Origin of the sequence: Streptomyces sp. NPDC051963 (genome assembly GCF_044593495.1) — a bacterium.
Classification (GTDB): Bacteria; Actinomycetota; Actinomycetes; order Streptomycetales; family Streptomycetaceae; genus Streptomyces.
Map to the genome: position 1 here is coordinate 57,672 of NZ_JBIUCC010000013.1, position 57,671 is coordinate 115,342.

Genomic DNA, 57,671 nt, shown 5'->3' on the forward strand with positions numbered 1-57,671 from the left:
GAGAGGAACGCGGAGCGCAGGTTGGGATACCGGTCGAGCAGTGCCTGTCCGGCCGCCCGCATGCGCGCCGGGTCCACGTGCCCGGACAGATGCAGCACGAACTGCATGTGGTAGACGTCGAAGGAGCCTTCGGCGAGCGCGGCCTGGAACTGGATGCCGGACTGCCCCGGGGCCTGCGGCCACACCTCGACCAGCCGGCCGTAGCGCTCCTCCCAGGCCTCGATCTCGTCCTGGCCCACCGTGACCAGCGGGGCGTCCGAGGGGGTGAGCCCGCCGATCTCCGGGTGTGCGGCGTGCGCGGCCATGCCGTGCAGCACCTCGACCCAGGTCCGGGCCAGTTCGTCGGTCTGCTCGCGCGACAGCACCCCGGTGGCGAACATGAACGCGGCCTGCAACCGAGGGCCGTCCGCGGTGTCCGTGGCGACCGAGTTGACCTCCAGGGCGGACAGCGCGGGCAGGTCCGGGTCGGGCATCGCGATCAGCTCGGCGGACCAGGACGCCGGTCCCCATCCGTCGGTGCGCAGATGCTCGGGCACATCGGAGTCGGAGATCCGGCCGAGGTAGTTGAACCCGATCTGCGGCACCGGGTGTTCGGCGAGCTGCTCGGCGGTCTCCGGGTTCAGACGGCGCAGCAGCCCGTATCCCATGCCCTTGTCCGGGATCCCGCGCAGCTGCTCCTTGACCAGCTTGATCGCCTTCCCGGCCGCGGGGCCGCCGGCCAGCACATCGGCCAGGTCCACGCCCTGCACATCGACGCGGGCCGGGTACATGCTGGTGAACCATCCGACGGTCCGGGAGAGGTCGGCGCCGGGGACGACGTCCTCCTCGCGGCCGTGTCCCTCCAGACGGACCAGGGTCGAGTGGTCCGCGCCGCGCCAGCGGTTCACCGCCAGGGCGAGCGCGGCGAGCAGCACATCGGTCCCGGTGCCCAGATACGCCGCGGGAAGCCTGGTCAGCACCGCCTCGGTGACCTCGGCGGGCAGTTCCACCCGCACGGTGTCGACCGTGGACCACACATCCAACGCCGGGTCGAACGCCCGCGTGCCCAGCGGGGGGTTCGGTGCCTCCAGCACGCCCTGCCAGTAAGGCAGTTCCGCTTCCCGCTTCCCTGAGTACGCCTCGTCCTCCAGCGCCGACGCCCAGCGGCGGGCCGAGGTGCCGACCGCGGGCAGTTCGGGCGTGTTGCCGGAGCGGATCTGCTGCCATGCCTCGGCGAGGTCCGACATGAGGATGCGCCAGGAGACACCGTCCACCACGAGGTGGTGCAGCACCACGAGCAGCCGGCCCGCACCGGACTGAGCGGCGAACCAGACGAAGTCCGCCATGGTCCCGGCCTCCGGGTCGAGGCGGCCGACCGCGTCGTCCAGCTCCGCCCTGGCCGCCTGAAGCGAGGACGGCTCGTCCCACCGGCCGTCGCAGTCGATCCGGTGGATCAGGTCGGCCGCCCGTACGGTGCCCTGCTCACGTGCGAGGAGGGAGGGTTCGTCGCCGCGCACCAGTTGCGCACGCAGCAGGTCGTGCCGGTCGAGTACGGCGTCCAGCGTGGCGGCGAGGCTGTCCGCGTCGATGCCCGCGGGCAGCTGAAGCACCATCGACATGGCGAACCGGTCGGTCCCGCCGCCGTGTTCGAACACATGCCGGGCCACGGGCTGGAGCGGCATCGGGCCGACGCCGCCGCCCTCGTCCTCCGCGAGCACGGGCACCCGGTCGCGGCGGGTGGCGGCCACCTCGGCCAGCCGGGCCGCCGTGCGGCATTCGAAGATCTCCCGTGTGGTGAGTTCCAGGCCCCGGGCCCGGGCCCGCGCCACCACCTGGATCGACCTGAGGCTGTCCCCGCCCACCGCGAAGAAGTCGTCGTCGACACCGACCCGCTCCACACCGAGCACGTCCGCGTACGCGGCGGTGATGACCTTCTCGGCCTCGGTGCGCGGCTCCCGGTAGACCTCGCCCAGGAACTCCGGTTCGGGCAGCGCCGAGCGGTCCAGCTTGCCGGTCGGCCCGAGCGGCAGCCGGCCCAGGACGACGAAGGCCGACGGCACCATGTAGTCGGGCAGTCGTGCCGCGAGGAACTTGCGCAGTTCGGCGGCCGAAGCGCCGGACTGCACATCCACGTCGCCGATACCGCCGGCGCCGTCGTCACCGACGGCTCCCTCGCCGGTGTGCACCACGTACGCGACGAGCCGCCGTCCGCCCGTGGGCACCTCGCGGCTGATCACCACGGCCTCGCTGATCCCGGGGTGCTGTGTGCACGCCGCTTCGACCTCGGCCGTCTCGATGCGGAAGCCGCGCACCTTCACCTGGCCGTCGCCGCGGCCGAGGCACTCCAGTTGACCGCGGGCGTTGACGCGGGCCAGGTCGCCCGTGCGGTACATCCGCTCGCCGGCGGGGCCGAACGGGCTGGCCACATAGCGCTCGGCGGTCAGGCCCGGGCGGCCGTGGTAGCCGCGGCCCAGGCAGGTACCGACCACGTACAGCTCGCCGATCACGCCCTGCGGCACCGGGGCGAGTCCCGGGCCCAGCACGTAGGCGCGCATGTTCCCCAGCGGGGTGCCGATGGGCGCGACGTCGTTCTCCGCCCACTCCTCGGACGCCGCGAGGGGGAACGTGGTGGCGTAGAAACTCTCGCTCTGCCCGTAGGAGTTCACGATCCGCGCGCCGGGCAGCGCCTCGCGCACCTGCCGTACCAGCCGGGCCGGGAGCACATCGCCCGCGAAGACGACGGTGCGCACGTCGGGCGCCTTGTGGAGGTGGGCCACCAGTTCCCCGAGCACGGAGGGGACGCCGCTGATGACCTGGCCGTCCCAGCTGTCCCGCTCGGCGAGCGCCAGCGCGTTCGGCACCACCTCGGCCGTGCCGCCGGTGGTCAGGGTGGTCAGCAGCTCGAAGACCGAGACGTCGAAGTTGACGGAGGTGCCGGCGAGCATCTTCCACCCGGGCGGCGTGTCGAGGACGCGTATCAGTTCCCGTACGCCGCTCACGACGCCCCGGTGGGTGATCGTCGCGCCCTTCGGCTTGCCCGTGGAGCCGGAGGTGTACATCACGTACGCGAGGTTGTCCGGGCCGGGCGGCGGGATCGGGCCCGCCCCGGGGGCGTCCCATTCGGCGCGTCGATCGAGGTTGACGATCGCGATGTCGTTGTCCGGCAGCTCCTGCCATGTCGCGGTGTCGGTGACCGCGAACCGCGGGCGTGCTTCGGACAGCACGGTCTCCGCCCGCCCGCTGAGGTACTGCGGGTCCATCGGCACGTACCCGGCACCGGACTTGAGGATCCCGAGCAGGCCGGCCACCAGGTCCTCGGTGCGCGGCAGCGCGAGGACCACCAGGTCCTCCGGCCCGGCGCCGCGCCGGCGAAGCTCCCACGCGACGCCGTTGGCCCGGTCGTCGAGTTCCCGGTAGGTCAGCGTCCGGTCGTCGCACACGATCGCCGGGGCGTCGGGCGTCCTGGCCACCTGGCTCTCGAACAGCTCGGGGACCGTCAGCTCGTCCGCTGCCCGGGCACTGTCGTTGAACCGGGTGAGCAGCAGGTCCCGCTCGGCCGCGTCGAGCACGTCAACGGTGCCGACGGCGCGCTCCGAGTCGGCGACGAGCCGGCCCAGTACGCGGACGAACCGCTGCGCGATGCCGTCGGCGGTGTCCCGGTCGAACAGGCTGGTGGCGTACTCCAGACGGCAGTTCGCCCCGCCCGAGCTGTTCGGGAGGAGGTCGAAGAACAGGTCGAACTTGGCCGTGTCGGTCTCCAGCCGCTCGACCTGGACGCCGAGGCCGGGGAGTTCCAGCGCCGGCACGGGCGGCTGCCAGGAGAGCATGACCTGGAAGAACGGGTTGTAGGCGGTGGAGCGGTCCGGGTTGAGCAGCTCCACCAGCCGCTCGAAGGGCATGTCCTGGTTGTCGTAGGCGGCCAGCGACCGGTCGCGTACCTGCTGGAGCAGTCCGCGGAAGGTCGGGTTCCCGGAGAGGTCGACGCGCAGCACCCAGGTGTTGACGAAGAAGCCGACGAGGTCGCGCAGTTCCTCGTCGGTGCGGTCCGTGATCGGTGCGCCGATGGACACGTCGTCACCGCAGCCGAGGTGGTGCAGCAGCACCGACAGCGCCGAGTGCATGACCATCGACACCGTGGTGTCCAGTTCCGCGGCCAGTTTCTCCACGGACCCGAGCAGATCGGCGTCGATCGAGAACGGGACCCGGTCGCCGTCGGGGCTCATCACCCTCGGGCGGGGGCGGTCCGTCGGCAGCGCCAGCGGCTGCGGCAGATCGGCCAACGCCTCGCGCCAGTACGACAGTTGCCTGGCCGCCAGGCTCTCGGGATCGGACTCGTCACCGAGCAGGTCCAGCTGCCACAGCGTGTAGTCCGCGTACTGCACCGGGAGCGGCTCCCAGGCCGGCGCCCCGCCCTCGCTGCGCGCACCGTAGGCCGTGGTGATGTCGCGGAACAGCGGCCCGAAGGACTCCCCGTCCACGGCGATGTGGTGCGCCACGACGACGAGGGTGTGGTCGCGCGGCCCGCACCGCACCAGCCGGGCGCGGATCGGGGCGTCGGCGGCCAGGTCGAAGGTCTCCTTGGCGACCTCGTCGACCGCCGCCGCCCGCTCCTGCTCCGTGACCTCGACGACCGGCAGGTCGAACGGCTGCTCCCCCGACGGCAGCACCTGCTGGTGCGGGACGCCGTTGTCGCCCTCGACGATCACCGTGCGGAGGACCTCGTGCCGGTCGATGACATCGCGGAGCGCCGACTCCAGCGCGGCCACGTTCAGCTCACCGGTCAGCCGCAGGGCGAACGCGCCGTTGTAGGTCGGCGAGGGGCCTTCGAACCGGTCCACGAACCACAGCCGACGCTGCGCGAACGACAACGGGATCATTGTGTCTCCAAATCGGCGGAACCAGGGAGCAAGTCGTCACTCAGCTCTGGTCGAGCAGGGTCAAGAGGTCGTCGTTGTAGAAGTCGTCGATGGAGCACGCCCCCGACAGCGTCGAGAAGTACCGGTCGATGTGCTCCTGGTGGCCGACGAGCTTGCGGAGCATCTCGGTCCGCCCCTCGGGCTTGAGCTCGGCCACGTTGAGCGCGCCCTGGTAGTGGTTGAGGGCCTCGTCGCTCAGGTCGTTCTCGTAGCGCCTCAGCGCCGAGTTGAGCGCGGCGTCGTCGTGCAGCCGCTGCCCGATGTGGTCGGTGAGCGACTGGGCCTGGACGAAGGCCTCGGTGATACCGCGGGCGGTGATGGAGTCCTTGTGGTTCACCGCGTCACCGACCAGGACCCAGCCGGGTCCGTAGGCCTTGCGGAAGTAGTTCTCCTGGTGTCCGGTGCCGTACAGCTGCTCCTCGCGCCTGCCCGACTGCATGCGCTCGTACAGCTCGGGCGCCGTCGTGCGGAACGCGTCGAGGTAGGCGGGTTCCACGTTCTTGCGGACCTGGTTGTAGTCGTCCTGCGGGAAGTAGGCCATGAGCAGCGTCAGGTCGTCGTTGGTGGGCAGGACGCCGATCCAGCGCCCCGGCCGCTCGTACAGCTCGAAGTGCGCGGGAACCCCGGACCAGTAGCTGTAGTAGGTGGTGGTCATCCGCGGGTGCTCGATGACGTTCTCCGCGCCGGCCTTGCGGGCCACCAGCGAGCGCATGCCGTCCGCGCCGACGACCAGGCGCGCCCGGTCCGTGGCCTCGGCGCCGCCGGGCGTCGTGTACCGCACGCCGACGACCCGGTCGCCCTCCCACACCAGGTCCTTGACCGCGCACCCCTCGCGGAACTCCACGCCGGCCGCCACGGCGCCATGCGCGAGGATCGGGTCGAGCACGTAGCGCCTCGGCGCGTACGTGGTCGTCAGGCCGTCGATCGGCAGGGAGAAGCCCTCGATGCGGACATCGGGCCCCTGGTAGCTCTGGTGGGTGATCGGCTGGGCGCCCGATTCGCGGATCCTGTCGAGCAGACCCCACCGGTTGAGCAGCGCCACGCCCTGCATATGGAGGTAGTGCGAGGACAGCGTGTCCTGCGGGAATTTCGCTTTCTCCAGGAGCAGGACGCGATAACCCTGCTGCGCGAAGAGCATGGCCGTCGGCGAACCCGCACAACGGGCACCTATGACAATCACGTCGTACATGGCGGCGCCTCTCTTACCAGTTAGTTTTTGACCCACTGCGGCCACAGCCGGAAAAGTCCATTGCGCTTGAGCGGGCTACGAGGTCACCGCACCCAGGGATTCGATGTACGCGGCGATCGACGCCACCGTCGAGTGGAGGAACAGCTGGTCCATGGGGACCTCGGCGCCCAGCTCCTCGATGAAGGCACCCTGGATCCGGACCATGATCACGGACTGGCCGCCCAGGGCGAAGAAATCGTCGTCGACCGATATGTCGTCGCGCTGAAGTTCCCGGCACCAGATGGCGTGCACGCTTTCGGCAATCATCACAGTCCTCTCGGTTGTCACAAAGGGCCGTCGACTATGCCGCCGTGCCGCTGTTCGCACAGTGATTCCGGCATGATTCGACCAGCGCCGCTCGGTCCACTTTTCCGTGCGGGCTCAGCGGAAGTCGCGGGATGTTCGTGAACCTGGCCGGGACCATGTTCCGCGGCAGTGTCCTGAGAAGGCGGGTGCGCACGTCGTCCTCGGTGAGATCGGCTCCGCTCGGGACGATGAACGCGAACAGTTCGGCCTCGCCGGAGTCGGTGGGGGTGACCACCACGGCGGCCTCCCGGATCCCGGCCAGCCTGCCGAGCGCACGCTCGATGTCGGTGGGGTCGATGCGCATGCCCCGCACCTTCACCTGCGCGTCCATCCGGCCGGCCACGACGAGTTCGCCGGCCTCGGTCAGCCGGCCTCGGTCGCCCGTGCGGTACAGCCTGCGCGGCTCACCGTCGACCACGATCGTCGTGAACTTCTCGTTCTCGGGGCCCTTGCCGTTCAGGTAGCCCGCGCCGACGCCGGCCCCCGAGATGCAGATCTCGCCGTACTCCCCCGCCCCGACACCGCGCAGCCGCTCGTCGAGCAGGTGGATGTCGGTGTTGTAGGCCGGTTTGCCGACCGGTGCGATGTCCTGTTCGCCGGGCCGGTACCCGGCGAGGTCGTACGACGTCGCAACGTCCGTGCACTCAGCGACGCCGTACTGGTGCAGGAGGGTGCACGTGTTGCCCTCGCGCCGTGCCCATTCGGCGATCCGCTCGACCTTCAGCGGCTCCCCGCCGAACAGCATGTAGTCGAGCCGGGTGAGCGCGTCACCGCCACGTGCCTTCTCCCAGTCCACCAGCAGGTACAGCGTGCTGGAGGCGCAGTGCACGACACGTATCTCGTTCTCGGTCAGAACGCGGTACGCCATCATGGCGTCGAAGTTCCGGCTGGCCAGCAGGTACTGGGTGGCGCCGCAGAACAGCGGTGTCATCAGGGCGCGTTGGGAGAGGTCGAAGCCGAACGCGCTGACGACCAGGTTGTGCGAGCCGCTGTGCAGGCCGTACTCGACCTTCAGCCAGTTCATCAGGTTGAACCAGCCCTCGTGCCGCACCGCGGTCAGCTTCGGCGTACCGGTCGAGCCGGATGTGAAGACGGCGTAGCACACGTCGTCGCCCGTGACGGGGACGTCGGGAGAGGTCGCCGGGAGACCTGCGAGGTGGTCGGTGAGCTGTTCGAGGTCGATGACCTCGACGGCCGCCGACTCGACCATTCCGGCCGTCGCCGGGGAGGCCACGATCAGGGCGAGGTCGGGCACCTGGCCCAGCAGCAGCTGGAGCCTGGCCGCCGGGTAGGCCGGGTCGAACGGCACGTAGGCCGCGCCCGCCTTCAGTGTGCCGAGGACGGCGACGAGCATGTCGATCGAGTAGTCGAGACAGACACCGACCTTCGCGCCCCGGCCGTGTCCGCGCGCGGCGAGGAAGTGCGCGAACCGGTTCGCCCTCACGTCCAGTTCGGCGTACGTCACCTGCTTGCCGGCCCAGGAGACGGCGACGGCGTCGGGGGTGGTTTCCGCGTGCGCCTCGAACTGCTTGTGGACGACGGGCGCCGAGGGCAGGGCGACCCGCTTTCCCTGAAGAATCATCAACTGACTCCGATGTAAGAGGTGTCGGCACCTGTGGGCGGTGCGCCGCTAGGCGGTGCGCCTCTCCGCGGTGGGCCGGTCGGCGGTGTCGAGCATCCGCGTCACCCACTTGTCGACGGGCAGGCCGTGTGCGGCAGCCGCCTTGGAGTAGAACTCCAGTTGGTCGGCGGACAGCTCGATGGTGAGCGTGGTGACCTGCTGCCGGCGCTTCTCAGCGGCCGTCGACCCGGCCGGCCTCGGTACGTCCTGCTTCTCGTCGCCGCTGCCCGGAGGGGTCCCGGTCGCGTCGCTCTGCACGGCCAGACTGGCGCGGACCGCCCTGCGGAGTTCGTTGCGCGACCACTTCTGCTGTTCGGCCTTGCGCAGCCAGTAGTCCTGTTCCGGCGGTGCCAGACGGGTCACCTCGGCGTGGTGGGCGAAGCTGAGAGTGTCCCGCCTGCGGTGGTGCTCGAACCGGCGGGCCACCCACGCGTAGTTGCGCAAGGTCTGGTAGTCGAGCCCGGTGCGCTCGACGGCCTCCTTGTACCGCCGCCACCCGTAGGTGGTCTCCCCGTAGATCAGCCAGTCGGCGAGCCACCATGCCGAGGAGTTCACGAGCTCGCGCAGGTTGGTCCCGATCCGCTCCCAGGACCGCTCCGGCAGGTTCTGCGGGAAGATCATCCCCGACTTCTGGACCTGGGCCTGTGACCCCACGAAGGGCAGGACCACATCGCGCTGCGCGGGCTCACCGCTGTTGTCCACCGGCCTCGCCTTGTACCTGCTCGCGGTTTTCACAGCCCCCGTCACCACTTCATCTCCCAACTCAGAGTGTCTTCCCGGGCGTACACCGATCGCTCGACCGAGCACCTCGTGAGCGGCGTTCAGTCCGCCGCCATGGCCTCCCGCAGGCTCCTGGGGCGCAGGTCGGTCCAGTTCTGCTCGACGTACTCCACGCACTCGGCCCTGGCCGCCTCACCGAAGACGACCCGCCAGCCCGCGGGCACCTCGGCGAACGCCGGCCACAGGGAGTGCTGCTCCTCGTCGTTGACCACAACGAAGAAGCGGCCGTCCTCGTCATCGAAGGGGTTCGTGCTCAACTGGGCACCGTCCTTAACCGTCATGGGGTGACTCGGAACCGGAAGTCGCCGGGCCGGATGCGAGAGAGCACCGGGCAAGGGGGCGCCGATCGGCGTCGTCCGGTCGACAGGGCACTCGGGCGTCCGGTCGACAGGACACCGGCAGCGGTGGCGACCCCGGCGTTGCCACGTCACCGTAGGGACTCGGCCGGCGACGCAACAAGGGCGGCAGGGTCGCCGGCCCGCCGGTCGTCCGCCCGGGTCTGCACCCCACCCGGATCCCCTGTACCGCACCGGGTTCCTGTGCCACCATGGCCGGTCCGCGACCCGTGGACGGGCCTGTCAGGGGCGGCCCTCGGACACCCCTTCGTCGGTCAACGGCCGGTTCGGTCCAGCTGGTTGGTGAGGATCCGGGTGGCGATGCCGTGGTGCAGGGCGGCCGCCGGGGAGCTGTGCGGTTTGCGTTCGGCCTGTTCGCGGAAGCAGGCGAGGAACTCCTCCGCGATGCCGGCACGGGGGTGACGGGCCAGGACCTCCGCCTTGAACGCGGCGGAGAAGTCGCCCGTGTGACGCCCGGAGATGTCGAGGCTCGTGGCACGTTCGAGGAGATGGCCCTCGGGGTCCTGCGCCGCGTCGATGTCGTCGAGCATATGGCTGACGACGACGTCCGCCAGCCGCTCGCGGCGGGCGGCGGGCCAGCCGGCGCCGGCGGCGAACACCCGGGCCACATGGCCGCTTGCGTGGTCGAAGCCGAGCGTCCGGTTGTCGAACTCCGGTACCAGGGCGATGTCGTGGAACATGGCACCCACGTAGAGGAGTTCCGGGTCGAAGGGGATGTCCTGCTCGGCGCCGTGGACGGCCGCCCAGATGTACGAGCGGACGCAGTGGTTCAGCAGGGCGGGCGAGCAGTAGGCGCGGGCCACGTCGAGGGCGGCCGTGCAGACGGGGGTGTCGGGGAGTTCCAGGTCGGCCAGTGTCATGGCCCGCAGTATCACCTCGGGCGGCCCGGTCGGCGGTGCGTCTGAGGCCGGACTCCAGCGCCCTGCGAGACCTCCCGTGCGGTGCGGGGCCGGTGGCCGAGGGGTGTGCCGGTCACACGAGTGGGTTTCGAGCTGCGCGTGGAACGCTGCGGGTGCGCCGCGGCCGGCCCCGTGAGGGGTGTGCCCGCCGCCGGTGTGTCCAGTTCTCGGCTCAGGAGGACCACTTGACCACGCTCACGTTCGCCGAGGCGTCCCGGCACTCGGGCGGGGATCTGCGCTATCTCCCGGCCGGGCACGGTGAGGTGCTGGATCTGAGCACGTGCGTGACCCGCTCCGGTCCCTCGCCGCTGGCGGTCGCGGCGGCCGCCGCCTTCGATCCGTCGTCCCTGACCGTCCATCCGTACGGCGCGGACGACCGTTTCCGTAGCGCGTACGCCGCGTATCTGGGAGTCGACGCACGGCAGTTGGCGGTGACGCGGGGTATCAGTGAGCCGCTGTCCGTCCTTGCGTCGATGCTTCCGGCGCGGCGGTCCGCGGCGCTGACTCCGGACTACACGGGCACCATTCGCCGCTGGGCGCTGCATCTGCCGCCGTCACCGCACGAGCGCGACTCCGTGGTGTCGCGGATACGGCGCCTGGACGAGGCGATGCGCCGCTTCGCCTTCGTGATCCTGTCGAATCCGAACAATCCCCTCGGGCTGACCGTCCCCCGGGACGAGCTCGCGGAGCTGCTGACCCGGCATCCGCACTGCACGCTGGTGGTCGACGAGGCGTACGTCGACTATGTGGGCGACCGGCGGGAGTCGGCGATGACGCTGCCGCACCGGAACCTGGTCGTGCTCGCCTCGCCGGGCAAGCCGCTGGGGATCGCCGGTACGCGCACCGGGGTGCTGTGGACGCGGGACGACGTGCTGCGCGAGCGCGTCAGCCATCGGCTGCCGGAGTGGCCGCTGTCGGCGTACGACGCCCATGTCGTGTGCGCCGCCTTGCAGGACAGGGCCTGGATCGGCTCGGCGCTCGCCGGTGCCCGGGAGGATGCCCGCCGTCTGGAGGCGGTTCTGGTGCGCTTCTTCGGGGACGCGGTCGTCACGGACGTCCCGGTGCACTACCGGTTCCTGTACGACGACCGGCCCGAGCGCCTGCACGCGCATCTCCTCGCCGACGGAATCGCGACCCGACTCCTCGTCGACGACGAGCCGGGACGGGTCCAAGGGCTGCGGATCCTGGCCCCCGCCCGGCGTGAACTGGCCTGCCTGGAGGCCTCGCTGAAGGCGTTCCTCCGCTGATACGGCGGCCCCGCACGGCGCGATGACGGGGCGCCGCACATCCGGCGCCGGGTCGGTCGGTCAGGCGCTCGGGGCGTAGGGGCGGTGTGTTTTCGCGGGGCGGGGAGGCGGGGGGCCGGTCAGTAGACGCGCGACCGTGCGCTCGACGGGCTGCGGGTGCCGGCTTCCGCACGGGGCGATGGCCGGGGTTGCCGCACATCCGGCGCCGGGTCGGTCGGTCAGGCGCTCGGGGCGTAGGGGCGGCGCGTGACCGTGGGCCGGGGAGCCGACGATTCGGCCAGTAGCCGAGCGACCGTGTGCTCGACTCGGCGGGTGATCACGTGGAGGCTGCTGGAGGCGAAGTAGCATTCGCCGAAGGCGAGTTGGCCGAAGGCGTAGAGGTGACGTGTCACCTCCCCGGAGGGTGCGATCAGCTCGTTCGTGTCCGGGGCGATCCGCAGACCGCCCAAGGGGTCTGCCACGGCCAGCCGGTTCGTCAGGAGTGAGGCCACCGCCGCGGCGACGCGATCCGGGGTGGGGACGGTGTGGGGCCGGATGGTGTTCACGACGTGGTCGGCGGTCTGCCGCGAGGTACGGGTGTGGATCACGAAGCCCGGCCCGTCGCGCCGCGGGGTGATGTCCTGGATGCCGGCCTCGACGCTCAACCGGCCACGGGCGATGAGGGAGTCGAGGGTGCCGGCCGAGGGCAGCGGCAGGGGTGCGCACGCGGACAGGAGCACCGTGTGCCATCTGCGCAGGACCCGGCGGGTCACGGTGTCGACGTGGTCCCAGACGCCCTCTCCTTCGAGCACCGCCATGACGATCTCGTTCCGCAGGGCGTGCCAGGCATCGCCCCGCCGGGCCGCGCCGAGCTGCCGTGCGAGCCGGTCGTGCGCGTGCTCGTGGGGATCGAATTCCTGGTGGAGAAGGCTTGCCGGGAGGGAATGGGCGGCCATTTCCCGGACCACCAGGTCGTAAATGTCACGCAGTCTCAGCCTGCCGTGCCGCGTGATGGTCTCCTGCACCGCTCGCGGCCAGTCCAGGACGAGTCGGGATTTCGTGCCGTGATTGCGGACGCCGGGCAGGAGCCCGCTGCGTGAGTACATGCGCAGTGGGCCTCGATGGCCCCGAATCGCCAATTCGAGTACGGCGTCCACGGCGCTGAGTCCGGTTCCCAGGACGGCAACCGTCGCATCGGGCGGAATACGCTGCGACATGGGCCGCAACGGATAGGGATCGGCCGTGAAATCCGCGTGACCTGAAAGGCCGTACACGTCCGTCGGCGACGAGCTTCCGGTGCACAGGAACACGGCGTCGAAGCTGTGGCGGGCCCCGGTCGCGGTGCGGACACCGAAGCGCCCGCCCGCGCGGTCCAGCGACATCACCTGGTCGGTGACGAGCCCCGCGTGCACCCCACGGTCCGGCCCGCACGACAGCGCGGCTCGCAAGGCGCTTTCGAGGTAGCGGCCGAAGGTCTCCCGCGGCAGGAAGGCATCGGGGTCCACGGCCGGTCCCGCACGGCGGGCGAGCCAGTCGAGGAAGTGGTCCGGTTCGTCGGGCCGGAGGGTGATCCCGCCCGCGGGCTGGTTGAGACCGGCCGTACGGCTGCCCGGCGCGAATGCCCGCCCGGGCCCGGGTCTTTCGTCCATCTCGAACATCGTGACCCTCAACCGGCCCGGCCCGCGGTGATGCCGTACGAGGGAGTCGAGGACGCTCGTGCCGGTGGCGCCGCCGCCCACGATGGCTATCCGCACTGCTCGCCCTCCCCGGTCGGCCACGGTGCGGTGAGCAAGGAGACGCGGCGGCTGTAGCGCTGGAGGGCGAGGACACCGTCGTGGGGCTCACCGGGGTAGGTGTTCAGCATCTCGCCGATGGGGGTGATGCGCAGGGCGCCGGCGCGGAAGAAGGCGTCGGCTAGTTCCTCCGCGGCGCCGGGGGCGCAACCGAGTCCCACGGTCTGAAGGTAGCGGCGCATCGGATGCAGCGTGGAGACGATGTTCTCGCGCGGCAGGGGCTTGACCCAGAGGGTGCCGTACAGCGGGGAGGCGGTCGGGGCCGGGCGGATGTCGGCCAGGACGTGCCAACGGCCGTCCGGAGCGCTGGTGATACGGGTCAGATCGAGATGCTGCTCCAGGGTGGCGACGGTCACCACATTGGTGATCTCCGCCTGTTCGGCCGTGGAGGGGGTGCGGACCGCGATGCCCGGGGCGACCGTGTCCAAGGCCCGTGCCATGGCATCGGCGACGGCGAACACCCGCTCCGGGTCCGCCGTGTCGACGTAGAGGATCTGCGGGCTGGTGCAGGTGCGCTGGGCGTTGTGCAGGGTGTCCCGGGCCAGTCTGCGCAGCAGGTCCGGGACGGGCGGCTCGGTGCGGTCGAGGTAGGCGACAGAGATCTTCGGGCCCCAGTCGATGATGCGGCAGCCGGCCGGCGCGTGCCGGGTCACGCCCGCGACGGCCTCTTCGGTGCCCCATACGGCGATGGCGTCCGCGGGCCGGCAGAGCCGGGTGAGCCAGCCGGTCTCACGGGAGGAGAAACGCAGGGCCACCGTGCGTTCGCGGATCCGGCCGGTGGGGTCGGCGTCACCGAGCAGGGAGAGGGCCAGCTGTGTGAACAGGCCGTCGGCGCCCCCGGTCTTGACCAGGTTGGTGTTGCCGGCGAGCAGCCCTTCGACGGTGCTGAGGAAGCCGGCGACGGCCACATTGGACGGCGCGATGTGCACCAGGGTGCCGACGGGGAGCCAGCGTTCCCGGGCCCGGCCGGCTCCGGGGACGTGGTGCTCTCCTGTGCGGGGGGTGTCGGGCAGCTCCGCGTCGAGCTGCGCGCTCAGCCGGCCGGTGTCGAGCGCCGCCGCCACCGCGGCGAGCTGGTCGGTGGCGTCCTCGGCAGGCAGGGCGGAACCGAGCGGGTCGGTCAACTCGCCGTGCAGCCGGGCGTATTCAGGTGTGGACGCATCGCCGAGGCGGGCCCCCAGGCGGCCGCAGGCGGCGATGACGACGTGCGGGTCCAGTGGCCGCGCGGCCGGCGGCAGGGACCCGGTGAGGGTGGCGAGCCGGCGTTCCGCCTCGGCCTCGTCGATCCAGACGCCCTGCCAGTAGTAGGGCGTGGTCCGCCGGACGCTCTTCACCTCGACTCCAGGAGCTCGGCCGCCGCGACGGCACAGTTGCGGTTGCGGCGCACACCGGCCCGGCCGTGGACCTCGAACCACGGGGTGGCGAGCGAGCAGTCGCCGGGCGGGTGCAGGGTCCCGAGGTCGGCCATCAGGATGCTGTGCGAGGGCAGGGCCGTGGGAAAGGGGGTGAGGAACTGAAGGTAGCCGGGGCTGCCGTGGGGCAGCGGGGCGAGTGTGGCGACGTCGCGCACCACGCAGCGGGACCAGACGGGCACATGGAAGTGGTGGGCGGCGCATTCGACGTAGAACAAGGGGTGTTCGACCGAGCCGTACACATCGCGCTGGCGCTCGGCGGGGATGCCCAGGCGGTCCTCGACGGCGGCCCGCAGTTCGGCTCTGCCGATGGCCCGGTCGGCGTGGCCCTTCCAGCCGCCGCCGGTCAGCACGAGGGAGCCTTCGGCCAGTTCCAGCCGGGGCACGCCCATGGTCTGAAGGCGCTCGAGGGTGGCGTGCAGAAACGCGGGGAAGCCCACGATGCGGGTGGGCCCGCCGCCGGCGGCGTACGCGAGGAGGGTGTCGACGGCGCCCATGGGATCGAACTCGTGGCCGTCGCCGGTGTTGCGCAGGGCGTGCACCGCGTCGGCGACCGGAGCGAAGTCGCAGAGTTCGCTGAGGCCGCGGGCGGCGCCGACGGTCAGCCGGGGGTCGGGTTCGTAGCCGTAGACCAGGTAGTTGGCGGGCCGGTGCACGTCCAGCAGGCCGAGTGCCTTCATCGTCCAGGCGTCCATGCGCTCGGCGGAGCGCAGCGTCCAGGTGTCGAAGCCGATCTCGGTACGTTCGCCGCCGGTGCCCGAGGAGGTGTACCGCATGGCGACGTCCTGCTCCGGGATCGAGCCGAGCCGATGCCTCTTGAGCAGATTCACATGGACGAAGGGAAGGCCCGGCAGATCGTCGAGGTGACCGGGCAGCACGGCCCCGCCGGCGTCCCACAGCCGGCGGTAGAAGTCCGAGCGGCGGATGTGCCAGCCGATGGTCTCCCGCAGCGCGGCCACGAACAAGGCGTCCGCCTCGGCGTCCGAGCGGTAGGCGTCGGACACTTCGCACAGCTGCTGCACATGGGGCAGTTCGACGGGGTCCGGCACGGTCAGCGGCGCGAAGTATCCGGCCAGAGCGGGCAGTTGGACGGCCAGCTCGGCGTCGTCGGCCAGCGGGGTCGTCATGTGATCCCCCTTCGCTTCCGGGTGGGGTGAAGGTGGTGAACCGGACGGGCCTCGGGTGTCGGCGGCGGCCGGTCGCGGAGCGCACGACCGAGAGTGGCACACGGAAACGGAGGGCCGGTGGGCGCTGCACGGGCTCTTGAGCGGGGGTCGAGGGAGAGTACGGGCGGGGCGCCTGATCGGGAGGGCCGCCGAGCCGCGCCGCCTGCGCCCGGAGGGTCGGTGGCGGGCACTCGGTCGACGGTCCAGTTCACCCTGAGATCCGCTTGAGATCTCCGCCGTCGCGTCGGGGCGGGGGTTACTGTCCAGAAATCAACCTCGTCCCGGAACATCACCGAGTTCCGCACGGCGCCCGTCATTTCTCTTGCCGCGCCCTTATTCGAGTGGCCCTTCTCCGAACGCCGTGGCCCATCCACTGAGCACATGTGCCTCGCAGTTCCGCACCCTGAACGGCCCTGACAAATGCCAACTGGAAATGGCCGATGCAGCACGAGACCGATGATTCACCGATTCCGGTCCGCACCGCCGAGGAGATTCTCGAACAGGCGCTTTTCGCGGGTGACGCGCCGCCCGCGATGAGTGTCGTGGAGATCGCCGCCGAACGGTGGTCGGGAAAGACCGCCCTGCTCGAAGACCTCACCAGGAAAACCGCCGCCCGGGGCTGGAGCGTGGCGTCGGCGGCTGCCCAACCGGGCGGTCCCGTCATGCCGTTCGGCCTCTTCGTGAACGCGCTCGAGGACCTCGTCGAGCATCTCGACACCGACCGTGTCGAGGGCCGCGGTGTCGACCATGTCGCGCGGCTCACCGCCCTGTTCCCCTCCCTGGCCGCGGCGGCGCCGGGCGCCGTCACCGCCGGTGCCGAGCCGTTCCAGCTGTTCCGTGCGATGCGGGCGCTGCTGCGGACGCTGGCCGGTGACGGCGGTCTGGTGCTCGCCCTCGACGATGTGCAGTGGGCCGACGAGGCTTCGCTTCAGCTGCTCGGCCATCTGCTGGAACACCCCGTCGACGCCCCGTTCCTGCTCGTCCTCGCCCATCGCGGCCGGCCCGCGGACCGCACCCTGACCGGGCTGCTCGCCCGGTGCGCCGACCGGGGCGGCCTGCTGCGGGTCCGGCCCGCGCGGCTCACCGAGGAGGAGGCGATCTCGCTGCTGCCGGCCGAACTGAGCCGGGTGCAGTGCGAGACGCTCCTGCACGAGTCGGGGCGCAGCCCCGGGCTGCTGCGCGCCTTCGCCCGCCTCGGGCAGGTGCCGGGGGCGGCGGGATGGGCCCAGCCACTGCCCGCGGGCCTGCTCGCCAAGGCCCTCGGGGAGTTCCGCGCGCTGTCCGCCGAGGCCTGGCAGGTGGTACGGGCGGCCGCGGTACTGAGCGAACCCTTCGACCCCGATGACCTCAAGGAGATCGCCCGGCTGGACGGCACCGTCCTGTGGTGCGCGCTGGACGAACTGGTCCACGAGGAGCTGCTGCGCCCCGGCGAACTCCCCTGGCAATGGCGATTCTGCAACCCGCTGCTACGGGTGGCCGCGTACCAGTCCGCAGGCCCGGGCTGGCTGCTCGGCGCCCATGCCGCGGCCGCGGAGCAGCTGTCGAAGCGGCTGGAGGAGTCGGCGGAGGAGGTATGGGGGGCGGGGCCGATGGGGGCTGGGCTTTCGGAGGCGGGCCGTTCGGAGGCGGGGCCTTCGGGGGCGGGGCCTTCGGGGGCGGTGGAGCGCTTCCCGGGGGCGGGGCCTATGGGGGCTGAGCTTTCGGGGGTGGAGCTTTCGGAGGCGGGGCTTTCGGAGGCGGAACCTTCGGGCGCCGTGGAACTCTCCCCGGCGGCGGAGCATTCGGGGGCGGCGACGCTATCGGGGGCGGGGCCTTGGGGGACGGTGGATCTCACCCCGGCGGCAGGGCCTTCGGGGACAGCGGGGTTCACCCCGGCAGCGGGGCATTCGGGGACGACTGAGCCCTCCCCGGCAGCGGACTTTTCCCGGGCGGCAAAGCTCACCCAGGCGGCGCAGCCTTCGAGGGCGGCGAAGCCCTCCCCCGCAGCGCAACCTTCGGGGACGACCAAGCTCACCCCGGCAACGGACCCTTCGGGGACGACGAAGCCCACCCTGGCAGCGCAGCCTTCGCGGGCGCCGAAGCTCACCCCGGCAGCGGGGCATTCGGGGGCGGCTGAGCCGGCACCGGGCGCGGAGTCGATACCGGGCGCGGAGTCGATACCGGGCGCGGAATCGGCACCGCGCGCGGAATCGGCACCGCGCGCGGAATCGGCACCGCGCGCGGAATCGGCACCGCGCGCGGAATCGGCACCGCGCGCGGAATCGGCGTGGGACGGTGCGGCGGACGGCGGCTTGTCTGGTTCCGGTGTGGCCGGGCTCGGTGTTCGCTCGGTCGTGGGTGGCTCGGAGTCGTACACCGTGCTGTCCGGGACCGGGGTCGTGGGCCGTGTCACGGGGGCCGGGCCGCGGTATGAGCACACCGATCTGGCGCGGCACTTGGAGCGCAGTGCCGCGATCAGGGATCAGAGCAGTGCTCGGGTGCTGCTCGATGCCGCTGCACGTCAGCTGTGGGTCGACCCCGCGCAGGCCGTTTCGTGGATACGGACGGCGACGTCGTTCCGGGGCACTGGGGCGATGGCGCCACGTGAACGGCTGTTGCTGGGGCAGGCGTTGCTGCTCGCCGGCTGTCCGGCCGAGTCGCTTGCGGTGCTCGGCCCGCTGTGCGACGCGTCGGACGGCGAGCTGCGGGCCCAGGCGGTGTACCGGCATGCCCAGGCGCATCGGTTGCTCGGCCGTCCCGACCGGGCGGAGGCGGAGATCGCCGACGCGCTGGAGGAATGGGGGACGGACGCGTCCGGGCCGGCGGACCTGCTGCGCCATGCCCGGCTCGAACAGGACCTGTGGGCCGGCCGCACCCCGCGGACCGCGGACGGCGCCGCGCCCCCGGTGCCCGCCGCGGCGCCCCGCGCACTGCGCGGGCGGCTGCTCGCCCAGGCGGCCGCGGCCGCCGCCCGCTCCGCGAGGACGGCGGACGCCGAGCGAAGGGCCGGTGCCGCCCGGCAGTTGCTGCGGTCCGCACCGGACGCCGAACTCGCCGAGGAGCTGGAGGGCCTGTACTGGCTGGGCACCGCCGAGTCGGTGCTCGGCCGGCCGGCAGCGGCCTGCGCGTTGTACGAGCGCGGGCTGCGGATCGCTGAGTCCCGCCGACTGGCCGGCCAGATACCGCTGTTCGCCCTGGCGCTGGGGGCGCTTCAGATGAACCTGGGGGACCTGGCGGGCGCGGCCCGGCACGCCGCCTGCGCCGAGGCCGGGGCCGCGGCGGTCGGCAGCGAGGACCTGCTGTCGAAGGCCCTGCGGCTCAAGGAGCAGACGGTCGGCGCGGCGGCCGGCGGCACCGTCCCGAGTGGCCCGCCCGGTGTGCCGGGCCGGGACCCCGAGGAGCCCGCGAGGAGTCTGGACGAGCTGAGCCGGCGGGAGTCGGAGGTCGCCGTGCTGGTCAGCGCGGGGCGCACGAACCAGCAGATAGCCCGGGTGCTCGAACTCAGCCACAAGACCGTCGAGACGTATCTCGGCCGGATATTCCAGAAGCTTCACGTCCAGTCCCGGGCCGAAGTGGCGGCGATGGTCGGCCGTTCCGACCGGCTCGCCGTCGCCGTGGGCAGTTGGACCGTTCAAGCCGGGGTGTCAGGGTCCCGGCCCGGCGTGGTCGGTAGAACTCCCGACACCACAGACGCGGCCGGATGGGCCAGGTTGGGAGCCGTTCGGACACGCGCGCCGCTGGCACCTGCCGCCCTGCCGCACCAGTACACCGGATCACGGAGGAACGCATGACCGAGGCCACCGACGACGTCACCACCTACGCGGTGGTCGTCAACGACGAGGAGCAGTACTCCATCTGGCGCGCCGCCGCCCAGCTGCCGCCGGGCTGGCGCGCCGAGGGCACCACCGGTGACCGCGAGACCTGCCTGGCCCATATCGACCGGGTGTGGACGGACATGCGCCCGTTGAGTCTGCGCCGCGCGATGGCACGGACGAACTCCGCCTGAGCGCTCCGCCGGAAGCCCCGCGCCCCTCACGGGCCCCTCGAAGAAATCTGGAGGACTCATGCAGACCCAGCAGCCGCAAGGTGCCCGGCTCTCCGTCGAACAGCGCAGGCTCCTGGACCAGTTGCTGGACGCGGACGGCGTCGGCCGCGACGAGGGGCGAGTGACGCCCCGTACCGGCGACCGCTCGAGTGCGCCCCTGTCGTTCGGCCAGGAGCGCCTGTACTTCGTGGACAGGCTTCAGCCGGGTTCACCCATGTATGTGGGCTCGGGCGCGCTGCGGCTGCGCGGCGAACTCGATGTGGAGCTGCTGCGGCGCTGCGTCGCGATGCTGGTGGACCGTCATGAGGTACTGCGTACCGGCCTCGTCGAGGAGAACGACGGCGTCGTGCAGCACATCCGGGTCCCGGGCAGCGTCCCGGTCGAGGTGCCCGTGGTGCGCACCTCCCGCGCCTCGGTGCCGCAGCGGGTCCGGGAGGCGGCCTCCGTGGGCTTCGATCTGGCCACCCCGCCGCTGCTGCGCGCCGTGCTCCTCGAAATGGACGATGCCGCGTCGCCGGAGTGGGTGCTGGTCCTGTCGGTGCACCACATCGCGGTGGACGGCTGGTCGCTGAGCCTGCTCATGGGTGAACTCGCCACGCTGTACGGGCAGCTCGCCGCGGACGGCGAGGCGGCTCTGCCGGAACTCCCGTTGAGCTACGCGGACTTCTCGGCCTGGCAGCGCGAGCACCTGGAACAGTCGACGCTCTCCGACCAACTCGCGTACTGGCGTCGGCAGTTGACGGACCTCCCGACGACCGAGGTCCCCACCGACCGACCGCGTCCCGCGGAGCGCAGCTACGCGGGCGACACGGTGCCCCTGACGGTGTCACGGCCGGCTGCCGAAGCGCTGCGCGCGCTGACCGACAGTTCCCAGTCGACGCTGTTCATGGCCCTGTCGTCGGCCTGGGCCACGGTCCTCGGCCGCTGGTCCGGACAGCACGACGTGGTGGTCGGCACCCCGGTGGCCGGACGCCGGCGGGCCGAGCTCGAAGGCATCGTCGGCTTCTTCGTGAACACGCTGCCGCTGCGCATCCGGGCCGAGGACGACGACTCCTTCCGTACGCTGCTGCACCGCACCCGAGACGTCTGCAACGAGGCCTACGCGCACCAGGACGTGCCCTTCGAGCGGATCGTGGCCGAACTCCAGACGGCCCGTGACACCTCGGGACAGACCGCGATCGCCCGGCACTGGCTGGCATGGCACAACACGCCCGCCCCGGACTTCGCCCTGCCGGGCCTGGAGTGCGAGGTGCTGCCCGCCCTGATCGGGACCGTACGGTGCGACCTGTCGGTGCAGCTGGCGCCGGACGGCGACGGGGGCCTGACCGGACGGCTGGAGTTCTCCACGGAGCTGTTCGACCGACGGACCGTGCAGGCACTCGCCACCGCCTTCGAGACACTGCTCGCCGCGGCCGCGGCCGCACCCGACACGGCGCTGCGCGATCTGCCGGTCCTCGGCGAGCAGGACCGGCAGCACATCGTCGGCGAGTTGTCCGGGATCCGCGCGGACGCGCTGAGCGGGCCTTCGGTGCCCGAGTGGTTCGAGGCCCGGGTCGACGCCGCCCCGACGGCCTTGGCGGTGCTCGACGACGGGACCGGCGAGCAGGTCGGTTACCGCGAACTCGACGAGCGGGCCAACCGGATCGCGCATCTGCTGGCCGGGCGGGGCATCGGCGCCGAGGACGTGGTGGGCGTGTGCCTGCCGCGCGGCGCGGAACTGGCCGCCGCCGCGCTCGGCGTGCTCAAGGCCGGCGCGGTGCTGCTGCCGCTGGACCCCGGCTATCCCCCGGCCCGGCTGGCGCAGCTCACCGAGGAGGGCGCGCCCCGCCTGGTGCTGTCCACGGCCCCTTACACGGCGCTGGTGTCCGGACCCGAGACGGTCGAGGTGACGGGCGAGGAGACCGCCGCACTGCCCGGGTCGCGCCCGGCCCCGGCCGCTCCCGCCGATGAGAGCGGCGCCTATCTGCTGTTCACATCCGGCACCACGGGCCGCCCCAAGGGCGTGCTCAACACCCGGGCGGGGCTGGTGAACCGGCTGCTCGGCATGGAGCGCGACTTCCGGCCCGGACCGGGCGACCGGGTGCTTCAGAAGGCGCCGCTCGGCTTCGATGTGGCGATGTGGGAGCTGCTGCTGCCGCTGGTCACCGGCGCCACGGTGGTCGCCGCCAAGGACGGCGGGCACCGGGACCTGGAGTATCTGCGCGAGCTGATCGACCGGGCCGAGGTGACCGTGTGCCACTTCGTGCCGTCCCTGTTGCAGGTCTTCGCCGACGCCCCGCCCGGTGCGCACCCCTCGCTGCGCCTGCTGCTCAGCGGTGGTGAGGAGCTGTCGGCCCCGCTGGCCGAGCGGATCCTGGACCGCTTCGGGCACGCCGAGCTGGTCAACCAGTACGGCCCCGCCGAGGCGGTCATCGATGTGACGTCCGGGAAGGTCACCGGGCCCTCGCACGGCCGGGTGCCGATCGGCCGGCCGGTGCCCGGCGCCGAGGTGTACGTCCTCGACGACGCGCTGCGGCCGCAACCGGTCGGCGTGACGGGCGAGTTGTACATCGGCGGGGTCCAGCTGGCCCGCGGCTACCTGAGCAGTCCGAGGCTCACCGCCGAGCGGTTCGTGCCGCATCCGTTCGCGTCCGGCCGCCGGCTGTACGCCACCGGGGACCGGGCCCGGATGCGCGCGGACGGCTCACTGGAGTTCCTGGGCCGCGCGGACGAGCAGGTCAAGATCCGCGGCAACCGGGTGGAGCCGGCCGAGACCGCCGCCGTGCTGCGCGGCCATCCGGCGGTCACCGGCAGCGTGGTCACCGTCCACGCCGGCACGGACGGGCCGCAACTGCTCGGCTATGTCACCTCGGACGCGCCGGACCACGCGGAACTGACGGCGCGGCTGCGGGAGTTCCTTGCGGAGCGGCTGCCCGCCGTCATGGTCCCGGCGCAGCTGTTCGTGCTCGACCGCTGGCCGACCGGGGCACACGGCAAGGTCGATCTGGCCGCGCTGCCGGGCCCGGACGAGGCACCCGGCACGTCCGAGGCGGAGTTCGAGGCGCCCGTGACCGAGGTGCAGATCCGCCTGGCCGACCTGTGCGCGGAGCTCCTCGAGGTGCCGCGCATGGGGCTGCGGGACTCGTTCTTCGAACTGGGCGGGCATTCGCTGCTCGCGATCCGGGCGATCTCCCGGATTCGCAAGGAGTTCGGGGTGGGGTTGCAGATCGGCCAGTTCTTCAAGACGCCGAGCCTGGCGGGCCTCGCGGCGTCGGTCGAGGAGAAGGTCGCCGCGAAGGAGCTCCAGCCCGCCGGACAGAGCCCGATCCCGCGGATCGACCGCAGCCAGTACCGCCGCTGAGAGCGGCTGACCAACCTGAGGGGAGAGTTGCCGTGACCGATTCGCTGCGGACTCCGGTCCGCGTCGCGCAGGAGTGGGCAGGCCGTTCACTGCCGGCGCTCATCGAGGCCGGGGAGGCCGGGGAGAGTCTGCCCGACTGGATCAGGGACCACCAAGAGGACGTCGACACGCTGGCCCGGACGGCCGGTGCGGTGCTCTTCCGCGGTTTCGAGGTGTCCGGGGCGGAGGACTTCCGGGCCGTGATGGACGCCCTGTCGGGCCAGGTCCTCGCCTACGGCGAGCGCTCGTCGCCGCGCAGCCGGGTCTCCGACGGTGTGTACACGTCCACCGAGTACCCCGCGGACCAGCCGATCCTGCTGCACAACGAGCAGTCGTACACGTCGAAGTGGCCCATGCGCATCGTGTTCTTCTGCGAGCGCGCCGCCCTGCGCGGCGGCCGTACCCCGCTGGCCGACTCCCGCCGGATCCTGGCCCGTCTGAGCCCCGCCACGCTGGAGCGGTTCGAGCGCCTGGGGGTGCGCTATGTGCGCAACTATCTGCCGGGCATCAGCCTGTCGTGGCAGGAGGCCTTCCAGACCGATGTGCGGGCGGAGGTCGACGCGTACTGCGCGGCCGCGGACATCACCGCCGAGTGGGTGGACGAGGACCATCTGCGGACCCGGCAGGTCCGGCCGGCGGTGCGCCGTCATCCGGTCACCGGGGAGCGGACCTGGTTCAACCACGCGCTGTTCTTCCACATCACCTCGCTGCCCGACGAGGTCAGCGCCGGTCTGCGGGAGGCGCTGGACGAGCAGGACCTGCCGTACAACACCTACTACGGCGACGGTTCCCCGATCGAGGACGCCACGCTCGCCGAGCTGAGGGCCGCGTTCGAGGCGGAGACCACCGGCTTCGACTGGCGTCCGGGCGACGTACTGGCCGTGGAGAACATGCTCGTCGCCCACGCCCGTGAGCCCTTCGAGGGGCCCCGCCGCATCCTCACGGCCATGGCGGACCCCATTTCGGCCGCCGACTCCCCCGAGGTCGCCCTATGACTGCCCGTACCGCCCCGCACGCGCCCGCGTCCGCCACCGGTCCGGTGCGCGCCCGGCCGCTGGACGACGAGCCGTTCCTCCTCGCGATCGAGGCGACCGAGCCCTCGGTGCCCCTCGACGGCTGGGTCTCCGGCCGCCGCGCGCAGCTGCGCGACGATCTCGACCGGTACGGGGCGCTGCTGCTGCGCGGCTTCGACGTACCGGGCCCCGAGGAGTTCGGGCGGGCCGCCCGTGCCTTCTCCCCCGAGCTGCTCGGCTATCTGGAGCGGGCGGCGACCCGCACCGAGGTCGCCGACAAGGTGTTCACCTCGACCGAGCTCAGCGCGGACCAGTGGATCCCCTTCCACCACGAGATGAGCTACTCGCACAACTGGCCGAGCACGCTCTACTTCTACGGCGATCTGCCCTCCCCCGTCGGCGGGGCCACCCCGGTGGCCAGCGAGCGGACGGTGCTGCCGCGGATCCCGGCCGAGGTGCGGGAGCGGTTCGAGCGGCACGGGGTGCGCTATGTGCGCAACTACGGGCCGGACATCGACCAGCCCTGGCAGGAGGTCTTCCAGACCACCGACCGGGCCGAGGTCGAGGCGTACTGCCGTCAGTCGGGCACCGAGTTCGCGTGGACGGGCGAGGACGGGCTGCGCACCACCGCGGTGCGGCAGGCGCTGTCGCGGCATCCGCGGACCGGGGAGCCGGTGTGGTTCAACCACGCGCATCTGTTCCACCTGTCCAATGTGCCGGCCGAGGTGGCGGAGATCCTCGTCGAGGAGTACGGCATCGAGGGCCTGCCGCGCAATGCGTACTACGGCGACGGTGCGCCCATCGAGGACGAGGTGGCCGAGCTGATCCGCTCCCTGTACCGGGAAGCCGCGGTCTCCTTCGACTGGCAGCGCGCGGACGTCCTGATCGTGGACAACTTCCTGGCCACACACGCCCGCGAGCCCTTCGCCGGCGACCGCCGCATTCTCGTCGCCATGTCCGACCTGCACACCGATGGGCCCCTGGGTTCCTGATCAGCCCCGCCACCCGACGTTCGACTGGAGTAAGCATGCTGTTGCGCCCCACCACCGATGCCGACCTTGCGGACATCACCGCGTTCCGCGTCGACGAACCGGTCAGCTGGATCTCGGCCGACCGCTACCGCGAGGAACTGGCCGCGGGCATGTACCGGCCCGAGTGGAGCTGGGTCGCGCAGGACGGCGGGCGGATCGTGGCACGGGCGCTGTGGTGGGGACAGACCGGCAGTGCGCATCCGGCGGCCCTGGACTGTCTGCACGTGGACAGCTCCGTCGGCGACCGCACGGGCCTCGCAACGGATCTGCTGCGGGCGGGCCATGACGCCTTCACCGCGCAGGGCGCGCCCCGGCTCCCGCAGTACATCCTGACGTTGTCCCATGGCTGGCGTGCCGATGCGGCGGTCGCCCGGGCGGTGTCCTGGCGTACCGAGGCGGCACTGGCGGCGGGGCTCACCGAGCAGGTGGAGCGGCTGCGCCTGGAGTGGACGCCCGAGTGCCCGCTGCCGGCCGCGCCCACCCGGCTCACCTTCCACGAGGGGACCGACGAGGAGTTCCTGGAGGTCTTCGCCCGGGTGGGGGTGGGTTCGCTGGACGCCGAGACCCGCCGCAACGTCGCCGCGAAGGGGGCCCGGGCCACCGCCCAGCACGAGCTGGACTTCTATCGGGACTGCCCCGGCAAGCGCGAGTGGTGGCGGATCGCCCGCGGCGACGACGGCGCCGTCGCCGGGTTCGCCATTCCGTCCGCGACGCCCTACGACCCCAACGTCGGCTACCTGGGCGTCGTTCCGGAACTGCGCGGCCGTGGCCTGGTCGACGAGTTGCTCGCCGAGATCACCCGCTCGCACGCCGACCGCGGCGCGCAGCGCATCACGGCCACCACCGACATGGGCAACGCGCCGATGGCGGCCGCGTTCGAGCGGGCCGGCTACCGCAGCACGCAGGTCCGGATGAACTTCTCGCCGCCCTCCGACTGACCCGCGTACCCGTCCGGGGCCGACCGGGCCACCCACTGGAGTCCACCATGCCGTACACGCTTGCCCGCCCACTGCCGCCCGACGACAGCCGTCCGACGCCCGCCGCACCCGCGGATCGCGGCTACGCGCGCGGCTACCGGGCGCCTTCCGCCGTGCGTCCCGTGCTGCGGGACGCGCACCGGACGCGGCTCGTCACCACGGTGCTGACCGCCGGTGCGGACCACGCGAGCATTCCGCTGGCGGCCCTGGCCGCCGCCTGGCCCGGCTGGTGGTCGGGGCCCGGCCGCGCGCTCGCCGGTGTGCTGTTCGTGGTGTTCGGCGCCGTCCTGACGGGCCGGCAGCTCAGGGCTCTGGAGTGCCTGGTCCACGAGGCCAGTCACTTCAACTGGAGCCGCAGCCACCGGCGGGCCAACGACCTCTTCGCGGCCGTGCTCGCCGGGGTGCCGACGGGGCAGCGCATAGCCCGCTACCGGGCGGAGCACCTGCTGCACCACAGTCGGCTGGGCAGCGAGGAGGACCCGGATCTACGCCGCTACGCCGAGCTCGACATCGCGGGGCTCGACCGGTCCGGGCCGCTCGCCTACGGACGTACGCTCCTTGCCCGTCGCGCCGCCTACCAGCGGAGCTGGTACCGGACGACCGCCACCGACCCGGCCGGGCTGCTTCTGCCCGTGCTGTGGGCGCTGCTGACGGTGGCCGCGCCCGCGGCCTGGCAGTGGGGGGCCGGGCCCGCGCTGGTGGCGTGCTCGGTGTGGCTGACGGGTCATCTGCTGGTGCTGCCCGTGCTGCGGTTCATCGGCGAGACCAGCGAGCACAGCTACCACGACGCGGTCACGGTCTTCGACTCCACCGTCACCAACCTGGGTGTCCTCCAGCGCTGGTTGATCCATCCGCACAGCGACGGCTATCACACGGTCCACCATCTGTGGCCGGGCACCCCGCACCATCGGCTGCGGCGGCTGCACGAGCAGCTGAGCACCGCGGACCCCGAGGGCTATGCCCGCCGCCTGCGGGTGCGCCGCCGCGTCCTGGACGAGCCCTCGCCCCACCGGCCGGCCACGGGGAACGCCCCGTGACCGTCACCGCTTCCCGATCGTCCTGTCCATACCTGTAGTGCCCGGCCGAGTTCGCCGAGACCAAGGAGTGAGCCCAAGATGAGCAACGCCGCAGTGGAGCAGTTGAAGTTCCTCAGCGAGGACGACGTACGCACGGTGGCCGAGCAGTTCGGAACGCCCGTCTTCGTGTACGACGAGGCCACCATCGAGCAGTCCTCGCGGACCATGTCCACGCTGCCGAACGCCCATGGTCTGACCGTCCGTTACTCCCTCAAGGCCTGCCCCAGCCAGGCCATCATCCGGCTCTTCGCCCGGCAGGGCTTCTCCTTCGACGCCAGCTCGGTGTGGGAGGCGCGCCGTGCGGTCATCGCGGGTGTCGACCCGTCGAAGATCTCGATGACGGCGCAGGAGGCGGTCTTCGACGCGAACCTGCGCGAACTGATCGACGCGGGGCTGCAGTTCGACGCGGGCTCGCTGCACCAGCTCGAGGAGTACGGCCGCAACTACCCGGGCGGCGAGGTCGCCATCCGTATCAACCCCGGCTTCGGTTCGGGCCTGGTGGGGCGCCTCAACAGTGGTGGCCCCCAGTCGAGTTTCGGCATCTGGCACGAGCAGCTGCCCGAGGTCAAGCGGATCCTGGAGGAGCACGGGCTGCGTCTGGTCCGGCTCCAGTCGCACATCGGCTCCGGCCATCACTGGGACATCCTCGTCGACGCGGTTCGCAAGCTGCTGTCCTTCGCGCGTGACCTCCAGGACGTGCACACACTGGACCTGGGCGGCGGCTACCGGGTGTCGGCGCTGCTCAGCGACCCGGTCTACGACCACACCGAGTGGGCCCGGGTCGTCACCGAGGAGCTGACCTCGTTCGCCGAGGAGACCGGCCGCCGACTGCACACCGAGGTCGAGCCGGGCACGTATCTCACCGCGCTCGCCGGGGCGTTGGTGACGAAGGTCATCGACAAGGCCGACACCGGGGCGGACGGCAACTCCTTCCTCAAGATCAACAGCGGTCTGACGGAGATCGCCCGTCCCTCCTACTACGGTGTCCAGCACCCCATCGTGTCGGTGCCGGCCACCGGCGGACCGCTCGCCGCTGACGACGTCGAGGAGCACAACGTCGTGGGCCACTGCTGCATCGCCGGCGATGTCCTGACCGCCAGCTACAAGCCGGTCGAGCAGCTTGCGCCGGTGACGCTGGGGCGTACGGAGATCGGTGACTACCTCGTCATCGAGCGGGCCGGCAGCTACTGCTCCAGCATGTCGATGAAGAACTTCAACTCCTACCCCGAGGCGGCGGAGGTGCTGCGCCGCGCCGACGGCAGCTTCGACCTCATCCGGGCCCGCCAGACGATCGAGCAGGTCGTGGTCAACGAGCGGATCCCCGCGGGGCTGTGAGCTGAGACGACCTGGGCGACATCGGCTCGCCGTATGACGAAGGGCATCCCCCGGATCCGGGGGATGCCCTTCGTCATACGGCGAGCGCGTCGGTGCGGAGCGCGGGCGCGGGCGGCTCAGACCGTGTATCCGCGCGAGGCGAGGGTCACTCCCGAGTCCCGCCCCGACCAGGTCACGTCCGCGGGGCGCGGGACGTCCAGGGAACCCGCGGGCAGGCCGGGTGTCCAGGCAACGGCGCGCAGGCGCAGCGGGGTGTCTCCGCGCACCTCCAGTTCGACCTCGACGCCGTCGGCGGGCGGCCCGGCCAGGAGCAGGCCCCAGGTCCAAGGGCCGTCGGTGTAGGCCCGGTTGGCGCCGCCGGGGACGTGGTGTGCGGCGACCTTCGCGGCGACGACCCGGGTGCTGCCGGCGTCGGCGTACAGGGCGAGTTCCGCCGCGCGGCCCTGCCGGCTCGACAGGCGCAGCCGGATGTGGCGGGTGTCGCCGTCACGGCTGGTCGCGAGGACCTGGACCTCGGGCAGCGCGACGTTCTTCGACGGTGCGGGTCCGGTGCGCCAGTTCGCGGGTTCGTCGAGGGCGGGGAAGGTGTCGCTCACAGGGCGGGTGCCGGACTCGTCGAGGTAGTGGCCGAGCCAGTCGGAGTGGCCCGCGCCGGTGGAGGCCCAGCGCGCCCGGCCGGTGTCGGCGTCCAGTGTGTAGACAAGGCTGACCTGCGCGGGGTGGGCACGGTCCGGGCCGGCGACGAGCAGCCCGGCGAGGACCGCGAGCAGTGCGCCGACCGTGCCGAGCGCGGTGAACGCGCGGGCCGCCGTGCGGCGCAGCGCACCCGTGACGAGCGGCAGCGCGGCCGCCAGGCACAGCACCACGAGGAGCAGGGGCGCGGCGGCCAGCGCGAGGGGCACCGCGTCGAAGAGCAGCACGGTGACCGGGCCGAGCAGCGCCGCCGCCGGCACCAGGGCGGCCGACAGGAGCGGGGCGCGCCACGGTGAGCCGTCCGCCAGCCGGACGGCCACGGCCAGTCCGGCGGCACCGGCGAGGGCGGGCCAGACGAACAGGTAGGAGGCGCCGGGCAGCAGGAGCGCGGTGAGCAGGCCGCACAGGGCCAGCCACAGGGTGACTCCGGCGCTCGCCTCCAGGCCCGTGACCCGTCGGCGCAGCCGGACCGCCCAGGTCCAGGTGGCGGTGGCGGCGAGCAGGACGGCCGCGAGCACGAAGGGCCCCGGACGGTAGGGCGTACCGAGCAGGAAGCCGGTCAACTCGGGCTTGATCCAGGTCAGTACGGGCCACAGGGCGGTGCCGGCGACCGCGGCGGCGGCCAGCGCGAGCGGCAGCGTCGCGGCGGTGAGGGCGACGCCTCGCAGGCCGACGGCGCCACGGGCACCGCGCAGCGCGAGGGCGAGGGCGGCGACGGCCAGCAGCGCGACGAACAGCACCCAGCTGTCGGGGTAGCTGACCAGGAGGCCGCCGAGGTTGAAGTACGTGGCGTCGCCCGCCTCGGCGGTGGCGGCGAGGTCGGCGGCTCCGAGGCTGCGGGTCGCGGCGAGTGTGGCGGCTCCGAGGTCCTGGAGGCCGCCCCTGTCCAGGTGGTCCAGGCTGTCCTGCGGGGTGTGGTAGCGGGCCGATCCGCCGATCACCGCGAAGTTCAGGCCGCTCGCCCCTGACTCGCGCAGGGCGGTGAAGTCGGTGTCGTTGGGCAGCAGCCGGTAGACCTCGTCGGAGAGCGAGGTGGCCACCGGCGGGTGGTCCGCCAGGGCCCGCACGAGGGGGCCGTTGCCCGGCCCGGTCTCGAACATCACCGCCCGGCCGGAGGTGCCGCGGGCCTCCAGGTTGAGGACGACGGTGGGACCCGCTTCGGTGCGCTGAGCAGCGACGTGGGCGCGGGCGCCGAGGAGTCCGGGCTCCTCCCCGTCGGTGATCAGGAAGGTCACGTCGTTGCGGAGGGCCGGCCCCGAGGTGAGGGCGCGGGCCACCTCCAGTGCGGCTCCGACACCGAGGCCGTCGTCGGAGGCGCCGGGGCTGGTCTCGGCCGAGTCGTAGTGCGCGACGACCAGGAGGCTGCCGGTGGAGTCGGTGCCCGGGAGGGTGGCGGTGATGTTCTGGGTCCAGCCGACCAGGGCGGCGCCCTCCCCTGTCTCCGCCCCGGTGCCCCGCTCGATGCGCGCGTCGAGCCCCAACTCCTCGAAGCGGCCGATGAGTTCATCGCGTACCCGGTCGTGTTCCGCGGTCCCGAGGTGGTGCGGGCGGCGGGCGATGGCGGCGATGTGGTCGTGGGCCCGGTCCGCGGAGAACGCCTCGGCCGAAGCCGTGCGCGGCAGTGGATCGGGGGTGTCCACGGCGCCGAGCACGGTGCCGGCCGCGGCCAGCGCGGCGAGCACCGGCACCAGGGCCCTGGTCAGCAGCCGCAGCCGGCGCGACGCGCCGGGGACGGCCGGGGGGCGGGCGGGGCCGGTTGCCTGTTCGCTGTCCGGGCCGGGCACCGGGGGTGTACGCAGATCGGTCATCGTCGGCTGCTTCCTGGGAACTTGGTGAGGTGTGCGGCGGGCCGGGGCGGCCTCCGCGTCGAGGGCCGCGCGCGGCAGCAGCAGCGCGGCCCCGGTGGCGGCGGCGGTCAGGGCCGCGGCCAGGAAGAACGGGGCACGCAGGCCGAACGCGCCGGCGAGCCCGCCGCCGACCAGTCCGCCCACCGGCGACAGTCCGTTGACGACCAGGCGGTAGCCGCCGTTGACCCGGCCGAACAGCCGGGCGGGGACGAGCTCCTGACGCAGTGACGTCGTCACCACGGTGGTCAGCGAGACGCTCACCCCGACGCAGGTCAGCGTGGCGGCGGCGAGGATCGCGTGGCTGGTGGTGCCGGCGACGAAGAAGGGCACCGGGCACAGGGCGAACGACAGCCTGAGGGTGCGGCCGCGGCCCAGGGAGCGGACGGCGACGGGGGCCAGCAGCAGCCCGGCGAGGCCGCCGACGGCGAGCACGCCGAGCAGCAGGCCGTACTCGCGTTCGCTGATGTCCAGGGTGTGCAGGGCGAAGAGCACGGCGATGCTCATCACCGCCACCACGCAGAAGTTCATCAGCGCGGTCAGCACGCAGACGGTGCGCAGCAGCCGGTGGCGCCACAGCCAGCGCACCCCCTCGGCCGTCTCGGCCAGGACGGTGCGCGCGGACATGGGGGTGGCGGGCGCCTCGGCCGGGCGGGCGCGTGGCATCCGGACGCTGCACACGAGCAGGGCCGACAACGCGAAGGTGACCGTGTCCAGGGCGAACGGCAGCGGCCGGCCGGCGACGAACAGGGCGGTGCCCAGCGGAGCGCCCAGGAACTCACTGGCGATCAACTGCCCGCCGATCAGACGGCTGTTGGCGGACTCCAGCGAACCGGTGCCGACCACGTCGCCGACCACCGCCTGGGACAGGTTGTCGGCGAGCGTCGCGATCGAGGTGAGCAGGAAGGAGACCAGCGCGAGCGCGCCGATGCCCACCTGTCCGGTGACGATGAGCAGGACCAGGGTGCCCATGACGAGAGCGCGGGCCACATCGCAGATCCACAGGGTGCGCCAGCGGTCGAGCCGGTCGACGAGGACCCCGGCGAACGGCCCCACCAGGGTCCACGGCAGCTTTCCGGCCACGCCGACCAGGGCGACCTGGAGGGGGTCTTCGGTGAGGACGGCGGCGTACACCGCGAGGGCGGCGATCCGTGTTCCGTCGCCGAGCCCCGATGCGGCGGTGGCGGTCCACAGTCGCCAGAAGCCGCGCCCGAAGCGGGACGTGCCCGACCGCCCGGGACCGGGCTTTTCCGGCACGGACGTACGGGGACGGGCTGCGGGCGGGCCGGGCGGGGCGGCGGCGGACCGGTCCGGGGAGAGGGCCACGGGTCAGCCCTCCAGCTTCTCCGCGAGTTCGTCCTGTGACATCCGCTGCACCTGTTGCACCAGGGCGGCCACCCGGTCGACGTCGATACCCGCCTCGGCGCCCTCGGCGCGCATCATCGTCGCGAGGCCGGCGATGGTCGGGGCCTCGACGAAGAAGTGCAGGGGCAGGTCGAGGCGGAACAGGTCCCGGATCCGGGACACCACCAGGGTGGCGAGCACCGAGTGGCCGCCGCACGCGAAGAAGTCGTTGTCGACGCCGAGTCCGGTGACGCCCAGGGTCTCCTCCCAGATACCGGCGAGCACCTGCTGGAGCGGGCCCGCGGGCGGTGTGTGCACCACGGCGGCCGGCCGCCTGCCCGGCTCCGGGAGCCTGGCCCGGTCGATCTTTCCGTAGGCGGTGACCGGGAAGGCCTCGAGCGGGACGAACACGTCGGGCACCATCGGCGACGGCAGCAGGTTGTGCAGCCGGGCCCGCAGCGTGGCCGCCTCGGGCGCGGGCTGCCCGGCCGGGCCGGTCACATAGCCGATCAGCCGCAGCCCGCCGACCGGCGAGTGCCGGGCCACCACGACGGCGTCCGCGACCGAGGGCTGGGCCCGCAGCACGGCTTCCACCTCGCCCGGCTCGACCCGGAATCCGCGGATCTTGACCTGGTGGTCGGTGCGGCCCAGGAACTCCAGGGTGCCGTCGGGCCGCCAGCGCGCCCGGTCCCCGGTGCGGTACAGCCGGGCACCCGGCGCGAACGGATGCGGCACATAGCGCTCGGCGGTCTGGCCCGGACGGCCGAGATAACCGCGCGCCACCTGCACGCCGCCCGCGTGGAGTTCACCCGGTATGCCGATGGGCTGGAGGCGCCCGTGCTCGTCGAGGACGTAGGTGTCCACGCCGGGCACGGGGCGGCCGATGGGTACCGGCTCCACGGCCGGCGTGGTGACGGTGTGCTCGGTGATGTTGATGGTGCTCTCGGTGGGCCCGTAGGAGTTGACCAGGCGGACGTGCGGTGCCGCGGCCCGGAACTGGTCGGCGAGCGCGGCGGGCAGCTCCTCGCCCGCGCTGATCACCAGGCGCAGGGTGGCCGCGGCCTCGGCGAAGCCGCCCTGGTCGAGCGCCGGGCGCAGCACCGACGGCACGAAGAAGCAGGTGGTGACCTGTTTCCGGGCCAGCACGTCGTGCAGATAGGACACATCCGCGTGCCGTCCGGGTGCGCTGAGGGCGACGGTGCCGCCGCAGGTGAGCGCGACCAGGAGCTCCCACATGGCGGTGTCGGCGCTCAGCGCCGTCTTGTGCAGCACCACGTCGTCGGCGCCGAGCGCGAACTCCGTGCGCATGCCCGCGAGTCGGTTGGCGAGGCCGGCACGGGTGACGACGACGCCCTTGGGGCGGCCGGTGGAACCCGATGTGTACAGGACATACGCCCCCGCGTCGGGGAGTTCGGCGGTGTCGGGGCGATGCGCGGGGAAGCCGTCGCCCGCGGCTGCACGGTCCCACTCCGTGAGCACGGCGGGCCCGGCCGGCAGCCGTGCCGCCAGGTCCGCGTCGGTGAGCACGGTGTGCGGGGCGGCGTCCGCGATCAGCTCGGCCAGCCGTTCGGCGGGGTGCTCGGATTCGAGCGGCAGCAGGACGGCCCCCGCCTTCAGGACACCGAGCACCGCCACGAGCAGGTCGAGGGAGCGCGGGAGGCAGACGGCCACCCGGTCGTCGGCACCCACCCCGCGCTGGAGCAGCAGATGCGCCAACTGGTTGGCCCGCTCGTCCAGTTCGCGGTACGTCAAGGTCAGGGACGGGTCCGCGGACGCGGTGTCGGCGACCGCGGCGGTGGCGTCGGGGGCCGTCGTCACCGCGGCGTCGAAGACGTCCAGCAGACCACCGGCGGCCGGTGCCGTCCGGTCCCGGCCGGAGAACTCGGCGACCAGTCGCCGGCGTTCGAGCTCCGTCATGTACGGCAGCTCACCGACGGTCGCCGCGCCGTCCGTGGCGACGGCGGCGGCCACCACCTGGCGTACGGCGGTCCCGATGCGTTCGGCGGTGTCCCGGTCGAACAGGTCGGACGAGTAGGACAGCCAGCCGGTCAGGCCGTCGCCCTCTTCGGCCGGGGAGAACTCCAGGGACAGGTCGAGGTCGGAGCCCGTCTTGGGCAGGTTGAGCGTCTCCGTGCGCACACCGGGCAGTTCGAGCCGGCGCATCGGCACATTGCGCAGCGCGAGCAGGGCGCGCACCAGGGCCGAGCGGCCGCTGTGGCGCTCTCCGCCCGCCTCCTGGACGATCCGCGGATAGGGCACGTCCTGGTGGGCGAAGCCGTCCAGGGCACTGTGCCTGGCGACGCGGAGCAGGTCACGGAAGGTGGCCTCGGAGTCGACGCCGACGCGCAGCGGGACCGTGTTGACGAAGAAGCCGATGAGGGGCTCCCATTCGGGCCGGGACCGGCCGGCGACAGCGGTGCCGATGACCAGGTCGGGCTCGGCCGACCAGCGGTGCAGCACGGCGGCGTAGGCGGCGAGCAGGACCATGAACGGCGTGGCCTGTTCGCTGCGGCCGAGCCGGGTGATGCCCTCGACGAGGTCGGCGTCCAGGTCGATGCGGACCGCGGCGCCGTCGAAGGTGGGCCTGGCCGGGCGCGGGCGGTCGCCGGCCGGTTCGAAGACGGGCACGCCCGCCAGCCGTTCGCGCCAGTGCGCGATCCGGCCCGCGGCCTCCTCGCCGGCCAGCCACTCGTGCTGGCTGTCGGCGAAGTCGGGGTAGTTGAGGGTGAGTTCGGGCAGCCGCGCGTCGCGGCCCTGGACGGCCGCGGCATAGCTCTCGGCCAGTTCGTCGACGAGGACGCCGAGGGACCAGCCGTCGACGACGATGTGGTGCACGCAGAGGGTGAGCAGCCAGGAGCCGCCGGCCGAGCCCGCGCCCGCCGCCGCACCCGCCGCTATGTCCGCCCCCGCCACCCCCGCTTTCACCGCGCCGGAGCCAGCCGAGCCCGCCGCACTCGCCCCCGCCGCCACGCCCCCGGCCCCGGGCTCGGGCTCGCCCCCGTGCTCGGCGGGCGATACGGGCTCGGCCACGGCCGGTCCCCCGGCGTTCTCGTCGAGCTGCCAGAGGGTGGCGCGCAGCAGCGGCGGGGCCGACAGGTCGAAGGGCCGCCGGGTGATGGTCCGCAGCAGCGCGTCGATCTCGTCGGCGCGGGCCCGCCCGGTCTCCAGTTCCACGCCGACCTCGCCGGCGGCCGCGACGACCTGCACGACTCCACCGCGCTCGTGATCGATCTCGAAGCCGGTGCGCAGTGCCTCGTGCCGGGCCACGACCGAGGCGAGCGCGGCGGCGAGGGCGTCCGGGCGCAGATCGCCGTGCAGCCGGACCGCGATGGGCAACAGGTAGTTCACCGCGGCGGGATCGAGCTCGTGCTGGTAGTAGAGCTGCTGTTGGCCCGGAGCGGCGACGAATCGCTGGGTCCCCCCGGTGCGCGGCAGGGCGCGCAGGGGTGGCCGTGCGCTGCGGCGCCCCGCTGCGAGCCGCTTCGCCAGCAGGGCGCGGCGCTCGGGGGACAGTCCCTCCTGGGCGCGCAGCAGATCCTCGGCGGCGTGGGTCGGCGCCTTGCTCATCGGTCCTCCTGGACGGTCATGGCCGCACCGACGGCGGCGGCCGACGGAGTGCGACGGGGCGGCCCGGCCTGCGGAGCGCGGCGCGGCAGGCGTTATCGGATCGTGCGGCACCGGCGGCCCGTCGGGCAGTCGGGACATTGCCTGACTGCCGTCGACCCCGCGCCGTGCCGCAGGATCGCGGGAACCAGCCGAGTGGGAGGGTGACCGTTGACGGCCGACGACGCGCTGATCGTAGAGACCTCATTCGCACAGCAGAGCCTGTGGCTTCAGCACCACCTGGACCGGGGCCTGTCGGCGTACAACATCACGGCGGCCGTGCGGCTGCGCGGGCCGCTCGACACGGCGGCTCTCGAGTACGCCTTGAACGCGGTGGCCGACCGCCACGAGGCGCTGCGTACCGTCTTCGCGCTGGAGGACGGCGAGCCGGTGCAGGTGATCCGCCCGACGGCGGCGCTGACCGTGCCGGTCGAGGCGGCCACGCCGGACCAGGTGGCGGCGGCCGCCGGCACGGAGCTGTCCCGGCCGTTCGACCTCGGCACCGGACCGCTGCTGCGCATGCGGCTGCTGCGGCTCGACGACGAGCATCATGTGGCGCTGCTCGCCATGCACCACATCGTCACCGACGGCGCCTCGTCGGAGGTCTTCCTCAAGGAGCTGACGACCGTGTACGCCGCGCGGGTCGCGGGACACGAGCCGCCGCTCGACGAACTCCCCCTCCAGTACGCCGATTTCGCCGTGTGGCAGCGCCAGACCCTGGTCGGCGCGGAGCTGGACCGGCTGGTCGGCCATTGGTCGAAGGCGCTCACCGGCGCCGTGCCGCTCGCCCTGCCCACCGATCTGCCGCGGCCCGCGACGGCGGGCACGCACGCCGTGACCCACCACTTCGAGCTGCCGGCGCCGCTCACCCAGCGGCTTCGGACGCTGGCCCACGAGGGGCGGGCCACGCTGTTCATGGTGCTCCTGGCCGCACTGGACGCGCTCCTCGCCCGCTACTGCCGGCAGCAGGACATCACCGTGGTCGCCCCCATGGCGGGCCGGGCAAGGCCCGAACTGGAGGGCCTGATCGGCTACTTCGTCAATCCGCTGCTGCTGCGTACCGATGTCTCGGGCGATCCGTCCTTCACCGAACTGCTCGGCCGGACCCGCACCACCTGCCTGGACGCCTTCGACCACGAGGACCTGCCCTTCGAGCAGGCCGTCAAGGCACTGCGCCGACACGGTGCGCCCGGAGCGGAGACGCTGCCCTCCCAGGTGCTGCTCGTCCTGCAGAACGCCCGGCCCGCCCGATGGCACAGCGCCGGAATCGACTTCGAGCTGATCCCCGCCGATGTCGACAGCGCCAAGGCCGACCTGCTGCTCGAAGTGCGTCCGGAGCCGGAGGGCGGGTGCCAGGCGGGGCTGGAGTACCGCACGGACCTGTTCACGGCGGCCACGGCCGAGCGCTTCGCGACACATCTCCTCGACGTTCTCGACGCGGTGGCACAGTGGCCCGACGAGCCGCTGTCGCACTTGCTCGACGCCGCCGTACCGGCCGCCGAGATCCCGTCCCCGCCTGCCGCACCGGCCGGCTCGCAGGCACCCGGGCAGACGGGTGCCGAGGACACGCCCGGCGCCCGGGTGGACCCTCGTACTCCGCTGGAGGAGGAGATCGCCGCCATCTGGCGGGAGCTCCTCGGCTGGGACGACATCGGCGTGTACGACAACTTCTACGACCTCGGCGGCCAGTCACTGCTCGCCGTACGCCTGGTCGCGCAGTTGCGCGACAGGTTCGGCGTGGAGGTGTCGCCGAACGAGCTGTACAGCGACTTCACCGTCGCCACGGTGGCCTGGACGGTGCTGTGCCGGATGGCCGAGGAGGACGACCCGGCCGACGCCCCCGTGACCGCCTGACACCCGACTTCTGTAAGGGGATTGCCCGACTGGCACGCCCCACCGCCCGGCGAGATCTTCGGACCAGGACGACCGATTCTGAGGAGTGCGCATGAGCAAGGTCGCTGTTCTCACCAATGACCTCCAGCACGACCTGGTGAACAAGAACCAGGAACGCATCGACGCCGTGGCGGAGGCCACGCCCGGTTTCTCCGCCTTCCTCAACGACATGCGCGAGCGCGGCCACCACGTGGTCCATCTCCAGCTGATCAACAAGCCGGACGACCCGGTCGCCGAGCGCTACGAAGGAGGCCGGCTGCCGGCCCAGAAGGGCACCGAGGGCGCGGAGATCCTGCCCGTGTTCTTCGACGAGTCGAGCGACATCCTCGTCGAGAAGAACAAGGACAGCGGGTTCTACGAGACCGATCTGCACGAACGGCTCCAGGCGCTCGGCGTCGAGACCGTCATCGTGACCGGCATGCAGGGCCAGATCTGTGTGCAGACCACCGCCGCCGACGCCTTCTTCCGCGGCTACAACGTGTGGGTGCCCAGCGACTGTGTGGTCTCGGCCCGCGACCACGACAAGGTGCGCGCCCTGGACTGGCTGGACGGCTACTGCGCGACGGTCGCCCCGTCCGCGGACATCGTGGCCACCCTCGACAAGGACGGCGAGCTGCCCCGCAAGGTGTTCCGCACGCCCTGACCCCGCCCCGGTTGCGCCGCCCGCCCCGCGCCCCGCCTCCAGCCCGCATCCGAACCACGGGAGTTACGTTGTCCACGGCTACGACGCCCATGCTCAGCCAGCAGATCGTGCTCGACCACGGCACCGGGGCCCGCTTGAGCCGGGAACTGGTGGAATTCGTGGTGGAGGTGCTCGGCGACTCTTACGTCGGGGAGATGGAGGACAGCGCGGTGCTGCCGCCGCTCGACGGCGCGCTCGCGATGACCACCGACTCCTTCGTCGTCGATCCGCCGTTCTTCGGCAACGGGGACATCGGAAAGATCGCCGTGTGCGGCACGGTCAACGACCTCGCCGTGGCCGGTGCCGAGCCCCGCTATCTCACCCTGGCGATGATCCTGGAGGCGGGGCTCCCCATCGCCGACCTGCACCGCGCTCTGACCTCCGTACGGGAGACGGCCCGCGAGGCGGACATCAGGATCGTCGCCGGCGACACGAAGATCGTCGGTGCGGGTGAGGCCGACGGCATCTTCCTCAACACCACCGGGATCGGCGTCTTCACCTCACCTGCCAAGCGCATGCGGGACGTGGTGCCCGGCGACCGGATCCTGCTGAGCGGACCGATCGGGGACCACACCATCCATCTGCTGTCGGTACGGGAGGGCCTCGGCTTCGAGAGCCGTGTCCTCAGTGACTGCGCCCCGCTCAACGGGCTGATCGGCCAGGTGCGTTCGGCGGTGCCCGAGGCCGCCCTGAAGTCGATGCGCGATGTGACGCGCGGTGGCCTCAACGCGGTGCTGCACGAGTACGCCGCCGCGGTGGGCCGCACGCTGCGCATCGAGGAGGACGCGCTGCCGATCGGTCCGGAGACCCGGATGGCCGCGGACATGCTCGGCATCAATCCGATCAACTGCGCCAACGAGGGGTGTCTGGCGCTGTTCGTGGATCCGGCCCACGCCGACTCGGTCCTGGACACGCTGCGCGCCCACCCGTACGGCCGGGGGGCCGTCGCCATCGGCGAGGTCACCGAACGCCCGGTACAGGCCGTGGAGATGGTCGGCCGGGACGGTTCGGTCAGTGAGATCGAGGAGCTGCGGGGCGCCGAACTCCCGCGGCTGTGCTGACCGGTGGGGGCCGTCATGACTGACTGCGAGCGATGGCTGATCCGGGTGACCGGGGTGGTGCAGGGCGTGGGCTACCGGCCCTTCGTCTACACCCTGGCGGACTCCCTGGAACTGTCCGGCTGGGTGCTCAACGACACCCTGGGGGTGCAGACCGAGGTGTGCGGTGCGGTGCCGCTCCTGGCGGAGTTCACCGCGGGGCTGCGCGAGCGGGCCCCGCTGCTCGCCCGGGTCGACGACGTCCGGGTGGAGAGCCGCGAGCCGTGGGCCGCCGCGGACAACGCCCCGGCCGGGTCCGGCCGCTTCGAGATCCGGGAGAGTGTGCGCACCGGCCGGGCCGGCACCATCGTCGCCCCGGACTCCCATGTCTGTGACGACTGTCTGCGCGAGGTCCTCGACCCCGCGGACCGCCGCCACCGCTACCCGTTCGCCAACTGCACGCACTGCGGGCCCCGTTACTCCCTGATCAAGGGGCTTCCCTACGACCGGGCGCAGACCACGATGGCGTCCTTCGTGATGTGCGGACAGTGCCTGCGCGAGTACCAGGACCCCCTGGACCGGCGCTACCACGCCCAGCCGACCGCCTGCGCCGAGTGCGGCCCGCAGGTCACCCTGTCGACGCCCGACGGTGTCCTGGCCACGGCCGGTGCGGCGCTGACCGCCACCACCGAGGCGCTGGCCGAGGGCCGGATCGTCGCGGTCAAGAGCGTCGGCGGCTTCCATCTGGCCGCGGACGCCCGCAACCCCGCCGCCGTGGCCCGGCTGCGGGCCCGCAAGAAGCGCGACTCCAAGCCGTTCGCCGTCATGGCCCCGGATCTGGCCACCGTGGAATCGCTCGCCGTGTGCACCCCGGCCGAGCGCGAGCTGCTGCGCTCGCCCGCCCGGCCCATCGTGCTGCTGCGCAGGATCCCGGGGTCACTGCCCGAGGAGGTCGCGCCGCGCAATCCGAGCCTGGGCATCATGCTGCCGTCGGCACCGCTGCACCATCTGCTGCTCGACCGGCCCGGCCTCGATGTGCTGGTGATGACGAGCGGCAACATCTCGGGCCGTCCCATCGCCTACCGCAACGAGGACGCGCTCGGCCAGCTCTTCGAGGTCGCCGATCTCGTCCTGCACCACGACCGGGACATCCATGTCCGCGTCGACGACTCGGTCGTACGCAGTTCCGTGCACGAGGCCCTCGACGAACCCCTCATCACGTTCGTACGGCGCTCCCGCGGCTACGCCCCCTACCCGGTCAAGCTCGGCCGGACCCTGTCCGAACCGGTTCTCGCCTACGGCGCCGAGCTGAAGACCACCGTGGCCCTCGGCGAGGGCACCGAGGTCTACGTCAGCCAGCACATCGGCGACCTCAAGAACGACGAGACCTTCGCCTCGCACCGTGAGGCGGCCGACCATCTGACGGAGCTGTACGAGGTCAAGCCCCGCTATGTCGCCTGCGACATGCACCCCTCGTTCCGCTCCCGGGCGCTGGCCGGCAGCCGGCCCGAGGACGTCGTCGAGGTCCAGCACCACCACGCCCACATGGCGTCCTGCATGGGCGAGAACCAGCTGTCGGGGCTCACCCTCGGCGTCGTCTTCGACGGGGCCGGATACGGCACGGACGGCACCATCTGGGGCGGTGAATTCCTGCTCGGGGACTATGCGTCGGCGCGGCGGGTCGCCCATCTGCGCCCCCTTCCGCTGCTCGGCGGCGACCGGGCGGTGGCCGAACCGATCCGCACCGGATACGCCCTGGCCCTTCAGGCGCTGGGTTCCGCCGAAGCGGCCGTAGAAGCCTTCCCGGCCCTCGCCGTCCTGGACGACACCCGGCGGTCCGTCTTCGCGACCATGGTCGCCAAGGGCATCCAGGCCCCGCCGGTCTCCAGCATGGGCCGCCTCTTCGACGGGGTGGCGGCGCTGCTCGACATCTGCGCCTACGCCGAGTACGAGGCGCACGGCCCGATCGAACTGGAGGGGCTGCTCGGCCGCGACCTGACGACGGCCACGCCCTACAGCTTCGGTCTTGAGGAGCCTGAGGAGCACGAGGACCCCGAGGCCGCGGCCGTCGTCGACCCGCGGCCCGTGATCCGCGCCATCGCCGCCGAACTCGGCCGCGGTACGGCGGTCGCCGACATCAGCCGCCGCTTCCACTCGGCGGTGGTGGCGATGGTGGTGCAGCGCTGCACGGCGATGCGCGAGCGGCACGGAGTCCGCCAGGTGGTGCTGTCCGGCGGTGTCTTCCTCAATGAGTTCCTCCAGGTCAACTGTCTTGTGGAGCTGCGCAAGGCGGGCTTCGACGCCTACGCCCACCGTCTGGTGCCCACCAACGACGGTGGTATCGCGCTCGGCCAGGTGCTGGTGGCGGACGCCCTGCTGAACACACCCGGCACACCTGCGACAAGCGAGGGAGATTAGCTCGATGCGCACCACGAATCTGACTCTGGACACCGTCGTACGCCTGCTCAGCGAGAACGAGGCGAGCGCGCTGCGGACCTTGAGCATGGTGCCGTCGGAGACCTCCATGTCGGGCCTGGCGAAGCTGCCGATGCTGCTCGACCCCTACCACCGCTACTTCTTCAACGAGGACGACGACCCCGACCGCTGGCACTTCCGCGGCGCGCAGCGGCTGCGGGACCTGGAGACGGAGCTGACCGGACCGCTGCTGCGGGAGCTGGGCCGGGCCTCGTACGCCTCGGTGAAACCGCTCAGCGGACTGAACGGCATGACGCTGGTGCTCGGTGCGCTGGGCGGCAGCCCCGGTTCGACCGTGGTCACCGTCGCACCGGGCCAGGGCGGCCACTACGCGACGCCGAGCGTGGCCGAGCGCCTGGGGCTGCGGGTGGAGTACCTGCGCGGCCCCGATCCGCACGGCCTCGACCTGGCACACGCCGCCGAACTCCTGGCGCGGGTCAGGCCGTCACTGGTCTACGTCGACCAGTCGCACTGTCTGTTCCCGGTCGACGTGCCGAGCCTGGTCGCCACGGTCCGGGCCCACTCGCCGGGCACCCTGGTGCATGTCGACGCCAGCCACTGGCTCGGCCTGGTGCTCGGCGGCGCCTTCCCCAACCCGCTCGACGACGGCGCGGACAGCTACGGCGGCTCCACCCACAAGACGTTCCCCGGACCGCAGAAGGCCGTCGTCCTCACCCGCGACGTCCGGGTGGAGCGGCTGATCCGCGAGGCGCAGGACTTCCTGATCAGCAATCACCACTTCGCCGCGACCGTCGCCCTCGGCATCGCCCTGCTGGAATTCCGCGAGTTCGGACCCGCCTACACCCGGGCGGTGCTCGACCACACCCGCCGCTTCGGGCGACTGCTCACCGAGCGGGGTCTGACCGTGGTGGCCGCGGACCGCGGGTACTCGGCAGGGCATCAGCTCTGGCTGGACACCGAGGCCGACGGGGTGCCCGCGAAGACGGCGGCCGCCCGGCTCTCCGCCGCCGGCCTCAAGGTCAACTTCATGGCGGGGCTGCCCGGCTTCACCGGACAGGGCGTCCGTATCGGCCTCAACGAGGCGACCTACCAAGGGCTTTCGGGCGAGGACATCGACGAGCTCGCCGAGGTGTTCACGGCCGCCGTGCAGAACACCGCGCCCGCCGCGCGGCTCGCCGAGCGCACCGCCGCGCTGCGCGACCGCGTCCCGTTCGGCGCCCGCGCCGACGACGGGTCCCCGCTGCTGCGGGCCGCGCTCGACCTGTGCGAGGGCGCCCTGCGGCGCACCAGCGGCGCGGCCGCGGTGCCGGCGACGGGCGCGACCCGATGAGCCGCCCCGTCATCGGCATCACCGGCTACCGGGACCGGGCCCGCTGGAACATCTGGGACACCGACGCGACCGTGATCCAGCAGGGCTATGTGCGGGGCGTCACCCGGGCGGGCGGCCGGGCGGTGGTACTGCCGCCGGACGACGCCGACGCCGACGTGCTGCTGCGCCTCGACGGGCTGCTGCTGTCCGGCGGCGCCGACCTCGACCCCGCCCTCTACCGGGCCGAACGGCACCCGGCCAGTGACCCGGCGCGGACCGACCGGGACGCGGGAGAACTGTTGCTGCTGCGGGCCGCGCTCGCCATGGATCTGCCGGTGCTCGGGGTCTGCCGGGGCCTGCAGCTCCTGGCCGTCGCCCATGGCGGCACCCTGCACCAGCATGTACCGGAGCTGGTGGGCCACACCGGCCACTGCCCGCGCGAGGGGGTCTTCGGCCGGCACACGGTGCGACTGACGCCGGGCAGCCGCGCGGGCGCCGTGTACGGACCGTGGACCGAGGTCAACTCGCACCACCATCAGGCCGTCGCCGACCCCGGGGCGCTGGACGTCACCGGGCGCGCCGAGGACGGCGTGATCGAGGCTGCGGAGAATCCGCGTCTGAGGTTCGCCGTCGGCGTGCAGTGGCATCCCGAGGTCTCCTGCGACGACGAGCTGTTCGAGGCGTTCGTCGCGGCCTGCGCCGGCGGTGCGCCGTCGGCCGCACAGCGCCCCGGCACCGCCCGGCCCGCGCACCCCGCCCTCATCCCACCTCTCCGGAGCGAGGTCACCTGATGATCGTGCTCAACCGCAGCAAACCCCGCCGCGTCCGGGTCGTCGTGGTGGACGGCGACGACCGGGTCCTGCTGGCGCACCGCGGCAGGCCGGGACGGGCCCGGGTGTGGGCACCGCCCGGCATCCCCCTGGAGGCGGGCCAGGACACGGTACGGGCCGCCGCCGCGCTGCTCGCCCGGATCGGGCTGCCCCGCGCCGATCCCGGGCCGGTCGCCTGGCAGCGGCGGGTCAAGGTGGCCACCGGAGGCGAACTCGAGGACCACCGCGAGGACTTGTTCCTGGTACGCACCGAGCACAGCCCGGCGCCGGGCGACGACACCCGCTGGTTCACGCTCGACGAACTGACCGCGCCGCACGAGCCGGTGTACCCGCGCACGCTCGCCGCCCTCGTGTCCGAGGGACCGGGCCCCGGAGCGGCACCCACGACGATCGGGGCGTAACGCCCGTCCCGGCCTGCGAAGAGCCGGCCACACCGTCCGGTGCGGCCTCGAACGACATCGCTGCGGGCCACGGATACGTACCGCAGGACAATGCCAGGAGGGCTCCAGTGACGATTTCGGCCCGCCCCGGTGGAGGAACGCTCGTCGACATCCTCCGCGACCGGGCGGACAGCACCCCGCATCTGACCGCGCTCGAGTTCCTCGACGACGACGGCACGGAGCGGGGCATCGGCTACGCGGCCCTGGACCGCCGGGTCCGTGCGGTGGCCGCCGCGCTCACCGAACGCGGTCTGCGCGGGGAGCGCGTCATGCTGCTCTACCCGCCAGGCGAGGACTATGTGACGGCGTTCCTGGGCTGTCTGTACGCCGGCGCCGTCGCCGTGCCCGTCTACGTGCCCACGGGCAAGCGCGGACTGACGGCGGTCCTCGCCACCGGGGCCGACGCGGGCGCCGTACTGGCCATGAGCAACCGCATGGTGATGGACGCGATCACGGCCGGGTTCCCCGAACTGGCCACCATCGGCACCATCCAGTGGCTGGTCACCGACGAGATCCCCGACTCCACGGCCGAGCTGTGGTCCGGCGCCGGCCCGCGCCCCGACGACCTGGCCTTCCTCCAGTACACCTCCGGTTCCACGGGCACGCCGAAGGGCGTGATGGTGCGCCACGACAATCTGGTGCACAACTCCCGGTCCATCTCCGACGCCCTGGGCGTCGGGCCGGACAGCCGGGGCGTGAGCTGGCTGCCGCCCTATCACGACATGGGTCTGATCGGCGGCATTCTCCAGCCGCTGTACGCCGGGTTCCCCTGCACGCTCATCTCCCCCCTGGCGTTCGTCCGCAGCCCCGTGCGCTGGCTCGACGCGATCAGCCGGCACCGGGCGACCGTGTCGGCGGCGCCGGACTTCGCCTACAGCGAGTGTGTGCGCCGGATCAGCCCCGAGCGGCGGGCCGAGCTCGACCTGAGCAGCTGGCAGCACGCCATGGTCGGCGCGGAGCCGGTGCGCCCCGCCACCCTGGACGCCTTCGCCGACGCCTTCGCGGACAGCGGCTTCTCGCGATCCGCCTTCCACCCCTGCTACGGCCTCGCCGAGGCCACGCTCTTCGTCACCGGCGGCGCTCCCGAGCACGGCCGGCCGAAGGTGCTGCACGCGGACCGCCGCGAACTCGAACTGGGCCAGGCGGCGTCCGCCGGTCTCGACGCCACGGCGGCGGCCTCGCTGACCGGGTGCGGCCGGCCGCAGAGCGAGGATCTGGTGGTGCTGGTCGACGCGGCGTCCGGCCGGGAGTGCCTGCCCGGCGAGACCGGCGAGATCTGGGTCAGCGGGCCGACCGTCACCGGCGGCTACTGGGGCCGGCCGGAGCTGACCGACGAGGTGTTCCACGCCCGGCTGGACAGCCGTCCGGGGCGGGAGTTCCTGCGTACCGGCGATCTCGGATTCCTGTGGCACGGCGAGCTGTTCGTCACCGGCCGGGTCAAGGATCTGCTCGTGGTCCGCGGCCGCAACCACTATCCGCAGGACATCGAGCAGTCCGCCGAGCTGGCCCACCCGATGCTTCAGCCGACCCGCGGGGCCGTGTTCTCCTTCGACGACGGAGCCCAGGAACAGGTCGTCCTGGTGCACGAGGTGGTGCGCGGCTTCGACCCCGAGGAGGCTCCCGCGGTGCTCGACGCGGTGCGGGAGGCGGTGGCCGCCGAGCACGGACTGGCCCTGCACGCCGCGGTTCTGGTGCGTCCGGGCGCCATCCCGCGCACCACCAGCGGCAAGATCCGCCGCCGGGCCTGCCGGGAACGGTGGCTGGACGGCACGCTCGACGTCCTGGCCACCGACGGCCGCGACACGGCGGACGTGACCCCCGGGACCGTGCCGGGGGCCGGGCATCCGCTGCACGCGGCGGTCGCCGAGACGGTGGCCCTCGAACTCGACGTACCCGTGGAGGAGTTGCGGACCACGGTGCCCCTGGTCAGCCTGTCCCTCGACTCGTTCCGCGCCGCCCGCCTCAACGGCGCGCTGCGCGAGCGCTTCGGGGTGGAGATATCCGCGGCCGACATCCTGGACGGTGTCACCCTGGACGATCTGTTCGCGCTGGTGTCCGCCGAGGCGGCTGCCGCGCCGGCCGGGTCGCCGGACACCGGCGCTCCCACCGGCTCCGGCTCCGGCGAGGCCGCCGCGCCGCCGTCCGTGACACCCGCGACCAGGCCACAGCAGTGGATCTGGCTGCTCGACGCGATCGGCGGCGGCGACGCCTACCACGTGTCCGGCGGCATCGATCTCCTCGGCCCGGTCGACCCGGAGTTGCTGCGCCTGAGCCTGTCGGATCTCGTCACCCGTCATCCCGCCCTGCACTGCGGGTTCAGCACCGCCGACGACGGAACCCTGCTGCGCACCGAGCTGGCGCCACGCCCGCTCTCGCTGCCCGTGGTGGACGTGTCCGCCGAGGGCGATGCCGCGCACCGGCGGCGGCGTGCGCGGGAGATCGCGGCCGAGGTGGCGAAGGGGCCATTCGACCTGACGGCGGGACCGCTGCTGCGCGCCACGCTGGTGCGGATGAGCGCCGACACCTGGACGCTCGCCGTGGCGGTGCACCACATCGCCGTCGACGGCTGGTCGCTCGGACTGCTGCTGCGCGAGCTGGGGCTGCACTACCGCGAACGCCTCGCGGGACACGCCCCCACGGCCCGGCCGCTGCCCGCACCCGTGACGGCGCGCGACGAGAGCGCGGACGCCGAGGCGGCCGCCTTCTGGCGCGAGCAGCTGGCCGGCGCCGAGGCGGTGAGCCTGCCGCTGGACGCGCCGCCGCCGCAGTCGCTGTCCACCCGGGGCGCCACCCTGCCGTTCGCGCTCCCCGCCGAGCTGGTCACCCGCCTGAAGAGCTATGCGGGTGCGCGCCGCGCCACCCTGTTCATGGTGCTGCTGTCCGGCATGTCCGCGGTGCTCACCCGCTTCACCGGACAGCGGGACCTGGTGATCGGTGCCCCTGTGGCCGCCCGGAACCGGCCCGAGACGCTCGACCGGATCGGCCTGTTCGTCAATACGCTGCCGCTGCGCGTGGACGCCTCCGGCGAACCCGCCTTCGGTGAACTCCTGGCCCGGGTACGCGCCTCGTGTCTCGCGGCCTACCGGCACCAGGACTTCCCCTACGGCGAGATCGTCGGCCTGACCGGGGCGACCCGTACCGACCACCGGGCCCCGCTGGTGCGTGTCGCGCTGGCGCTTCAGAACCTGCCGATGGCGCCCTGGCAGGCGGGCGACGTACGGGCGGAGCCGTTCGAACTGCCCGCTCCGGGTGCCCAGTTCGAGTTCTCCCTGCATCTGCGCGAGGAGCAGGACGGCAGCCTCACGGGCCACGCGGTGTACGCCGCCGACCTGTTCACGGGCGACACCGTCAGGCAACTCCTGGACGCCCTCGCCCTCGCCCTCGCGGGCGCGCCGGGACAGCCCGGCAGCGCCGCCACGGACCTGCCGATGCTCACCGACGCCGGATACGACCGGGTGGTACGGCAGTTCAGCGGCGACGGCACCCCGCTGGCCGACGGCCTGGTACACACCGACTTCGAGCGGCAGGCCCAGCTCACCCCCGACGCCCCTGCGGTGGTCTGGGGCGACAGAAGCCTCAGCTACGGGCAGCTGGAGGCGCGCGCCAACCGCCTGGCCCACCGGCTGCGCTCCCTGGGCGTCGGCCCCGACCGGCCGGTGGCGGTGTATCTGCCGCGCTCCCCCGAGCTGGTCGTCGCGCTGCTCGGGGTGGTCAAGGCGGGCGGCGCCTATCTGCCGCTCGACCCGGACCACCCGCAGGCTCGGTTGGCCCTCCAACTCGATGACGTACGCCCCGAGTTGCTGCTCACGGACGCATACCTCGCCGAGGGCGGGGCGGCCGCGCTGACCGCACGGAGCGGGGGACCCCGCACGGTCGTCGTGGACGACGAAGGGGCCGCCGGATTCCCCGACACCCGGCCGCCGGCCACCGCACGGCCGGACAGTCTGGTGTACGTCATCCACACGTCCGGCACCACCGGCACCCCCAAGGGCGTCATGAACCAGCACGCCGGTGTCGCCAACCGGATGGCCTGGATGCAGCAGGACCATCCGCTGCGGCCCGGCGAACGCGTGCTGCACAAGACGCCCGTCGGATTCGACGTGTCGGGCTGGGAGTTCTTCTGGCCGCTCGGGGTCGGGGCGAGCATCGTCCTCGCGAAGCCCGGCGGCCATCAGGACCCTGCCTATCTGGCCCGCACCATCGCCGAACAGTCCGTCACCACCTGCCACTTCGTACCGTCCATGCTGCGCGTCTTCCTCGACGAGGCGGCCGCGGCCGGTGCCGCGACCACGCTGCGCCGGGTGTTCTGCAGCGGGGAGGCACTGGCACCCGAACTGGCCGCGCGCTTCCATGCGCTGCTGCCGGGCGTGGAACTGCACAACCTGTACGGCCCCACCGAGGCCGCCATCGACGTCACCGCGGAGCATGTGCGGCCCGGTTCCACGGACAGGGTCCGGCTGCCGATCGGACGTCCGGTACCCGGCGTGCGGCTGCACGTCCTGGACGAGCGCGGCAACCTGGTGCCCGCCGGGGTGCCCGGGGAGCTGTGCATCGGCGGTATCCAGCTGGCCCGCGGCTATTACGGCAGGCCCGCCCTGACGGCGCGGACCTTCGTGCCCGACCCGTTCGGCAACGGAGGTCGGCTCTATCGCACCGGCGACCGCGCACGCTGGACGCCCGAGGGCACCCTGGAGTACCTGGGCCGCCTCGACCACCAGGTGAAGATCCGCGGCCAGCGGGTCGAGCCGGCCGAGGCGGAGGTGGCCCTCGCCGGGCACCCGGCGGTGGGCGACGCGGTGGTGCTGTGCCGCCACCATGACGGCGAGGCGTATCTGGCCGCCTATCTGGTGGCCTCCGGCGACCTCCGGTCCGAGCCGTCCGAGCTGCGTGCCTTCCTGAGCGAGCGGCTGCCCCCGGCGATGATCCCGTCGGCGTACGTCTGGCTGGACTGGCTGCCCACCGGCGCCAACGGCAAGCTGGACCGTGCCGCCCTGCCGGACCCGCGCGAGCAGCTCGCCGAGGCGCGGAGCACACCGCCGCACGACGAGACGGAACGGCGTATCGCCGAGATCTGGTGCGAGGTCCTCGACCTGCCCGAGGTGTCGGTCACCACCGAGTTCTTCGCGCTCGGCGGCCACTCGCTGCAGGCCTCCCGGATCGCGCAGCGCATCCGCAGCGTCTTCGGTGTGGACCTCCCGGTGGGCACGCTGCTGACCCGGGCGGGGACCGTCGAGCAGACGGCGGCGCTGGTGGGCGAGCAGCTGCTCCTGGAGAGCGATCCCGCCGAAGTCGCCGATCTGCTGGCGGAGTTGGCCGAGCTGTCCGAGGCCGAGGTGGCCGCGCTCCTCGAACAGGAGGACTGAGGCATGACCACTGCTCTCAAGGACGACTTCGAGGAGCGCAGCCGGCTGGAGGCCCGGCTGCTCGCCCGGCGCCGGGCACCGTCCACCCTGCCGGTACTGCCCAGGCCCGACGACGGCGAGCTGCGCTTTGCCGCGTCGCCCGCCCAGGAGGGCATGTGGGAACGCCTCGCGACGGCGCGCCGCCAGCCGTTGATCGTGGGCGGCCTGCGCCTGACCGGGCCGCTGGACTCCGGGGCGCTGCTCGCGGCCTGGAATCAGGTGGCGGCCCGCCATGAGACGCTGCGCAGCGCCTACCGGGTCGAGGCGGGTGCCCTCACCCAGGTGGTCGCGGCGCGCCCCGCGCCGGACTTCGGCATTCGTGCCGCGCGCCCCGGCGAGGCGGAGTCGTTCAACGACGCCGAGCAGGCCCAGCAGTTCGATCTCGGCCAGGGACCGCTCGCCCGGCTCAGGGTGCTGCGGGAAGGTGCCGACGAGCATCTGGTCGTGGTGTGCCTGCACCATCTCATCGGCGATGCCCGCGGTCTGGAGTGCGTCACGGCGGAGCTGTCGGCGCACTATCTGGCCGCCGTCACCGGCACGGCACCTCGGCTGCCCGAACTCCCGGTGCAGTACGCCGACTTCGCCGCCTGGCACCGGGCACGGATCGGCGGCGAGCTCGGCCGGCGCACGGTCGCCTACTGGGCCGAACGCCTCAGGGGCGCCGTGCCCGCCGAGCTGCCGACCGACATCGGCGGGCGGGGCACGGGGCCGGCGGACGGATACGAGGACGGCGACATCGCCGGCCGCACCGTCTCCTTCGACCTTCCCGACGAGGTGTTCGCACAGGTGCGGGAGGTGGCCGTACGCCATCGCACCACGTTGTACGTCGTCGGTCTCACCGCCTTCCAGATCCTGCTGGCCCGTTGGTCGGGCCGGCCGGACATCTGTGTCCGTGCCCCGGTCTCCTACCGTGACCGCGGCGAACTGCACCATCTGGTCGCGGACTTCTCCAACGACGTCGTGGTCCGCGCCGACTTCACCACCGCCCGCACGCTCGCCGAGGCCGTCGAGCAGGTACGCACCACCAGCGCCGCCGACCTGGCGCAGCACGAGGTGCCTCCGCATCTGCTGGCCGCCGGGCTGCCCGACCCGACGCTGCTCGACCGGCTCTTCCAGGTGCAGTTCACCGCGGAGGATGAACTGCACCTCCCGGCGGCGGCGTCGGCCGACGGCGGTCGGACGCTGGGGCCGCTGCGAGCCCGGACCTTCTCTCCGACGGCGACGACCGTGGCACGGCCGCTCAGCGTCAGGCTGCGCCATGGCGACCGGGGCGCGCGCTGCATCCTCGCCTACCGCTCGGGCCTGTTCTCCGAGGAGCGGGTGGTGCGGCTCAAGGACGACTACTTCGCGCTCTTCGGTGAACTGGCGGCCCGGCCGCAGGGCCCGGTACTGCCCGGTGCGGCCCCTCGGTCCTGATGTGCATGCGTACGCAGCCCGGCCCGGACGGTGTCAACCGTCCGGGCCGGGCTGCGCGGGGCACTGAACGTCAGGCCGCGGGTGCCAGCTCCCGGCCGGAGACCCGCAGGATGCCCTCGTCGTCGAGCCGGGCCAGAATGCCCTCGTCGTCGAGCTCGGCCAGGATGCCCTCGTCCGTGGCCTGGGCCAGGATGCCCTCGTCGTCGAGCCGGGCCAGAATGCCCTCGTCGTCGATCTGGGCCAGAATGCCCTCGTCGTCGATCTGGGCCAGAATGCCCTCGTCCATGGCCTGAGCCGGCACGTGCGGGGTGACCAGCAGCGGGCCGGTCTCGGACGGGTAGGACTCGGTGGCCACGATCAGCGGGGTCATGGGGTTGCCCTTCCTCGGTTGGTTCCCGGCCGGTTCCGGCCAGGGTCGCCGGGTGCCGTGCTCCACCCGGCCCCTCGGCACCACCCTGCGGCCCGGCGCTTGAGGTCCGCTCAAGAACCGGACCGGTCCGGCTCGAACTCGAAAAAACAAGATCGGCTGCCTCGCGTTCCGGGGATGGGAACGTACGGCAGCCGATCGACCCGTCCGCTGTCCGCTCCGGTCCGGGCGGTGGTGCGGGACCCTGGCCTTGTGGGCCGGGCCACGGCGTCGTACGGGCTCGGCCGCCCGTGTCACCGGTGGCCGACCACCCACTGTTCCGGAGTTCTTTCGAGACCCGGGCGAGTACTGGTGGAGCCCGCCCCCCGGGGATCGCTCAAGGGCCGCCACACCGACGGAAGAGCCCGTCTGGAGCCCGCGCCCGGCCGGCCGCACGCCGTTCTATGGTCCGAGGGTGCGCGGCCCGATCCGAGGGAGAGCGATGGACAGCACACGACCTGCCCTGCGCCTGTTCGTCCTGCACCACGCGGGGGGCTCACACCTGCTGTACCGCCAGTGGCCGGCCGGGCTGCCGGACACATGGGACGTGCGGCTGCTCGACGCCCCGGGCCACGGCCTCCTCCTCGACCAGCCGCAGATCACGGACGCCGGCCGCCTCGCCGACTGCGTGCTGAGCACCATCGAATCCGAACTGACCTGCCCCTACGCCCTGTTCGGGCACAGCATGGGCGCCCTCGTGACGTACGAGATCACCCGGCGGGCCGTCGACCGGGGCCTGCCGCTGCCGGTGTGGGTGGGCCTCTCCGCACGCCCCGCACCGCAGTCGCAGGGGCAGCGGACGCGGTACCACGAGCTGCCCGACGACGAGCTGCGGACCCATCTGAAGCGGCTCGGCGGCACGCCCGACGAAGTCTTCGACGCCCCCGACCTGTGGGCCCTGTTCGCCCCGGTCATCCGGGCCGATCTGAGCCTGGTGGAGAACTGGCGCCCCGCTTCCGACACCGGTCCGCTGCCCGTGGCGCTGTCCGCCTTCGCGGGCCGCGAGGACCTCTCCGCCGCACCGCCGCAGGTGGCGGGCTGGGCAGAGCACACCGAGCACTTCCTGGGCCTGCGGGTCTTCGACGGCGGCCACTTCTACTTCCAGGACGATCCCGGGCCGCTGCTCCGGCAGATCGAACAAGACGCGACCACGGCACTCGACGCGGCGGGCGCGACGCGCTCCTCCTGAACCTCTGGTGCCGGCGCGGGTGAGGGGGAGAGATGCAGTTCCGCATTCTCGGTCTCGTGGAAGTCCAGGACGAACGTACCGGTCTGGAGATCCTGCCCACGGGTGCCAAGCAGCGTGCGCTGCTGGGGGCGCTGGTGGTGAAGGCCGGACACCATGTCTCCGTGCAGCGCCTCATCGACGAGCTGTGGGGCGAACACCCGCCCGCCAACGCGGCGAACGCGCTGCAGGTCCATGTGGCCCGGCTGCGCCGGCTGCTGTCCGTGCCGCAGGAGCAGCCCGTCGGGCACCACGAGCACCATGCGCAGCACCCGTGGATCGTGACCACCTCGCGCGGCTACTGCCTGCGGCCCGCCCCCGTCGAAACGGACGCCGCACGCTTCCAGCACCTGACCGACCAGGGCCGCCGGATCCTGCGCAGCGCGCCCGGGCAGGCCGGTGAACTGCTGCGCCGGGCCCTGTCGTTGTGGCGCGGCCCGGCCCTGGACGGCAGCGTCCTCGGCGACATCTGCGCGGTCGAGGCGGCCCGGCTGGAGGAGCACCGGCTGATCGCCCTGGAGATGATGTACGACGCGTATCTGCGCACCGGGCGCCATGGCGAGATCACCGGCGAGCTGGTGGAGCTCACCACCGACCACCCCATGCGGGAGCGGTTCTACGACCTGCTGATGGTCGCCTTCTACCGCTGTGGCCGGCAGGCGGAGGCGCTCGGTGTCTACGAACGGGCGCGCAACCGCCTGGTGCACGAACTCGGCGTCGAACCGAGCCCGGCCCTGCGCGGCCTGATGGAGGCGATCCTCCACCACGACCCGGCGATCGCCACGGCCGCGGGCCCCCGCCCGCCGTCGCAGGCCGAAAAGACGCCCGCGGAGGCGGACGCGACGGTCCACGACGCGGTGCGCCCCCTCTACGAGGAGATAGCCCGCCTGCACGGTCGCATCGAGCGACTGGAACGCGAGCAGAACCAATTGTTGTGCCGCTTCAATGAGTTGACGGCGAGCACCGCACAGCGGGTGACGGACGGCTCGGGGCGCGGCCTGGGGGCCGTCCACCGGGGCCGTCTCGCGCACCGACGTGACGAGCAGCTCCAGCCGCCCGCGGCCTGACCTGACCGGCTGCGGTACGCACCTCCCCAACACGACTCTCAGGAGCGGGAAATGACGATGTCGATGACGATACGGACGAGACCAGGGGCCGGCGTGGTCGGGCTGGCGGCGATCGCGATCACGGCCACCGCCTTCACGGGTCCCGCCCGGGCGTCGGGGGACACGGCTCCCAAGGCGGCCGGCCACCAGGCGACGCAGCGCGCGATCGACGCGACCGTCGCGGCCGGTGTGCCCGGCGTCACCGCCGAGGCACGGGACGCGGACGGGGTCTGGAAGTCGGCTGCGGGCGTGGGCGACCGGACGACGGGTGCGCCGCGCGGCAAGAACGACCGGTTCCGGGCCGGCGGCATCACCAACACCTTCGTGGCGACGGTGCTCCTCCAGATGGAGGCGGAGAAGAAGCTCAGTCTCGACGACACCGTGGAGCGTCATCTGCCCGGGCTGGTGACGGGCAACGGCAACGACGGCAGCAAGATCACCGTACGGCAGCTCCTCAACCACACCAGCGGTCTGTTCGACTACATCCTCGACGTGACGTACTACGAGACGTACATCCTGGGCGACGGCTTCCTCCAGCACCGGTACGACACCCTGACGCCCCAGCAGCGCCTGAAGGTGGCCTTCTCCCACGCGCCGCTGTCCCAGCCCGGTGCCGGGCACTCGTTCTCCCACACCAATGACGTCCTCGCCGCGCTGATCGTCGAGAAGGTCGGCGGGACGTCGTACGAGAACGAGGTGCGCAGGCGCATCATCAAGCCCCTGGGGCTCAAGGCGACCTCCCACGCCGGCACGGGCACCCGGCTGCCCCAGCCGAGCAGCCGCGGCTACTCCAAGCTGTTCTTCAGCTCGCAGCCCGACCGGATCGACGACGTCACCGAGTTGAACGGGTCGCAGGGCTGGGGCGACGGCGACATCATCTCCAGCGCGGGCGACCTGAACCGGTTCTACGGCGCCCTGATGGGCGGGAAGCTGCTGCCGGCGCAGCAGCTGAAGGAGTTGAAGACGACCGTCGTCAACCCCGATTTCCCGAGCGCGTCCTACGGACTCGGCGTCGAACAGCTCACGCTGAGCTGCGGTACGACCATCTGGTACCACGACGGAGGCACGGTGGGGTGGCTCACGCTGGCCGCCTTCACCGAGGACGGCCGCCACCAGCTCACGTTCAACTACAACAGCGACTGGGAAGTATCGGGGATCTTCCCCACCCTGAACGCCGAGTTCTGCGACCCGTCTTCCCTGGGAAAGCCCGGATCGCGTTAGAACGGAACGGCATGTCTGTCGACGGGGAGGTTCTATGGCAGTGCGAGCGGCCGTGGCCGGAGCGAGCGGTTATGCGGGGGGCGAGCTTCTGCGCCTGCTCCTGGCCCATCCTGAAGTGGAGATCGGTGCACTGACCGGGCACTCCAGCGCGGGACAGCGTCTGGGCACCCTGCAACCGCACCTGACTCCGCTGGCCGAGCGGGAGGTACGGCCCACCACGGCCGACGCCCTCGAAGGGCATGACGTGGTCTTCCTGGCCCTGCCGCACGGCCAGTCCGCCGCCCTTGCACGGCAGTTGGGCGACGACACGCTCGTCGTCGACTGCGGCGCGGACTTCCGTCTCGCGGACGCGGCCGACTGGGAGCGGTTCTACGGCTCGCCGCACGCCGGCACCTGGCCCTACGGCCTGCCCGAACTGCCCGGCGCCCGCGCCGCGTTGGCGGGCACCCGGCGTATCGCGGTGCCGGGCTGCTACCCGACCGCCGTGCTGCTGGCCCTCTTTCCCGCGTACGCGGCGGGGCTGGCCGAGTCCGAGGCGGTGGTCGTCGCGGCGTCCGGCACGTCCGGCGCCGGGAAGACACCCAAGGCGGACCTGCTCGGAGCCGAGGTCATGGGCTCCATGCGACCGTACGGCGTGGGTGGTGGCCACCGGCACACGCCTGAGATGATGCAGAGCCTCAGCGCCGTGGCGGGTCGCCGGGTCGCCGTCTCCTTCACCCCGACCCTGGCCCCCATGCCCCGCGGCATCCTCGCCACCTGCTCCGCCGCCGCGCGGCCCGGGGTCGGTGCGGGCGAGGTACGGGCCGCGTACGAGAAGGCGCTGGGCGACGAGCCGTTCGTCCGGCTGCTGCCCGAGGGGCAGTGGCCCGGCACGGCGGCCGTGTACGGCTCGAACGCCGCGCAGATCCAGGTGACCCTCGACCCCGCGGTCGGCCGGATCATCGCGATCAGCGCCATCGACAACCTCACCAAGGGCACCGCGGGCGGGGCCGTCCAGAGCATGAACGCCGCCCTCGGCCTCCCCGAGCACCTGGGGCTTTCCACGATCGGAGTCGCACCGTGAGCGTCACCGCAGCACGAGGCTTCACCGCGGCGGGCATCGCCGCCGGAATCAAGCAGAACGGCAACCGGGACCTGGCGCTCGTCGTCAACAACGGGCCGTGTCACGCCGCGGCGGGCGTCTTCACGTCCAACCGCGTGCAGGCCGCCCCCGTCCAGTGGTCCCGGCAGGTCCTCGCGGACGGTGAGATCCGCGCCGTCGTGCTCAACTCCGGCGGCGCCAACGCCTGCACCGGTCCGCAGGGCCTGAAGGACACCGGCGCCACCGCCGAGAAAGCAGCCGAACGGCTCGGCCTGAACGCGGCGGACGTGGCGGTCTGTTCCACCGGGCTGATCGGTGTGCCGCTGCCCATGGACCGGCTCCTGGCCGGCGTGGACAGCGCCGTCACCCGGCTGTCGGAGTCCGGCGGCGAGGACGCGGCCGTCGCCGTCATGACCACCGACTCCGTGCACAAGACGGCCGCCGTCAGCCGGGGCGGGTGGACCGTCGGCGGCATGGCCAAGGGCGCCGGGATGCTCGCCCCCGGGCTCGCCACCATGCTCGTCGTGCTCACCACGGACGCCGCCGTGGAGGGCGCGGACCTGGATCGGGCGCTGCGCGACGCCACCCGGGTCACCTTCGACCGGGTCGACTCCGACGGCTGCATGTCCACCAACGACACGGTGTTGCTGCTCGCCTCCGGAGCCTCCGAAGTCACCCCGGAGCCCGGTGAGTTCGCCGAGGCCGTCCGCGCGGTCTGCGCCGACCTGGCCCGGCAGCTCATCGGGGACGCCGAGGGTGCGAGCAAGGAGATCCGCATCGAGGTCCTGGGCGCCGCGAGCGAGGACGACGCCGTCGAGGTGGGCCGCTCCATCGCCCGCAACAACCTCCTCAAGTGCGCCCTCCACGGCGAGGACCCCAACTGGGGCCGCGTCCTGTCCGCCATCGGCACCACCTCCGCCGCCTTCGAACCCGACCGGCTGAACGTCGCCATCAACGGCGTCTGGGTCTGCAAGGACGGATCGGTCGGCGAGGACCGCGCGCTGGTCGACATGACGGACCGCGAGGTCACCATCACCGCGGACCTCACCGCGGGCACGGCCTCCGCCGTCATCTGGACCAACGACCTCACCGCCGACTACGTCCACGAGAACAGCGAGTACTCCTCATGAGCGCGGCGCTGCCATGGACGGGGCGCCGTCACGGCAGGACCGTCGTGATCGAATCC

Annotated in this window: 37 protein-coding genes (2 of these 37 cut by a window edge); 24 read left to right on the top strand and 13 right to left on the bottom strand. The window is 72.4% G+C overall.

Annotation, left to right across the window (positions count from 1 at the left end; genetic code table 11):
• The 7 genes from ACIHFB_RS41500 to ACIHFB_RS41530 all read right to left on the bottom strand — a co-directional run.
• Positions 1–4,856 carry the 5' portion of an amino acid adenylation domain-containing protein gene (locus ACIHFB_RS41500; protein ID WP_400129587.1) on the bottom strand. 2,914 nt of this gene lie to the left of the window's left edge, so 4,856 of the gene's 7,770 nt are visible here — the first part of the coding sequence; the start codon lies at positions 4,854–4,856; its stop codon lies off the left edge, out of view.
• Between the two features lie 40 nt (positions 4,857–4,896).
• The gene (locus ACIHFB_RS41505) at positions 4,897–6,084 is read right to left on the bottom strand and encodes an NAD(P)/FAD-dependent oxidoreductase (protein ID WP_400129588.1); all 1,188 of its coding nucleotides are present in this window, start codon (positions 6,082–6,084) and stop codon (positions 4,897–4,899) included.
• 75 nt (positions 6,085–6,159) lie between these two features.
• Positions 6,160–6,390, bottom strand: a complete 231-nt coding sequence (locus ACIHFB_RS41510; protein ID WP_365284740.1) for a phosphopantetheine-binding protein — start codon at positions 6,388–6,390, stop codon at positions 6,160–6,162.
• Positions 6,391–6,424: 34 nt separating this feature from the next.
• Positions 6,425–8,011 carry an amino acid adenylation domain-containing protein gene (locus ACIHFB_RS41515; protein ID WP_400129589.1) on the bottom strand — a complete coding sequence of 529 codons (1,587 nt, stop codon included), beginning with the start codon at positions 8,009–8,011 and terminating at the stop codon, positions 6,425–6,427.
• Positions 8,012–8,059: 48 nt separating this feature from the next.
• The gene (locus tag ACIHFB_RS41520) at positions 8,060–8,752 is read right to left on the bottom strand and encodes an LmbU family transcriptional regulator (RefSeq protein ID WP_365284736.1); all 693 of its coding nucleotides are present in this window, start codon (positions 8,750–8,752) and stop codon (positions 8,060–8,062) included.
• 119 nt (positions 8,753–8,871) lie between these two features.
• Positions 8,872–9,111: an MbtH family protein gene (locus ACIHFB_RS41525; RefSeq protein WP_365284734.1), complete on the bottom strand. Its 240-nt coding sequence runs from the start codon at positions 9,109–9,111 to the stop codon at positions 8,872–8,874.
• 329 nt (positions 9,112–9,440) lie between these two features.
• The gene (locus ACIHFB_RS41530) at positions 9,441–10,046 is read right to left on the bottom strand and encodes an HD domain-containing protein (protein ID WP_365284732.1); all 606 of its coding nucleotides are present in this window, start codon (positions 10,044–10,046) and stop codon (positions 9,441–9,443) included.
• Between the two features lie 224 nt (positions 10,047–10,270).
• Here ACIHFB_RS41530 and ACIHFB_RS41535 point away from each other — a divergent pair, with 224 nt between their 5' ends.
• Entirely contained in the window at positions 10,271–11,332 is a 1,062-nt protein-coding gene (locus ACIHFB_RS41535) for an aminotransferase class I/II-fold pyridoxal phosphate-dependent enzyme (protein WP_365284730.1), read from the top strand.
• A gap of 218 nt (positions 11,333–11,550) precedes the next feature.
• On the opposite strand, the gene ACIHFB_RS41540 is transcribed toward ACIHFB_RS41535, so the two are convergent.
• From ACIHFB_RS41540 to ACIHFB_RS41550, 3 genes are read right to left on the bottom strand one after another with little or no spacing between them, the layout of a single operon-like run.
• Positions 11,551–13,065: an FAD/NAD(P)-binding protein gene (locus ACIHFB_RS41540; protein WP_400129590.1), complete on the bottom strand. Its 1,515-nt coding sequence runs from the start codon at positions 13,063–13,065 to the stop codon at positions 11,551–11,553.
• Positions 13,056–14,438, bottom strand: coding sequence for an acyl-CoA reductase (locus ACIHFB_RS41545; RefSeq protein WP_400129591.1), 1,383 nt, complete (start codon positions 14,436–14,438; stop codon positions 13,056–13,058). Before ACIHFB_RS41545 ends, ACIHFB_RS41540 begins: the two co-directional genes overlap by 10 nt.
• Positions 14,435–15,643 (bottom strand): acyl-protein synthase, encoded by a 1,209-nt coding sequence (locus ACIHFB_RS41550; protein WP_400129592.1) that lies wholly within the window; start codon positions 15,641–15,643, stop codon positions 14,435–14,437. Before ACIHFB_RS41550 ends, ACIHFB_RS41545 begins: the two co-directional genes overlap by 4 nt.
• Positions 15,644–16,122: 479 nt before the next feature.
• On the opposite strand from ACIHFB_RS41550, the gene ACIHFB_RS41555 reads away from it, so the two are divergent.
• The 8 genes from ACIHFB_RS41555 (at position 16,123) to ACIHFB_RS41590 (ending at position 28,517) form a co-directional block, all read left to right on the top strand.
• Positions 16,123–19,452, top strand: a complete 3,330-nt coding sequence (locus tag ACIHFB_RS41555; RefSeq protein ID WP_400129593.1) for an AAA family ATPase — start codon at positions 16,123–16,125, stop codon at positions 19,450–19,452.
• Complete coding sequence (locus ACIHFB_RS41560) at positions 19,449–19,667, top strand: MbtH family NRPS accessory protein (RefSeq protein ID WP_365284720.1); 219 nt, start codon at positions 19,449–19,451, stop codon at positions 19,665–19,667. The genes ACIHFB_RS41555 and ACIHFB_RS41560 overlap by 4 nt, the downstream gene beginning before the upstream one ends.
• Before the next feature lie 58 nt (positions 19,668–19,725).
• Complete coding sequence (locus ACIHFB_RS41565; protein WP_400129594.1) at positions 19,726–23,046, top strand: amino acid adenylation domain-containing protein; 3,321 nt, start codon at positions 19,726–19,728, stop codon at positions 23,044–23,046.
• A 32-nt stretch (positions 23,047–23,078) separates the two neighbouring features.
• Complete coding sequence (locus ACIHFB_RS41570) at positions 23,079–24,080, top strand: TauD/TfdA family dioxygenase (protein ID WP_400129595.1); 1,002 nt, start codon at positions 23,079–23,081, stop codon at positions 24,078–24,080.
• On the top strand, positions 24,077–25,090 hold the full coding sequence (locus tag ACIHFB_RS41575; RefSeq protein ID WP_365284714.1) for a TauD/TfdA family dioxygenase: 1,014 nt from the start codon (positions 24,077–24,079) through the stop codon (positions 25,088–25,090). Before ACIHFB_RS41570 ends, ACIHFB_RS41575 begins: the two co-directional genes overlap by 4 nt.
• A gap of 35 nt (positions 25,091–25,125) precedes the next feature.
• Positions 25,126–26,067, top strand: a complete 942-nt coding sequence (locus ACIHFB_RS41580) for a GNAT family N-acetyltransferase (protein WP_365284712.1) — start codon at positions 25,126–25,128, stop codon at positions 26,065–26,067.
• A 47-nt stretch (positions 26,068–26,114) separates the two neighbouring features.
• The gene (locus tag ACIHFB_RS41585) at positions 26,115–27,143 is read left to right on the top strand and encodes a fatty acid desaturase family protein (protein ID WP_400129596.1); all 1,029 of its coding nucleotides are present in this window, start codon (positions 26,115–26,117) and stop codon (positions 27,141–27,143) included.
• 78 nt (positions 27,144–27,221) lie between these two features.
• On the top strand, positions 27,222–28,517 hold the full coding sequence (locus tag ACIHFB_RS41590; protein WP_365284707.1) for a diaminopimelate decarboxylase: 1,296 nt from the start codon (positions 27,222–27,224) through the stop codon (positions 28,515–28,517).
• A 116-nt stretch (positions 28,518–28,633) separates the two neighbouring features.
• On the opposite strand, the gene ACIHFB_RS41595 is transcribed toward ACIHFB_RS41590, so the two are convergent.
• A complete protein-coding gene (locus ACIHFB_RS41595) occupies positions 28,634–32,380 on the bottom strand; it encodes an MFS transporter (RefSeq protein WP_400129597.1) in 3,747 nt (1,248 codons plus the stop codon).
• A 3-nt stretch (positions 32,381–32,383) separates the two neighbouring features.
• The gene (locus tag ACIHFB_RS41600) at positions 32,384–35,965 is read right to left on the bottom strand and encodes an amino acid adenylation domain-containing protein (RefSeq protein ID WP_400129598.1); all 3,582 of its coding nucleotides are present in this window, start codon (positions 35,963–35,965) and stop codon (positions 32,384–32,386) included.
• Positions 35,966–36,172: 207 nt separating this feature from the next.
• On the opposite strand from ACIHFB_RS41600, the gene ACIHFB_RS41605 reads away from it, so the two are divergent.
• The 9 genes from ACIHFB_RS41605 to ACIHFB_RS41645 all read left to right on the top strand — a co-directional run bounded on the left by ACIHFB_RS41605 (position 36,173) and on the right by ACIHFB_RS41645 (position 51,446).
• The gene (locus ACIHFB_RS41605) at positions 36,173–37,855 is read left to right on the top strand and encodes a condensation domain-containing protein (protein ID WP_400129599.1); all 1,683 of its coding nucleotides are present in this window, start codon (positions 36,173–36,175) and stop codon (positions 37,853–37,855) included.
• 91 nt (positions 37,856–37,946) lie between these two features.
• Positions 37,947–38,537 (top strand): isochorismatase family cysteine hydrolase, encoded by a 591-nt coding sequence (locus tag ACIHFB_RS41610; RefSeq protein ID WP_365284699.1) that lies wholly within the window; start codon positions 37,947–37,949, stop codon positions 38,535–38,537.
• Positions 38,538–38,605: 68 nt separating this feature from the next.
• The gene (gene hypE, locus ACIHFB_RS41615; protein ID WP_365284697.1) at positions 38,606–39,637 is read left to right on the top strand and encodes a hydrogenase expression/formation protein HypE; all 1,032 of its coding nucleotides are present in this window, start codon (positions 38,606–38,608) and stop codon (positions 39,635–39,637) included.
• 15 nt (positions 39,638–39,652) lie between these two features.
• Positions 39,653–42,031: a carbamoyltransferase HypF gene (gene hypF / locus ACIHFB_RS41620; RefSeq protein ID WP_400129600.1), complete on the top strand. Its 2,379-nt coding sequence runs from the start codon at positions 39,653–39,655 to the stop codon at positions 42,029–42,031.
• Positions 42,032–42,035: 4 nt separating this feature from the next.
• Positions 42,036–43,379: a hypothetical protein gene (locus ACIHFB_RS41625; protein ID WP_365284693.1), complete on the top strand. Its 1,344-nt coding sequence runs from the start codon at positions 42,036–42,038 to the stop codon at positions 43,377–43,379.
• Complete coding sequence (locus ACIHFB_RS41630) at positions 43,376–44,149, top strand: gamma-glutamyl-gamma-aminobutyrate hydrolase family protein (protein ID WP_365284691.1); 774 nt, start codon at positions 43,376–43,378, stop codon at positions 44,147–44,149. Before ACIHFB_RS41625 ends, ACIHFB_RS41630 begins: the two co-directional genes overlap by 4 nt.
• Complete coding sequence (locus tag ACIHFB_RS41635) at positions 44,149–44,589, top strand: NUDIX domain-containing protein (RefSeq protein ID WP_365284689.1); 441 nt, start codon at positions 44,149–44,151, stop codon at positions 44,587–44,589. Before ACIHFB_RS41630 ends, ACIHFB_RS41635 begins: the two co-directional genes overlap by 1 nt.
• 107 nt (positions 44,590–44,696) lie before the next feature.
• Complete coding sequence (locus ACIHFB_RS41640; protein WP_400129601.1) at positions 44,697–49,991, top strand: amino acid adenylation domain-containing protein; 5,295 nt, start codon at positions 44,697–44,699, stop codon at positions 49,989–49,991.
• A gap of 3 nt (positions 49,992–49,994) precedes the next feature.
• Positions 49,995–51,446: a condensation domain-containing protein gene (locus ACIHFB_RS41645; protein WP_400129602.1), complete on the top strand. Its 1,452-nt coding sequence runs from the start codon at positions 49,995–49,997 to the stop codon at positions 51,444–51,446.
• A 70-nt stretch (positions 51,447–51,516) separates the two neighbouring features.
• On the opposite strand, the gene ACIHFB_RS41650 is transcribed toward ACIHFB_RS41645, so the two are convergent.
• Positions 51,517–51,816 (bottom strand): hypothetical protein, encoded by a 300-nt coding sequence (locus ACIHFB_RS41650; protein WP_400129603.1) that lies wholly within the window; start codon positions 51,814–51,816, stop codon positions 51,517–51,519.
• Between the two features lie 478 nt (positions 51,817–52,294).
• Between ACIHFB_RS41650 and ACIHFB_RS41655 the strand changes: the two genes are divergently transcribed.
• The 6 genes from ACIHFB_RS41655 to ACIHFB_RS41680 all read left to right on the top strand — a co-directional run.
• Entirely contained in the window at positions 52,295–53,041 is a 747-nt protein-coding gene (locus tag ACIHFB_RS41655; protein WP_400129604.1) for a thioesterase II family protein, read from the top strand.
• Positions 53,042–53,073: 32 nt separating this feature from the next.
• Complete coding sequence (locus ACIHFB_RS41660; RefSeq protein ID WP_365284679.1) at positions 53,074–54,144, top strand: AfsR/SARP family transcriptional regulator; 1,071 nt, start codon at positions 53,074–53,076, stop codon at positions 54,142–54,144.
• A 63-nt stretch (positions 54,145–54,207) separates the two neighbouring features.
• The gene (locus ACIHFB_RS41665; protein WP_400129605.1) at positions 54,208–55,404 is read left to right on the top strand and encodes a serine hydrolase domain-containing protein; all 1,197 of its coding nucleotides are present in this window, start codon (positions 54,208–54,210) and stop codon (positions 55,402–55,404) included.
• A gap of 34 nt (positions 55,405–55,438) precedes the next feature.
• Positions 55,439–56,467 carry an N-acetyl-gamma-glutamyl-phosphate reductase gene (argC, locus tag ACIHFB_RS41670; RefSeq protein WP_365284674.1) on the top strand — a complete coding sequence of 343 codons (1,029 nt, stop codon included), beginning with the start codon at positions 55,439–55,441 and terminating at the stop codon, positions 56,465–56,467.
• Positions 56,464–57,615 (top strand): bifunctional glutamate N-acetyltransferase/amino-acid acetyltransferase ArgJ, encoded by a 1,152-nt coding sequence (gene argJ, locus ACIHFB_RS41675; protein ID WP_400129606.1) that lies wholly within the window; start codon positions 56,464–56,466, stop codon positions 57,613–57,615. Before argC ends, argJ begins: the two co-directional genes overlap by 4 nt.
• Positions 57,612–57,671: the 5' end (the start) of a hypothetical protein gene (locus ACIHFB_RS41680; protein WP_365284670.1), read on the top strand. The gene runs 81 nt beyond the window's last position; the window shows 60 of its 141 coding nt (coding positions 1–60); it begins with the start codon at positions 57,612–57,614; its stop codon lies off the right edge, out of view. Before argJ ends, ACIHFB_RS41680 begins: the two co-directional genes overlap by 4 nt.

What these genes read in the sequence shown, in the direction of transcription:
- ACIHFB_RS41565 (WP_400129594.1), top strand. Translation starts at nt 19,726, where the DNA reads ATGCAGACCCAGCAGCCGCAAGGTGCCCGGCTCTCCGTCGAACAGCGC.
- ACIHFB_RS41645 (WP_400129602.1), top strand. Translation starts at nt 49,995, where the DNA reads ATGACCACTGCTCTCAAGGACGACTTCGAGGAGCGCAGCCGGCTGGAG.
- ACIHFB_RS41580 (WP_365284712.1), top strand. Translation starts at nt 25,126, where the DNA reads ATGCTGTTGCGCCCCACCACCGATGCCGACCTTGCGGACATCACCGCG.
- ACIHFB_RS41655 (WP_400129604.1), top strand. Translation starts at nt 52,295, where the DNA reads ATGGACAGCACACGACCTGCCCTGCGCCTGTTCGTCCTGCACCACGCG.
- hypF (WP_400129600.1), top strand. Translation starts at nt 39,653, where the DNA reads ATGACTGACTGCGAGCGATGGCTGATCCGGGTGACCGGGGTGGTGCAG.
- ACIHFB_RS41665 (WP_400129605.1), top strand. Translation starts at nt 54,208, where the DNA reads ATGACGATACGGACGAGACCAGGGGCCGGCGTGGTCGGGCTGGCGGCG.
- ACIHFB_RS41630 (WP_365284691.1), top strand. Translation starts at nt 43,376, where the DNA reads ATGAGCCGCCCCGTCATCGGCATCACCGGCTACCGGGACCGGGCCCGC.
- ACIHFB_RS41650 (WP_400129603.1), bottom strand. Translation starts at nt 51,816, where the DNA reads ATGACCCCGCTGATCGTGGCCACCGAGTCCTACCCGTCCGAGACCGGC.
- ACIHFB_RS41505 (WP_400129588.1), bottom strand. Translation starts at nt 6,084, where the DNA reads ATGTACGACGTGATTGTCATAGGTGCCCGTTGTGCGGGTTCGCCGACG.
- ACIHFB_RS41660 (WP_365284679.1), top strand. Translation starts at nt 53,074, where the DNA reads ATGCAGTTCCGCATTCTCGGTCTCGTGGAAGTCCAGGACGAACGTACC.
- ACIHFB_RS41590 (WP_365284707.1), top strand. Translation starts at nt 27,222, where the DNA reads ATGAGCAACGCCGCAGTGGAGCAGTTGAAGTTCCTCAGCGAGGACGAC.
- ACIHFB_RS41585 (WP_400129596.1), top strand. Translation starts at nt 26,115, where the DNA reads ATGCCGTACACGCTTGCCCGCCCACTGCCGCCCGACGACAGCCGTCCG.
- ACIHFB_RS41555 (WP_400129593.1), top strand. Translation starts at nt 16,123, where the DNA reads ATGCAGCACGAGACCGATGATTCACCGATTCCGGTCCGCACCGCCGAG.
- ACIHFB_RS41635 (WP_365284689.1), top strand. Translation starts at nt 44,149, where the DNA reads ATGATCGTGCTCAACCGCAGCAAACCCCGCCGCGTCCGGGTCGTCGTG.
- ACIHFB_RS41560 (WP_365284720.1), top strand. Translation starts at nt 19,449, where the DNA reads ATGACCGAGGCCACCGACGACGTCACCACCTACGCGGTGGTCGTCAAC.
- ACIHFB_RS41515 (WP_400129589.1), bottom strand. Translation starts at nt 8,011, where the DNA reads ATGATTCTTCAGGGAAAGCGGGTCGCCCTGCCCTCGGCGCCCGTCGTC.
- ACIHFB_RS41600 (WP_400129598.1), bottom strand. Translation starts at nt 35,965, where the DNA reads ATGAGCAAGGCGCCGACCCACGCCGCCGAGGATCTGCTGCGCGCCCAG.
- ACIHFB_RS41610 (WP_365284699.1), top strand. Translation starts at nt 37,947, where the DNA reads ATGAGCAAGGTCGCTGTTCTCACCAATGACCTCCAGCACGACCTGGTG.
- ACIHFB_RS41530 (WP_365284732.1), bottom strand. Translation starts at nt 10,046, where the DNA reads ATGACACTGGCCGACCTGGAACTCCCCGACACCCCCGTCTGCACGGCC.
- argC (WP_365284674.1), top strand. Translation starts at nt 55,439, where the DNA reads ATGGCAGTGCGAGCGGCCGTGGCCGGAGCGAGCGGTTATGCGGGGGGC.
- ACIHFB_RS41525 (WP_365284734.1), bottom strand. Translation starts at nt 9,111, where the DNA reads ATGACGGTTAAGGACGGTGCCCAGTTGAGCACGAACCCCTTCGATGAC.
- ACIHFB_RS41625 (WP_365284693.1), top strand. Translation starts at nt 42,036, where the DNA reads ATGCGCACCACGAATCTGACTCTGGACACCGTCGTACGCCTGCTCAGC.
- ACIHFB_RS41510 (WP_365284740.1), bottom strand. Translation starts at nt 6,390, where the DNA reads ATGATTGCCGAAAGCGTGCACGCCATCTGGTGCCGGGAACTTCAGCGC.
- ACIHFB_RS41550 (WP_400129592.1), bottom strand. Translation starts at nt 15,643, where the DNA reads ATGACGACCCCGCTGGCCGACGACGCCGAGCTGGCCGTCCAACTGCCC.
- ACIHFB_RS41575 (WP_365284714.1), top strand. Translation starts at nt 24,077, where the DNA reads ATGACTGCCCGTACCGCCCCGCACGCGCCCGCGTCCGCCACCGGTCCG.